The organism is Streptomyces gobiensis (genome assembly GCF_021216675.1).
Taxonomy (GTDB): Bacteria; Actinomycetota; Actinomycetes; order Streptomycetales; family Streptomycetaceae; genus Streptomyces; species Streptomyces gobiensis.
Genome location: NZ_CP086120.1, coordinates 5,221,489 through 5,275,919 on the forward strand (window position 1 = coordinate 5,221,489; position 54,431 = coordinate 5,275,919).

61 protein-coding genes and 1 riboswitch (1 of these 62 running past the window's edge) are annotated in these 54,431 nt (G+C 69.3%); of the genes, 34 read left to right on the forward strand and 27 right to left on the reverse strand.

All coding sequences use genetic code 11. The features are described 5' to 3' along the window. The 5 genes from test1122_RS24235 to test1122_RS24255 all read left to right on the forward strand — a co-directional run. Positions 1-1,425, forward strand: partial view of a sensor histidine kinase gene (locus tag test1122_RS24235; protein WP_232271290.1) — the 3' portion only. Its footprint begins 294 nt before the window's first position; 1,425 of the gene's 1,719 nt are visible here — the last part of the coding sequence; the start codon falls outside the window, past its left edge; the stop codon is at positions 1,423-1,425. A gap of 67 nt (positions 1,426-1,492) precedes the next feature. Then, positions 1,493-1,909 carry a roadblock/LC7 domain-containing protein gene (locus tag test1122_RS24240; protein WP_232272058.1) on the forward strand — a complete coding sequence of 139 codons (417 nt, stop codon included), beginning with the start codon at positions 1,493-1,495 and terminating at the stop codon, positions 1,907-1,909. A 4-nt stretch (positions 1,910-1,913) separates the two neighbouring features. Next, on the forward strand, positions 1,914-2,288 hold the full coding sequence (locus test1122_RS24245; RefSeq protein WP_232271291.1) for a DUF742 domain-containing protein: 375 nt from the start codon (positions 1,914-1,916) through the stop codon (positions 2,286-2,288). Continuing rightward, the gene (locus test1122_RS24250) at positions 2,266-2,856 is read left to right on the forward strand and encodes a GTP-binding protein (RefSeq protein ID WP_232271292.1); all 591 of its coding nucleotides are present in this window, start codon (positions 2,266-2,268) and stop codon (positions 2,854-2,856) included. The genes test1122_RS24245 and test1122_RS24250 overlap by 23 nt, the downstream gene beginning before the upstream one ends. Further along, positions 2,846-3,409 (forward strand): GAF domain-containing protein, encoded by a 564-nt coding sequence (locus tag test1122_RS24255; protein WP_232272059.1) that lies wholly within the window; start codon positions 2,846-2,848, stop codon positions 3,407-3,409. Before test1122_RS24250 ends, test1122_RS24255 begins: the two co-directional genes overlap by 11 nt. A 20-nt stretch (positions 3,410-3,429) precedes the next feature. Here test1122_RS24255 and test1122_RS24260 read toward each other — a convergent pair whose 3' ends face one another. Further along, complete coding sequence (locus tag test1122_RS24260) at positions 3,430-4,632, reverse strand: acyl-CoA dehydrogenase family protein (protein ID WP_232271293.1); 1,203 nt, start codon at positions 4,630-4,632, stop codon at positions 3,430-3,432. 247 nt (positions 4,633-4,879) lie between these two features. Between test1122_RS24260 and test1122_RS24265 the strand changes: the two genes are divergently transcribed. After that, entirely contained in the window at positions 4,880-5,803 is a 924-nt protein-coding gene (locus tag test1122_RS24265) for an alpha/beta fold hydrolase (protein WP_232271294.1), read from the forward strand. 95 nt (positions 5,804-5,898) lie between these two features. Further along, positions 5,899-6,261: a DUF3140 domain-containing protein gene (locus test1122_RS24270; RefSeq protein WP_277879884.1), complete on the forward strand. Its 363-nt coding sequence runs from the start codon at positions 5,899-5,901 to the stop codon at positions 6,259-6,261. 43 nt (positions 6,262-6,304) lie between these two features. Here the strand turns inward: test1122_RS24270 and test1122_RS24275 are convergent, their stop codons facing one another. Both test1122_RS24275 and test1122_RS24280 read right to left on the reverse strand, forming a co-directional pair. Further along, complete coding sequence (locus test1122_RS24275) at positions 6,305-8,494, reverse strand: putative bifunctional diguanylate cyclase/phosphodiesterase (protein WP_232271295.1); 2,190 nt, start codon at positions 8,492-8,494, stop codon at positions 6,305-6,307. Further along, a complete protein-coding gene (locus test1122_RS24280; protein WP_232271296.1) occupies positions 8,491-9,303 on the reverse strand; it encodes an SAM-dependent methyltransferase in 813 nt (270 codons plus the stop codon). The genes test1122_RS24275 and test1122_RS24280 overlap by 4 nt, the downstream gene beginning before the upstream one ends. Positions 9,304-9,502: 199 nt before the next feature. Here test1122_RS24280 and test1122_RS24285 point away from each other — a divergent pair, with 199 nt between their 5' ends. Then, a complete protein-coding gene (locus tag test1122_RS24285) occupies positions 9,503-9,853 on the forward strand; it encodes a DUF8129 domain-containing protein (RefSeq protein ID WP_232271297.1) in 351 nt (116 codons plus the stop codon). A gap of 60 nt (positions 9,854-9,913) precedes the next feature. On the opposite strand, the gene test1122_RS24290 is transcribed toward test1122_RS24285, so the two are convergent. After that, entirely contained in the window at positions 9,914-10,429 is a 516-nt protein-coding gene (locus tag test1122_RS24290; RefSeq protein WP_338423570.1) for a DUF2267 domain-containing protein, read from the reverse strand. A 46-nt stretch (positions 10,430-10,475) separates the two neighbouring features. On the opposite strand from test1122_RS24290, the gene test1122_RS24295 reads away from it, so the two are divergent. Further along, positions 10,476-10,877 carry a ChaB family protein gene (locus test1122_RS24295; protein ID WP_232271298.1) on the forward strand — a complete coding sequence of 134 codons (402 nt, stop codon included), beginning with the start codon at positions 10,476-10,478 and terminating at the stop codon, positions 10,875-10,877. A 28-nt stretch (positions 10,878-10,905) separates the two neighbouring features. Continuing rightward, complete coding sequence (locus test1122_RS24300) at positions 10,906-11,181, forward strand: DUF6480 family protein (RefSeq protein ID WP_232271299.1); 276 nt, start codon at positions 10,906-10,908, stop codon at positions 11,179-11,181. Between the two features lie 26 nt (positions 11,182-11,207). On the opposite strand, the gene test1122_RS24305 is transcribed toward test1122_RS24300, so the two are convergent. Beyond that, positions 11,208-12,296, reverse strand: a complete 1,089-nt coding sequence (locus test1122_RS24305) for an NAD-dependent epimerase/dehydratase family protein (protein WP_232271300.1) — start codon at positions 12,294-12,296, stop codon at positions 11,208-11,210. A 183-nt stretch (positions 12,297-12,479) separates the two neighbouring features. On the opposite strand from test1122_RS24305, the gene test1122_RS24310 reads away from it, so the two are divergent. The 10 genes from test1122_RS24310 (at position 12,480) to test1122_RS24355 (ending at position 20,511) form a co-directional block, all read left to right on the forward strand. Then, entirely contained in the window at positions 12,480-12,833 is a 354-nt protein-coding gene (locus test1122_RS24310; protein WP_232271301.1) for a hypothetical protein, read from the forward strand. Between the two features lie 215 nt (positions 12,834-13,048). Further along, positions 13,049-13,303, forward strand: coding sequence for a hypothetical protein (locus tag test1122_RS24315; RefSeq protein WP_232271302.1), 255 nt, complete (start codon positions 13,049-13,051; stop codon positions 13,301-13,303). A gap of 12 nt (positions 13,304-13,315) precedes the next feature. Next, positions 13,316-16,084: a hydrogen gas-evolving membrane-bound hydrogenase subunit E gene (gene mbhE / locus test1122_RS24320; protein WP_232271303.1), complete on the forward strand. Its 2,769-nt coding sequence runs from the start codon at positions 13,316-13,318 to the stop codon at positions 16,082-16,084. Further along, positions 16,081-16,452, forward strand: coding sequence for a sodium:proton antiporter (locus test1122_RS24325; protein ID WP_232271304.1), 372 nt, complete (start codon positions 16,081-16,083; stop codon positions 16,450-16,452). Before mbhE ends, test1122_RS24325 begins: the two co-directional genes overlap by 4 nt. Next, positions 16,449-17,936, forward strand: coding sequence for a monovalent cation/H+ antiporter subunit D family protein (locus test1122_RS24330; RefSeq protein ID WP_232271305.1), 1,488 nt, complete (start codon positions 16,449-16,451; stop codon positions 17,934-17,936). The genes test1122_RS24325 and test1122_RS24330 overlap by 4 nt, the downstream gene beginning before the upstream one ends. Then, on the forward strand, positions 17,933-18,313 hold the full coding sequence (locus test1122_RS24335; RefSeq protein WP_232271306.1) for a Na+/H+ antiporter subunit E: 381 nt from the start codon (positions 17,933-17,935) through the stop codon (positions 18,311-18,313). Before test1122_RS24330 ends, test1122_RS24335 begins: the two co-directional genes overlap by 4 nt. After that, complete coding sequence (locus test1122_RS24340) at positions 18,313-18,573, forward strand: MrpF/PhaF family protein (RefSeq protein ID WP_232271307.1); 261 nt, start codon at positions 18,313-18,315, stop codon at positions 18,571-18,573. Before test1122_RS24335 ends, test1122_RS24340 begins: the two co-directional genes overlap by 1 nt. Beyond that, positions 18,570-18,944, forward strand: coding sequence for a cation:proton antiporter (locus tag test1122_RS24345; RefSeq protein WP_232271308.1), 375 nt, complete (start codon positions 18,570-18,572; stop codon positions 18,942-18,944). Before test1122_RS24340 ends, test1122_RS24345 begins: the two co-directional genes overlap by 4 nt. A gap of 18 nt (positions 18,945-18,962) precedes the next feature. After that, complete coding sequence (locus test1122_RS24350) at positions 18,963-19,289, forward strand: DUF6343 family protein (RefSeq protein WP_232271309.1); 327 nt, start codon at positions 18,963-18,965, stop codon at positions 19,287-19,289. A gap of 31 nt (positions 19,290-19,320) precedes the next feature. Beyond that, complete coding sequence (locus test1122_RS24355; protein WP_232271310.1) at positions 19,321-20,511, forward strand: anhydro-N-acetylmuramic acid kinase; 1,191 nt, start codon at positions 19,321-19,323, stop codon at positions 20,509-20,511. Positions 20,512-20,533: 22 nt separating this feature from the next. On the opposite strand, the gene test1122_RS24360 is transcribed toward test1122_RS24355, so the two are convergent. Further along, complete coding sequence (locus test1122_RS24360; RefSeq protein ID WP_232271311.1) at positions 20,534-21,718, reverse strand: zinc-dependent alcohol dehydrogenase; 1,185 nt, start codon at positions 21,716-21,718, stop codon at positions 20,534-20,536. Between the two features lie 168 nt (positions 21,719-21,886). Between test1122_RS24360 and test1122_RS24365 the strand changes: the two genes are divergently transcribed. Both test1122_RS24365 and test1122_RS24370 read left to right on the forward strand, forming a co-directional pair. Further along, positions 21,887-22,042, forward strand: a complete 156-nt coding sequence (locus test1122_RS24365) for a hypothetical protein (protein WP_232271312.1) — start codon at positions 21,887-21,889, stop codon at positions 22,040-22,042. Positions 22,043-22,053: 11 nt separating this feature from the next. Next, positions 22,054-22,578 (forward strand): hypothetical protein, encoded by a 525-nt coding sequence (locus tag test1122_RS24370; RefSeq protein ID WP_232271313.1) that lies wholly within the window; start codon positions 22,054-22,056, stop codon positions 22,576-22,578. A 22-nt stretch (positions 22,579-22,600) separates the two neighbouring features. On the opposite strand, the gene test1122_RS24375 is transcribed toward test1122_RS24370, so the two are convergent. From test1122_RS24375 to test1122_RS24385, 3 genes are all read right to left on the reverse strand, one after another. Further along, complete coding sequence (locus test1122_RS24375) at positions 22,601-23,734, reverse strand: transglycosylase family protein (protein ID WP_232271314.1); 1,134 nt, start codon at positions 23,732-23,734, stop codon at positions 22,601-22,603. A gap of 121 nt (positions 23,735-23,855) precedes the next feature. Then, complete coding sequence (locus test1122_RS24380) at positions 23,856-24,656, reverse strand: DUF6227 family protein (protein WP_232271315.1); 801 nt, start codon at positions 24,654-24,656, stop codon at positions 23,856-23,858. Positions 24,657-24,809: 153 nt separating this feature from the next. Next, complete coding sequence (locus test1122_RS24385) at positions 24,810-25,076, reverse strand: DUF2277 domain-containing protein (RefSeq protein ID WP_232271316.1); 267 nt, start codon at positions 25,074-25,076, stop codon at positions 24,810-24,812. A 57-nt stretch (positions 25,077-25,133) separates the two neighbouring features. Between test1122_RS24385 and test1122_RS24390 the strand changes: the two genes are divergently transcribed. Beyond that, positions 25,134-26,045, forward strand: coding sequence for a pseudouridine-5'-phosphate glycosidase (locus test1122_RS24390; RefSeq protein ID WP_232271317.1), 912 nt, complete (start codon positions 25,134-25,136; stop codon positions 26,043-26,045). 24 nt (positions 26,046-26,069) lie between these two features. Here the strand turns inward: test1122_RS24390 and test1122_RS24395 are convergent, their stop codons facing one another. The 5 genes from test1122_RS24395 to test1122_RS24415 form a co-directional block, all read right to left on the reverse strand. Beyond that, positions 26,070-26,792, reverse strand: a complete 723-nt coding sequence (locus tag test1122_RS24395) for a (2Fe-2S)-binding protein (RefSeq protein ID WP_232271318.1) — start codon at positions 26,790-26,792, stop codon at positions 26,070-26,072. A 105-nt stretch (positions 26,793-26,897) separates the two neighbouring features. Beyond that, positions 26,898-27,167, reverse strand: a complete 270-nt coding sequence (locus test1122_RS24400) for a DUF1876 domain-containing protein (protein ID WP_232271319.1) — start codon at positions 27,165-27,167, stop codon at positions 26,898-26,900. An 81-nt stretch (positions 27,168-27,248) separates the two neighbouring features. Further along, positions 27,249-28,709: a glycine hydroxymethyltransferase gene (locus tag test1122_RS24405; RefSeq protein ID WP_232271320.1), complete on the reverse strand. Its 1,461-nt coding sequence runs from the start codon at positions 28,707-28,709 to the stop codon at positions 27,249-27,251. A gap of 20 nt (positions 28,710-28,729) precedes the next feature. Further along, positions 28,730-28,824: riboswitch (ZMP/ZTP riboswitch) on the reverse strand. 35 nt (positions 28,825-28,859) lie between these two features. Then, positions 28,860-29,093, reverse strand: coding sequence for a hypothetical protein (locus tag test1122_RS24410; protein WP_232271321.1), 234 nt, complete (start codon positions 29,091-29,093; stop codon positions 28,860-28,862). A 173-nt stretch (positions 29,094-29,266) separates the two neighbouring features. Beyond that, positions 29,267-29,503, reverse strand: coding sequence for a hypothetical protein (locus test1122_RS24415; protein ID WP_232271322.1), 237 nt, complete (start codon positions 29,501-29,503; stop codon positions 29,267-29,269). Between the two features lie 82 nt (positions 29,504-29,585). Here test1122_RS24415 and test1122_RS24420 point away from each other — a divergent pair, with 82 nt between their 5' ends. Then, the gene (locus test1122_RS24420) at positions 29,586-30,008 is read left to right on the forward strand and encodes an HIT family protein (RefSeq protein ID WP_232272062.1); all 423 of its coding nucleotides are present in this window, start codon (positions 29,586-29,588) and stop codon (positions 30,006-30,008) included. Here test1122_RS24420 and test1122_RS24425 read toward each other — a convergent pair. Next, positions 29,998-31,554, reverse strand: coding sequence for an ATP-dependent DNA ligase (locus tag test1122_RS24425; protein ID WP_232271323.1), 1,557 nt, complete (start codon positions 31,552-31,554; stop codon positions 29,998-30,000). The genes test1122_RS24420 and test1122_RS24425 overlap by 11 nt on opposite strands. A gap of 79 nt (positions 31,555-31,633) precedes the next feature. On the opposite strand from test1122_RS24425, the gene test1122_RS24430 reads away from it, so the two are divergent. Next, positions 31,634-32,110 (forward strand): DUF309 domain-containing protein, encoded by a 477-nt coding sequence (locus test1122_RS24430; protein WP_232271324.1) that lies wholly within the window; start codon positions 31,634-31,636, stop codon positions 32,108-32,110. A gap of 16 nt (positions 32,111-32,126) precedes the next feature. On the opposite strand, the gene melC2 is transcribed toward test1122_RS24430, so the two are convergent. Together melC2 and melC1 are read right to left on the reverse strand one after the other, a co-directional pair. Next, positions 32,127-32,951, reverse strand: coding sequence for a tyrosinase MelC2 (melC2, locus tag test1122_RS24435; protein WP_232271325.1), 825 nt, complete (start codon positions 32,949-32,951; stop codon positions 32,127-32,129). Positions 32,952-33,021: 70 nt separating this feature from the next. After that, entirely contained in the window at positions 33,022-33,378 is a 357-nt protein-coding gene (gene melC1, locus test1122_RS24440; RefSeq protein WP_232271326.1) for an apotyrosinase chaperone MelC1, read from the reverse strand. Positions 33,379-34,029: 651 nt separating this feature from the next. Here melC1 and test1122_RS24445 point away from each other — a divergent pair. From test1122_RS24445 to test1122_RS24460, 4 genes are read left to right on the forward strand one after another with little or no spacing between them, the layout of a single operon-like run. Further along, positions 34,030-34,527 carry a hypothetical protein gene (locus tag test1122_RS24445; RefSeq protein WP_232271327.1) on the forward strand — a complete coding sequence of 166 codons (498 nt, stop codon included), beginning with the start codon at positions 34,030-34,032 and terminating at the stop codon, positions 34,525-34,527. A gap of 19 nt (positions 34,528-34,546) precedes the next feature. Beyond that, complete coding sequence (locus test1122_RS24450) at positions 34,547-35,896, forward strand: hydantoinase/oxoprolinase family protein (RefSeq protein WP_232271328.1); 1,350 nt, start codon at positions 34,547-34,549, stop codon at positions 35,894-35,896. After that, the gene (locus test1122_RS24455) at positions 35,893-37,020 is read left to right on the forward strand and encodes a DUF917 domain-containing protein (protein ID WP_232271329.1); all 1,128 of its coding nucleotides are present in this window, start codon (positions 35,893-35,895) and stop codon (positions 37,018-37,020) included. The genes test1122_RS24450 and test1122_RS24455 overlap by 4 nt, the downstream gene beginning before the upstream one ends. Beyond that, positions 37,017-38,561, forward strand: a complete 1,545-nt coding sequence (locus test1122_RS24460) for a PucR family transcriptional regulator (RefSeq protein WP_232271330.1) — start codon at positions 37,017-37,019, stop codon at positions 38,559-38,561. Before test1122_RS24455 ends, test1122_RS24460 begins: the two co-directional genes overlap by 4 nt. 21 nt (positions 38,562-38,582) lie before the next feature. On the opposite strand, the gene test1122_RS24465 is transcribed toward test1122_RS24460, so the two are convergent. The 4 genes from test1122_RS24465 to test1122_RS24480 form a co-directional block, all read right to left on the reverse strand. Beyond that, positions 38,583-40,271, reverse strand: coding sequence for a hydantoinase B/oxoprolinase family protein (locus tag test1122_RS24465; protein WP_232271331.1), 1,689 nt, complete (start codon positions 40,269-40,271; stop codon positions 38,583-38,585). After that, positions 40,268-42,310 carry a hydantoinase/oxoprolinase family protein gene (locus tag test1122_RS24470; protein ID WP_232271332.1) on the reverse strand — a complete coding sequence of 681 codons (2,043 nt, stop codon included), beginning with the start codon at positions 42,308-42,310 and terminating at the stop codon, positions 40,268-40,270. Before test1122_RS24470 ends, test1122_RS24465 begins: the two co-directional genes overlap by 4 nt. Positions 42,311-42,451: 141 nt before the next feature. Further along, the gene (locus test1122_RS24475) at positions 42,452-43,195 is read right to left on the reverse strand and encodes a Mut7-C ubiquitin/RNAse domain-containing protein (protein WP_232271333.1); all 744 of its coding nucleotides are present in this window, start codon (positions 43,193-43,195) and stop codon (positions 42,452-42,454) included. Further along, entirely contained in the window at positions 43,188-43,472 is a 285-nt protein-coding gene (locus test1122_RS24480; RefSeq protein ID WP_232271334.1) for an acylphosphatase, read from the reverse strand. The genes test1122_RS24475 and test1122_RS24480 overlap by 8 nt, the downstream gene beginning before the upstream one ends. Before the next feature lie 383 nt (positions 43,473-43,855). On the opposite strand from test1122_RS24480, the gene test1122_RS24485 reads away from it, so the two are divergent. Genes test1122_RS24485 through test1122_RS24505 form a run of 5 tightly spaced genes read left to right on the forward strand, consistent with a single transcriptional unit; the run spans position 43,856 to position 47,376 of the window. Continuing rightward, positions 43,856-44,584 (forward strand): type 2 periplasmic-binding domain-containing protein, encoded by a 729-nt coding sequence (locus test1122_RS24485; RefSeq protein WP_232271335.1) that lies wholly within the window; start codon positions 43,856-43,858, stop codon positions 44,582-44,584. Further along, a complete protein-coding gene (locus tag test1122_RS24490; RefSeq protein ID WP_232271336.1) occupies positions 44,581-45,840 on the forward strand; it encodes a DUF6421 family protein in 1,260 nt (419 codons plus the stop codon). The genes test1122_RS24485 and test1122_RS24490 overlap by 4 nt, the downstream gene beginning before the upstream one ends. Before the next feature lie 45 nt (positions 45,841-45,885). Then, positions 45,886-46,311, forward strand: coding sequence for a nuclear transport factor 2 family protein (locus test1122_RS24495; protein ID WP_232271337.1), 426 nt, complete (start codon positions 45,886-45,888; stop codon positions 46,309-46,311). Positions 46,312-46,354: 43 nt separating this feature from the next. Continuing rightward, positions 46,355-47,062: an AzlC family ABC transporter permease gene (locus tag test1122_RS24500; RefSeq protein ID WP_232271338.1), complete on the forward strand. Its 708-nt coding sequence runs from the start codon at positions 46,355-46,357 to the stop codon at positions 47,060-47,062. Beyond that, positions 47,059-47,376 carry an AzlD domain-containing protein gene (locus test1122_RS24505; protein ID WP_232271339.1) on the forward strand — a complete coding sequence of 106 codons (318 nt, stop codon included), beginning with the start codon at positions 47,059-47,061 and terminating at the stop codon, positions 47,374-47,376. Before test1122_RS24500 ends, test1122_RS24505 begins: the two co-directional genes overlap by 4 nt. On the opposite strand, the gene test1122_RS24510 is transcribed toward test1122_RS24505, so the two are convergent. The 6 genes from test1122_RS24510 to gad all read right to left on the reverse strand — a co-directional run bounded on the left by test1122_RS24510 (position 47,373) and on the right by gad (position 54,402). After that, positions 47,373-50,660 carry an AfsR/SARP family transcriptional regulator gene (locus test1122_RS24510; protein ID WP_232271340.1) on the reverse strand — a complete coding sequence of 1,096 codons (3,288 nt, stop codon included), beginning with the start codon at positions 50,658-50,660 and terminating at the stop codon, positions 47,373-47,375. The two genes, test1122_RS24505 and test1122_RS24510, sit on opposite strands and share 4 nt — an antisense overlap. Positions 50,661-50,865: 205 nt before the next feature. After that, on the reverse strand, positions 50,866-51,186 hold the full coding sequence (locus test1122_RS24515; protein ID WP_232271341.1) for a nuclear transport factor 2 family protein: 321 nt from the start codon (positions 51,184-51,186) through the stop codon (positions 50,866-50,868). A gap of 2 nt (positions 51,187-51,188) precedes the next feature. After that, complete coding sequence (locus test1122_RS24520; RefSeq protein WP_232271342.1) at positions 51,189-51,611, reverse strand: nuclear transport factor 2 family protein; 423 nt, start codon at positions 51,609-51,611, stop codon at positions 51,189-51,191. A gap of 16 nt (positions 51,612-51,627) precedes the next feature. Continuing rightward, the gene (locus test1122_RS24525; protein ID WP_232271343.1) at positions 51,628-52,122 is read right to left on the reverse strand and encodes a hypothetical protein; all 495 of its coding nucleotides are present in this window, start codon (positions 52,120-52,122) and stop codon (positions 51,628-51,630) included. A 49-nt stretch (positions 52,123-52,171) separates the two neighbouring features. Next, entirely contained in the window at positions 52,172-53,068 is an 897-nt protein-coding gene (locus test1122_RS24530; RefSeq protein WP_232271344.1) for a ribokinase, read from the reverse strand. Between the two features lie 14 nt (positions 53,069-53,082). Further along, on the reverse strand, positions 53,083-54,402 hold the full coding sequence (gene gad, locus test1122_RS24535) for a glutamate decarboxylase (RefSeq protein ID WP_232272063.1): 1,320 nt from the start codon (positions 54,400-54,402) through the stop codon (positions 53,083-53,085). Between the last annotated feature and the right edge of the window lie 29 nt (positions 54,403-54,431).

The following is a 54,431-nucleotide window of genomic DNA, read 5'->3' on the forward strand; positions in this document are numbered from 1 at the left end:
GTACTGCGCGCCCAGGGCGGGATCGACCCCGTCGGCACCGGTACCGACAGTGCCACCGTATGGGGAGTACTCGGCGGTGCGCTCCTGCTGAGCTGCGCCATTGTGGTCGGGGCCGCGCTCTTCGCCTCCGCCGAGGCCCGCACCACCGTCGAGCGCTATGCCGCGCTGCGTCGTAACGCCCTCCGTAACCAGGGCGAACTCCGCTCCCTGCTCCGCCGTCTGGAGCAGGGTGAACGGCCCCGTAAGCCCGCACACGGACCCATGCCCGAGCCGGAGGGCGACGCCCTTGGTCTGCTCGCCCACGACATCACCGTCGCCCAGCGCACCGCCGAGGCCGCTGTCGTCGAGGCAGCCGCGCTGGTGCGCAGCAGCACCAGCGGCAGCGAGGAGAAAGTCGAGGTCTTCGTCAGCCTCGCCCGCAGGCTGCAGTCCCTGGTGCACCGCGAGATCCAGCTGCTCGATGAGCTGGAGAACGAGGTCGAGGACCCCGATCTGCTGAAGGGCCTCTTCCATGTCGATCACCTCGCCACCCGTATCCGGCGGCACGCGGAGAACCTGGCCGTACTCGGCGGAGCCGTCTCCCGCCGACAGTGGACCCGTCCGGTCACCATGATGGAGGTACTGCGCTCCTCGATCGCCGAGGTCGAGCAGTATCCCCGGGTCAAGCTGGTGCCCCCCATCGAGGGCAAGCTACGGGGGCATGCGGTGGCCGACGTCATCCACCTGCTGTCCGAACTGGTGGAGAACGCCACGGCCTACTCGGACCCGCAGACTCAAGTGCTGCTGCGCGCCCAGCATGTGACGGCCGGGCTCGCGGTCGAGGTCGAAGACCGTGGTCTGGGTATGACGGCCGCCGAGCAGAACCGGATGAACGCCCTGCTCTCCGACCCCGAGCGGATCGATGTGGGCGAGCTGCTGCAGGACGGCCGGATCGGACTCTTCGTGGTCTCCGCGCTGGCCCGGCGGCATGGCGTCGTCGTACAGCTGCAGAGCAATATCTACGGTGGCGTCCAGGCCGTGCTCGTCCTGCCGCGCAGCCTGCTCGGGGACGAGCCGGGCGGTGGCCAGCAGGGCACGGCGGCGGTGGCCAAGGCCCCTGGCCGGGCGGCCATACGGTCCGTACCGGAGCCGCCCGCACAGCCCGCCCCACTGCCCATCCCGGCGCAGCAGCGGGCCTCCGAGCCCGCACCGGCGGCCCCGCCCGCACCGGCCAACGGCCCCGGGGACGAACCAGCCGGGGAGCGTCCGCGGCTGCCACGCCGCCGTCGGCAGGAACATCTGGTACCCGAGTTGCGCGATCCACCACAGGCCGGGACGCCGGAGGAGGCGGAACCCGAGCACGACCCCGGACTGATGGCCGCCTTCCGCCGGGGCACCAGTCTCGCGGACGACGATCCCGATGACGTCACCCGCAGCACACGTTGACAACCGCTGGCCGTCGGCAGGGGCAGCCCGCGCCCCCGGCCCTCACCCCAAGGAGAAGAACGCGATCATGGTGAGCGAAGCGCCCATCGGTCACAACACAGACCTTTCCTGGCTGTTGACCGGTCTTGTCCAGCGCGTCCCGCATTCCCGCAGCGCCCTTCTGCTCTCCTCCGACGGCCTGGTGAAGGCCGCGCACGGTCTCGACACCGATACCGCCGATCATCTGGCCGCACTCTCCTCCGGGCTGTACTCGCTGGCCCGCAGCGCTGGAGTCCGATTTGCCGACGGCGGTGAAGTCCGGCAGGTGGTGGTGGAGCTCGATACCAGGCTGCTGTTCGTCTCCACGGCGGGACAGGGCGCCTGTCTCGCCGTGCTCGCCGACCCGGCGGCCGACGCGGCCGTCCTCGGCTACGAGATGGCGATGCTGGTGAAGAGCGTCCGGCCGTACCTGGCTACCCCGGCACGGCAGCCGGCGGGGCAGTGAGCACATGCCCGATGCCCAGGAGGGGCCATGGCTCGACGATGCGGCCGGACGGCTTATCCGGCCGTACACCGTCAGCAATGGGCGCACCCGCCCGACGGCCCAATTCGACCTGATGACCTTGGTGATGGCTACCGGAGAGCGGCCACGGAGCGGTCTGGAGCCCGATCACGTCCATGTGCTGGACCTGTGTGTGGGGCCCACCTCGGTCGCCGAGATCGCCGCGCATATCCGAATGCCTGCGGTGGTCACCAAGGTGCTTCTGTCCGACTTGGTGGACTGGGGCGCGGTGACCGCCCGGGCCCCCGCCGTGCTGGGGCCCGACCCGACCGACCGAGAGCTGCTGGAGGCGGTGCTGCATGGACTCCGTAAACGACTCTGATCCGTTTCCGACCGCGCTGAAGATTCTCATCGCGGGCGGCTTTGGAGTCGGCAAGACCACCTTCGTCGGGGCGGTCAGCGAGATTGAGCCGCTGAGTACGGAGGAGCTGCTCACTCAGGTCAGCGCCGCCACGGACAGCCTGGAGGGGGTGGAGGACAAGACCACCACCACGGTGGCGATGGACTTCGGCCGCATCACCCTCAGCGCTGAGCACGTCCTCTACCTCTTCGGCACCCCGGGGCAGGAGCGCTTCTGGTTTATGTGGAATGAGCTCTGTGCCGGTGCGCTGGGTGCTGTCGTGCTCGCCGACACCCGGCGTCTTGAGCACTGCTTCTCGGCGGTGGACTTCTTCGAACGGCGCGGCATGGGCTTTATCGTCGCCGTCAATGAGTTCGATGGCGCGTACCGGTACACCACCGATGAGGTGCGCTCCGCCCTTGACCTCAAACCCGATGTGCCGGTGGTGATGTGTGACGCCCGGCACGCCAGCTCCACGACCCAGGTCCTTGTGGCCCTTGTCAAGCATCTCATCGAATCAAGGAGCAAGTATGCCCCCGATGTCGTATGACCCCACGCGCCATCTCCTCCTCACTCCCGAGGACGCCGATGCTCCAGCGCGCGTGGTGCGGTTGCGGGAGCTGGGTCTGGGAGATGTGCCGGTCCCGGAGTTCGATGACTTCGCCCGTGAACTGGCCCGTATCACCGGTGCCCCGTATGCGATGGTCAACTTTATTGATGAGCACCGGCAGTATTTCGCGGGACTCTACACCCCGGCGGCCGACCAGGCCGTTCAGCTGGGCCCGTCCCCGGCGGCCGCGCAGCCCGGGCGGGAGATGGCGCGGGACCATGGCTACTGCCCGCATGTCGTCGTGCGGCGCAAGGCCCTGGTGCTGGAGGACGTCTGTGACTATCCGCGGTTCGCGGGAAATCCGGTGGTCGATGAGATCGGCATCCGCTCTTATATGGGGGCGCCGCTGATTGACCACACAGGGATGGCGTTGGGGACCGTGTGCGTCGTGGACCAGGAACCGCGCCCATGGGGCCGCCAGGGCCTGGAGACCATCAAGTCGATGGCCGCCAAGCTGGTGGAGCAGATCCACCGGCGGGAGCACGGCTCCTGAAGCGTCATGGGGCCGCAGGGTCAGCAGGCGGGTTCCGGCTCCCTCCGGACCAGCTCCGACAGCCGCTGTGACCACTCGCCCTTCGCGGTGCCGAGGGCGAACTCGCCCAGCCGCAGCCGCTGTATGTCGGAGGTGCCGGCAGGAGCGAAGATGTGGTGTGCGTCGCGCAGATAGCGTTCGATGGGACGGTCGGTGAACAGGCCGGCGGCAGCGTGGATCTCCATGGCGTCGCGCGCCGATTCCAGTGCGTACTCCACATTGACCAGCTTGGCGTTCATCAGTTCCGCGTCACACGGCAGGCCGCCGTCCAGGAGGTGCACAGCGTGGTAGGCGGCCAGCCGTGCGGTCATCAGCCGGGACTGGATCTGTCCCAGCTTCAGCTTGATGGGGCTGAGTTGGGCCAGTGGCGCGCCATAACGGTGGCGGTCGGCGCAGAACCGTGTGGTCTCCTCCAGGATCGCCTGATGGATGCCGAGCGATACGGCGGTGAGATTCGCGCGCCCGTACAGCACGCTGGAGGAGTAGGCGACGGCGAGGCCATCGCCCTCCCGGCCGAGCAGATTCGCGGCCGGCACCCGGCAGTTGTCGAAGTAGAGCTCACCGAAGCTGAAGCCGTGCAGTCCCATCGCGGGCTGCTGGGCGCCCAGCGAGCAGCCGGGTCGGCCGGACTCGACCAGGAAGGCCGAGAGCCCCTTGGAGCCGGGCCCGGTACGGACGACGACTCCGTGGAGATCGCCGACATGACTGTTGCCTACGAAGACCTTGTGCCCGTTGAGGATGTAGTCATCGCCATCGCGCACCGCGCTGCTGGCCATCCCGAGCACATGCCCGCCCGACTCGGGCTCGGTCACCGCGATGGTCGGCAGGCACTCTCCGGCGGCGACCGCGGGCAGCCAGGTCTTCTTCTGCTCCTCGTTGCCGAAGTGAATTATCTTGGCGACACCGAGCTGGGAGGCCTGGACCATCGCGCCCATGGCGCCGCTCACCCGGGACAGCTCCTCGATAATCACGGTTTTGGCGAGATGACCGTCGCCCATGCCGCCGTAGGCCCGGGGCACGGTGACACCTATCCACCCCTGGCGGGCGATCAGCCGCGAGATCTCATGGCAGACGGAGCGGGCCTCCTCCATGGCGGGAACCGAGGGCCGGACCTCCTGCTCTGCGAACTCTCTTACACGATGGCGCAGTTCCTCGTGCCGCTGGTCCGTGAAGTAACGATCCATGACGAACTCTCTTCCGCGGTACGCTGCCCCGCTTGCCTGCTGACGGGGCCGGTGTATCGGCAGTGTTGTCCATGGCGCCGAACGGAGTGGCGCATTCCCGCAGCATTACCCAATGGCATGGCCCGGACACCACGGAGTATCCGCTCACATCGGCAGCGGTGGCGCAAGAGGGGCGTGTGGGAAGGCGTGGGCGCTGCTGTGGCTTTGGCGGGATCTCATCATCCGAACGAAGGAGGAGACAGTGGCCATGACGGCGGAATCCATCCGGGCCGCGGACGGCATACCGATCGCGACCTGCGTCTGGTGGCCCGAAGGCGTGCCCAGGGCACTGGTACAGATCGCGCACGGCGCGGCCGAACACGCCCGGCGTTACGACCGGTTCGCGCGCTGTCTCACCGCCCACGGCTATGCGGTGGCCGCCTCTGACCATCGCGGCCATGGCGGCACGGCTGAGCACACCGGTGGCCTCGGGGTGGTGGGGCCCAGTGGCTGGCGGGCGGTGGTCGACGACCTCAAGGCCGTCGGCGACCAGGTGCGTGCGACGGCCCCCGGGGGGCCCGGGCTGCCACTGGTGCTCCTCGGGCACAGCATGGGCTCGCAGCTCGCCCGTGACTACGCTCAGGAGTACGGCGCCGGGCTCGCCGGGCTCATTCTGTCCGCGACCTTCCGGTCACTGCCGGGCTGCGAGAGCGAGACAGCGGTACGGCTGCTGACCACGGAGATCGACAAGGGCGGCCGGGAAGCCCGGTCGGACTTTGTGCCCAGGCTCTTCGGCTCCTTCAACGACCCCTGGGAGCACCGCACGGGCTTCGAATGGCTCTCCCGGGACCCGGCCGAGGTCGACCGCTATGTCTCGGACCAGCAGTGCGGCTTCCCGTTCAGCGCCGGGCTCGCGCTGGACTGGGTGCTGGGCGTCCGCAAGATCAACGATCCGGCCCAGCTTGATCGCGTACCGCGGGATATGCCGGTGCATATCGCGGTGGGCGATCAGGATCCCTGCCATCAGGGGATGACGCTGGTCTACGAACTTCTGGAGGACTTCCGCTATCTGGGCATGCGGGAGGTGAGCTGGCGGGCGTATGAGGGAGCCCGCCACGAGATCCTCAACGAGACCAACCGGGACGAGGTCCAGGCCGACCTCCTGGCCTGGCTGAACCACCATGTCCCCTGAGCCCCTGCTGGTCGCCTTCGTCCGCGCCGCCCTGGGCGTTTCCCGGGGCGGCGGCCTGGGAACTCGCGGGCCACGAGCAACCCTGGAGGCAGACCGTGGCTGATGTATCCGGAATCTCCGGTGCCGCCGGAGTGGAGCTGGAGGCTCTCTGGGATGAGTTCCACCAGGTGGTGAACATGACCTCGCAGGAGCTGGGTGCCTGGCTCAGGACGGAGAGCGCGGGAGAGGAGACCGAGGAGCTGCCGGAGGAGTCCGGCACGGAGCAGGGGCGTCATGTGCTCAAGATCCTGCAGAAGCGCCGCACGGATCTGACCGATGCGGACATCCGGCTGATGGCCCAGGTTGTGGATACGGTGCAGACGCAGCATGAACACGCTCCCGCGCCGGACGCGGCGGAGCACGCCGCCTGGCGGCACCGGCTGATGACCTTGGGTCACGACCCGCTGCGGGCAGGCTAGCGGCGAACGCCCGCCGCAGCGGCGGCCCCCGTGCCGCCGGACATCACTGTCCGGCGGCCAGGGGGAGGAGTCCGCCCGAAAGCTGCTCAGGCGGGCCAGGACGGGCGTAGAACCAGCCCTGTGCCGAGTCGCAGCCCAGGGCACGCAGATGCTCGGCCTGGGGTGCGGTCTCCACGCCCTCAACCGTCACCGACAGGTCCAGGACATGGGCGAGCGAGACGATGCCCTCCACCACCTTGAGGTCAACCGGATCGGCCGGGTGCCGTTGCAGCCCCTGGGTGAAGGACCGGTCCAGCTTGAGAGTGCTCGCGGGCAGCCGGCGCAGGCTGGCCAGGTTGGAGTAGCCCGTGCCGAAGTCGTCCAGGGCGATGCCCACGCCCAGTTCGGCCAGCTGGCGCAGCGGCTTGAGCTCATCGTCATCGGCCTTGATCAGGGCGCTCTCGGTGACCTCCAGACACAGCGACTCGGCGGGCAGCCCGGCGTTCTTCAGAACGGCAACGGTGTCCGGTACCAGCTCGGAGTGCTGCAGCTGCCGTGGGGACAGATTGACGTTCACCCGCAGCGGCCGGGCACCCCCGATGCCCCGCACCTGCCACTCGCACGCCTGCCGTACGGCCTCCTCCAGCACCCAGCGGCCGAGCGGGACGATCAGCCCGGTGTGCTCGGCGAGCGGGATGAAGCGGTCCGGGCCCAGTACTCCGTGCCGTGGGTGGTTCCACCGGACCAGGGCCTCCGCGCCCTCCACGCTGCTGTCGTCCATCCGGACGAGCGGCTGGTACTCGATGAAGAACTCGCAGCCGTCCAGCGCGGCGGGCAGCCGGTTGGTCAGACTGTGCCGGCTGATGGCACGGGCGTCCGAATCCGGGTCGGCCAGCTCATAGCGATTGCCGCCCCGTGCCTTGGCGCGGTACATGGTGATATCGGCGCTGCGCAGCACCTCAGCGGGGGTCAGCTCCCGGGCGAGCCCTTCGACGATGCCGATGCTGGCGCGTACCGAGAGCTCCCGGCCGGCCACTAAGACCGGCGTGGAGAACGCTTCCAGCGCCCGGTTCGCCAGATCGGTCACCTCGCTGCGGGACGCCGGATCACTGACCAGTGCCACAAACTCATCGCCGCCGATCCGGGCCACCACCTGGCCCGGAGCGGTCACACAGCTCTGCAGCCGTTCGGCGACGGCCACCAGCAGCTGATCGCCCACGGCATGGCCGAGGCTGTCATTGACGGTCTTGAAGCCGTCGAGGTCCAGATAGCACAGCCCGATACGTGCCTGGTCATCGTCGCGGGACAGCGTCTGCTCCAGGCGTTCGAAGAACAGGGTGCGATTGGGCAGATCGGTGAGCGCGTCATGGGTGGCCTCGTACCGCAGCCGCAGATGGAGCAGCCGACGTTCGGTGATGTCCTCCATCAGGGCGAGCATGTACCGGGGCGTACTGTCCGGGTCGCGCAGCAGGGAGACCGTCAGATTGGTCCACAGGACGGTGCCGTCGGGGCGCTGGTAGGCCTTCTCGGTCTGGAAGTGCTCCCGGTGGCCGCGCACCAGCTCGTCGTACATCCGCCATACCCCGGGGGCGTCATCGGGGTGTACCCACGAGGTGACCTTCCGGCTGCGCAGCAGCTCCTCACAGCCGCCGAACATACGGGCGAGCGACGCGTTGACGTCGAGCACGGTGCCGTCCATCGAGGCGATCCCGATGCCCATCGTGGCCCCCTCGAAGACGGCACGGAAGCGGGTCTCGCTGTCGTGCAGCGCCTTTTCGATCTCGGCCTGGGCGGCGAGGGCGGCGCGGGAGAGTGCCTCCTGCTCGGTGCGTGTGCGCTCCTGCAGGGCGCGGGCGAACCCCGCCGAGATGGCGTGCTGGAGCCGGGCGCACCGGGCGCGGCCCTCTTCCGGATGCAGCGCCGCGCGGTCCGAGCAGTAGAGCAGCAGATAGGCGTCGACGACGCCGAGTACCTGCGTGAGCGCGTCGGGCGAGGTGCAGTGCGCGCTGACCAGCGCGGCGCCCACCCCGCGGGCGGTGGTGGGATCGAAGGGACGGCTGTGCAGCGCCGCGCGGAGCTGTTCCGCCAGCGGCACCAGGTGTTCTTCAAACTCGGCACGCGTCATCGAGGTGGCGGTGGTGGGATAGACCGCGCGGCTCCAGATCGTCGCGAACCGCCGCAGACCGTCGCTGTGGCCGGGCTCGGCCGGACCGGTGCTGTCCGGTCCGGGTGAGACCTCTGAGAGTGCGTTCACGCCTTACGTCCCACTCCCGCGAAGCCGCTGAAGACCACCGGGTCCTCCTGGTCGACCGGCCCTTCCGGGCGCCAGTTCGGCATCGACACCAGACCGGGGTCGATGAGTTCGAAGCCCTCGAAGAAGCGAGCGACCTCCGCGTGCGACCGCATCATCAGCCGTGAGCCGACATTGCTGTAGATCTTCGAAATCTCATCGCCCTGGTCAGAGGTGCGGGGGCCGCCCTCGGTCGAGGCGTGGGTGAGGATCAGCAGGCTGCCGGGGGCGAAGGCCTCCCGCACCTGGGAGATCGCCTTCCATGGGTCTTCCTCGTCCTTGATGAAGTGCAGAACCGCTACGAGCAGCAGGGCGACCGGGCGCTCCAGATCCAGCAGACGGCTGACCTCGGGGCTGCCGAGGATGTCCTGCGGCGAGCGTAGGTCAGCCGCGAGGACCTCTGTCGTGTCATCGCCCTCCAGCACCGCACGGCTGTGGGCGACGGCGACCGCGTCGTTGTCGACGTAGACCACCCGGGCCTGCGGACTCGCGGCCTGAGCGACCTCATGGACATTGCCGAACGTGGGTATGCCGGATCCGATGTCGAGGAACTGGGTGATGCCCTGGTCCACGGCGTAGCGCACGGCCCGCCGCATAAAGGCACGATTCGCCTGCATGATCTTCGGCAGCCCCGGGAAAGCCTCGATGGCCTGTCGCGCCGCCTCCCGGTCGACCTCGAAGTTGTGGGAACCGCCCAGGTAGTAGTCGTAGATCCGGGACACACTCGGCTTGGACAGATCGATGCCCTGCGGGGCCCAGGCGGGACGTTCCATCAAATTCTCCTCATCGCGATCGTCGGCGCATTGACGTTCGAGGGATGAGGCTACTGACCTGAGGTGGGTGGGAGTAAGGAAACGGAGACTCAACCTCCCGATACTGTCCTGGTGTTGAGGTATATGCCCGGTTCGCCGGGGCGGAATCCCTGCTCCGGAAGCCGGGTTTTCTGCGCCTGCCGCCGGTTACCCGGTCTTTATGAACACTTCTGACCGCGGTGAACTGCCACTGCCCGACTACGACGAGCTGGCCCTCGGCGAGCTGGAGCACCGGATCCGTCCGCTGTCCTCCGACGACGTTGAGCTGCTGCTTCGTTACGAGCGTGAGCACGCCGACCGCACCCACGTCATCGAGCTCCTCACCGCTCGGCTCACTCAGCTGGCGGAGGGGGCCACCCCCTCACCCGGCGGCGCCCCGCGCCCTGGGCAGGCCGACGCGACCCGGGGCGCCTCCCCGGTCTCACCGGCGACCTCCCCGGAGCCCACCCATCCGCCGCCGCACGGCACGCCGTACCAGAGGGGCAAGCCGAAGGCCGACCGGCAGCCCTGAGCCGCCGCGTCCCGGGGCGGTTCGGGTGTTTCGGGCCGCCCGCCCTGGTGCGCTAGTGCGCTAGTCACCGCCGCGGGCGGAGGGCAGCAGCGCCCTGATGTCCTGTGGCAGCACATTGCTGAGTTTGTTCATCAGCTCCGGGGCAACGGCCGCGTCCAGCACCTCCAGCACGGCCGTCGCCTGCTGTATGGCCTCCTCCTCCGAGGCCTCGGCGCGCCAGGCCACCCGGCCGGTGAACGCGATCAGATCGAATCGCTCGCCCCGCTCCCGTGACTCCTCCCGGTGGAGCGGCGACGCCTCATGGACGGCCACCACCCGGCGCAGCGACTCCGCCGCCTCATGGGGCAGCTGTGCCGCCAGATGGTCCGCCACTCCGTCCGGTATCCGCTCGGCCAGCGTCTCCAGAGTGGCCCGCAGGGCCCGCTCCGCGGACTGCGAATCGGGGAGGCCCGCACGCGCCTGGATCTGGCCGGTCAGCTCTTCGTAGCGCATCGCGCGCACCACCTTTCCGGTGCTCTGCCATACCACCAAGCGGGTGACCGAGCGGCCCCGGTTGACACATCCCGTTTCCGCCACGGCGCCGGGGTTACCCGAACAGCAACGGAAACTGGAGGTGAGCCCGATGCCAGGACGGCAGGAACTCCCGTCGACGCTGGAGCGCTCCTCCGAGGGAGCGCAGCGCACCTGGATCAAAGCGCATGACTCCGCCGTCGAGCAGTACGGCGAGGGCGAGCGCGCTCATCGGGTGGCTTTCTCGGCGCTCAAGCACAGCTACGAGAAGGTGGGCGACCGCTGGCAACGCAAGGAGCGGGGCCGCAAGGGGCCTTCCGATCCGAAGGCGGGGCGGCCCAGGCAGCGGGGCGGACGCAGCGGGGAGGGCGTGGACGAGAAGGCCACGAAGAAACACCTCTACGAGGTCGCGCAGGAGCTGGATATCTCCGGCCGGTCCCAGATGGACAAGAGCGAGCTGCTGAAGGCGATCCGTAAGGCGAACCGCTCGCAGACCCGCGAGGCACGTTCCTAGCGGGGACCCGGAAGGTGCCCGGAAGCTGATGAACGAGAACGAGAACGAGAACGAGAACGAGAAGAACGAGCGGGATGCCGAGACCCCTGACCCCGAGCCGAAGCGCACTCCGGGGCTGGAGCCCGGCGGCTCGGTGCCGCCGGGCGAGACCCCGCCCGCGGAGGGCAGTATGTCCGAGGCGGGGCCGCAGGAGACGCATAACCCGACGCGGGGCTGGGCCACCGGGCCCATGATCGTCCTGGCGATCGTCGTGGCGGTGTTCGTGATCTACTACCTGGCCCGTGTAGTGCTGAGGATTGTGTAACGCTCAGCCCATGGACGGGGGTGGGATCAGGGCCGGCTGCCGATGCCGGTGGCGATTTCCCGGATCCGCCCGCCCGGCACCCTCGACGCCAGGGGCGGGGTGTCCATGCCCGCGCCCTGCCGCAGACCGCTCAGAAACTCCGCCACCGCCTGCGGTCCCGACCAGCGCGGAGTCCACTCCAGCTGCTGACGGGCCCGGTGGGTGTCCAGCAACGGCAGCCGGAGCAGGGCGTCGAACAGGTTGGGCGAGGCGGGCACCAGATGCAGCCGCCAGGCCGCCGCCAGCGTGGCACGCAGCGCCGCGGGAGGTACCGGCACCACCCGGGACTTGAGCAGGTCGGCCAGCACATGAACGTCGATGGGCGGGTCGGCGGCCAGATTGAACGCGCCCTCCACGGGGCGTACGACCGCCTGCCGGTAGGCGTCCGCCGCGTCATCGGTGTGCAGAGCCTGGAAGCGCAGCCCCGGGATGTCCGGTACCGCGGGCAGCAGTCCGGGCCGTACCAGGCGGTGCGGCACCAGCGGACCGGCGAACAACCGGCGCTGTTCCATGGCGGACTGCCGTTTGAAGATAAACCCGGGCCGCATCCGCACCACCCGGATCCCGGGGTGGTCGCGCTCGAATCCGTCCAGGAGGCGCTCCACGTAGGCCTTTTCCCGGGAGTACGCGGCGGTCGGCCAGCCATGCGTCGGCCAGGACTCATCCACGGCACGCTCCCCGGGGCCACGCGGTCCCGGCGAGTAGGCCGCTACCGATGAGGCGTACACCAGCGCGGGCACCCCTGCGGTCGCCATCGCCCGCAGCACCCGGTCCGTACCCAGGGTGTTGGTCCGCCACATGGTCAGCGGGGCATGTGTGGGCTGCAACAGCCAGGCAAGGTGGACGACGGCATCGGCGCCCTGGAAGAGAGCGGTGAGGTCGGCATCCCGGGCCCCGCCCGCGCCAAGGTCCGCGCTTGCCCACTCCGTCTTCGCCGGGGTCCACTCCGGTACCCGCCGGGCGATGCCCAGAATGGAACCGATCCGCGGGTCCTCGCCCAGGGCCCGCAGCAGACTGGTGCCGACGTTCCCGGTGGCGCCGGTGACCACGACCCGCAGGCCGCTCTGCTCGGCCATGTCGTACCCCTCTCGTGCCGTTCCAGCCCCGGTACGGGCCGGACAGCCGCGGGGTACCCCCCCGCCAGGCCCGGGAAACGCGGCACTACAGGGGCGGCGGCCGGGGTACCCGGGCCGGGCACCGGAAACGGTGCTTCGCGGCAGGAGAGCCGTAGAGAGTCGTAGGAACGGGAGAGCTGACGGATGCTCGTCTACTTCCTGGCCGGCGTGCTGGGGTATCTGGTGATCGCCCTGCTGACCGCCCGTGTGGGTTACGGCATTGAGCGCAGCAGGATCATCGCCGAGGAGGGGTACTGGCACACGGACGAAGACCCACTGGAACACTTCTCCGCGCATGGCCGGAGCGTCACCGCTGTACAGGCGTTCGTCTACGGACTGGCCTGGCCGGTCGTCGTACCGGTCTACTGCCTCTACCGCTGCGCGGCCCTGATCATCATGGCCAGGCCGCCCCGCACCCGGTATGAACAGGCCCGCCGCGCCGAAGCGTTGGACGCCCGGATCCGGGAACTGGAGGAGTCCCTCGAACGCTACGAGTGACCCAGGGGCCTTCAGCGCGGGCCCGGCGGACCCGGTACTGCGCCGAACGGCCCATCCGGAGTGAGAAAGACCGCCCTCACCGTGAAGCTATGAGGTGTTTCCCGCCGCCGCCCATGGGGACCCAGTGCAGTCCGAGCCGCGGTCCTGGCCGCGGTCCTGGCCCGTCGCATGTCCGCCCCCACCCTGGCACCCGCCAGGGCCCGCAAGGAGTCCGAATGCCGACAGCGCTGCTGGTAGCACTGATTGCCGTGTTGTGGGTCGCCATCGGTATCGCCGCCATGGTGTTCTTCCTCGGCCGGAGGGGCTACCGCGACTGGCGCTGGTATCTCATCGGCGGCATCCTCGGGGTGCTCTTCGTGCCGATCGGCAAGAGCTCCCCCCAGCGGATGCTGGGCAGCGTGGCCGATGAGGTGATCAAGCGCTGCCCCGGCCCGGTGCTGCTGGCCTCGATCACCACCATGCGGCGCTGACGAGGGCCGCCGATGCTGCTGATCGTCGCCCTGGCCGCGATGATCCTGCTGGCCACCACGGTTCCCGTGGTGGCCGCTCGGCTGGGGCGGAACACCGGTTATCCGCTGGCTGGTGGGTTTCTTCTGGTGGGGTTGCTGCTGGCCGTCGCGGTGCTGAAAACGCCCGGCGACACGGTCACCACCAGCTGGCACTGGCTGCCCTCGCTGGACGTGTCGGTGGCGCTGCGGCTGGACGGTCTGGCCGGGACGTTCTGCATGCTGATCCTCGGAGTGGGCGCCCTGATCATGGCGTACTCCCCGCGCTACCTGGACACGGGGCGCGCACACACGCCCTTCTACAGCCTGCTGACCCTGTTCGCGCTGTCCATGATGGGTCTGGTCCTCGCAGCCGATGTGGTGCTGCTGGTGGTGTTCTGGGAACTGACCACGATCTGCTCGTTCCTCCTGATCGCCATCGCCGGGCCGCAGGCGACCCAGCCGGCGGTGAAGGCGTTCCTGGTCACCGCCATGGGCGGGCTGGCCTTGCTGGTCGCGGTGGTGCTGCTCGCGATCACCGCCGGGACCACCAGCCTCACCGCCATCCTGGCCAACCGGCAGCAGATCATCGACTCGCCGATGGCCTGGCCGATCGGTGTGCTGATCGTCATCGCCGCGTTCACCAAGTCGGCCCAGCTGCCGTTCCACTCCTGGCTGCCCGGCGCCATGGCCGCCATCACCCCGGTCAGCGCGTATCTGCACGCGGCCGCCATGGTCAAGGCCGGGATCTACCTGATGATGCGGTTTTCGCCGCTGTACGCGGGCCAGGCCGCCTGGTCCGCCACCCTGGTCACGGTCGGCCTGGTCACGGCGGTATACGGGGCGATGTGGGCACTGCGGCAGCACGACCTCAAGGCCCTGCTCGCCTATTCCACGATCAGTCAGCTCGGGCTGCTGACCGCGGTCATCGGTGTGGGCACCGCGACCGCGATGGCCGCGGCGATGCTGCACACCATCGCGCACGCCCTGTTCAAGGCGACCCTGTTCATGCTTGTGGGGATCATCGACAAGGAGGCCGGCAGCCGGGACATCCGCGAACTGTCCGGGCTGCGACGGGTCATGCCCACCACGGCCCTGATGACCGGCCTGGCCGGGCTGTCGCTCGCCGGTGTGCCGCCGTTGATCGGGTTTGTCAGCAAGGAGTTCCTCTTCAAGGGCTTCCTGGAAGCGGACTTCGCGCCCTGGGCGGGACCGGTGGCCACCGCCGTCGCGGTCGCCGCCTCGGCGCTCACCTTCGCCTATGGACTGCGGATCTTCTACGGTGCGTTCGGCGGCCCCACCGTGCAGAGCGGGCTGTACGAACCCGCCTGGGCGTTCCTGACGCCCGCCGCGGTGCCAGCGGCCTTCGGACTGCTGCTCGGCCCCGCGGTGCCGGTGCTCGACCAGGTGGTCGGCTGGGCGCTGAGCGGGATCGATCCGGACCTGCCGCCGCCCGGCTTTGAGCTGTGGCCGGGCTTCACCGCCGAGGTGGCGATGACAACGACGGCCATCGTGGTGGGCATGGCCCTGTTCCTGGCCGGGCGGCCCGTGGAACGTACGCTGCTGAGCATTCCGACGCCGCGCGCACCCTTCAACCGCGGCTACCACGCCCTGCTGCGGTTCGGCGCCCTGGTCGGCCGCCCCACACGCGCCGACGCCCTCGCTCCGCATCTCATCCGGCCGCTGCTCGGCCTGGTACTGCTCGCGGTGGTGGGAGGCGTCGTGCTGAGCGATCCGGCGGTCTCCGGCCCGGGGACCGCCAGCGCCCTCGACTGGCCGCTGCTGGCGGCCCTCGCGCTGGTGGTGGCCGGCAGTGTGCTGACGGCCTCAGCACTTGCTGCCCTGATCCTGCTGGGGCTGGCGGGCTTGCTCGTGGCCAGCTGGTTTCTGCTCGCCGGGGCCCCGGATGTGGCGCTGACGATGCTGCTGGTGGAGTTCCTTACGGCGGTTGTCGCCGTGCTGGTCGTCAGCCATCTGCCGGCCCGCTTCACGCGGCGGCGGCCCCGGCCCGCGGCGGCGGCCGGAGCGCTGGCCGCCGCGACCGGCGCCGCAGCGACCGCGGCGACCCTGGTTTTCACCGGACACCGGGCGCTGTCCCCGGTCGGTGACTACTTCCTGCGGGAAGCCAAGGAGCAGACCGGCGGCCGCAATGTGGTGAACACGGTCCTGGTGGACTTCCGGGCCCTGGACACCCTCGGTGAGGCAGCGGTGCTGGGAGTCGTCGCACTGGGTCTGCTGCTGCTGCTCGGCTCGCGGGACGCACCTGGCGCCGGGCGGCCGGTGCCGGCCATCGACGGGCTGGTGCTGCAGGCGGCGAGCCGTGTGCTGGGTCCGGTGATGCTGGTGCTGTCCGCCTATCTGTTCCTGCGCGGGCACTACCAGCCCGGCGGCGGGTTTATCGCCGCGCTGGTCGCGGGGGCCGCGGTCGCGCTGAGCTACCTGGCGCACGGCCGGGTGCCCGGCAGCCGTACCCGCTTGCTGCGGCCCGGCACGCTGGTCGCGGCGGGCGTGCTGATCAGCGTAGGTGTCGCGTTGGTGGTGATGCTGGGCGGCGAGGCGTTCTTCACCCCGGTGCGGGGGCACCTCAGCCTTCCCCCGCTGGGCTCCCTTTCCCTCACCTCGTCGCTCATGTTCGATTTCGGGGTCTACCTGTTTGTGCTTGGGCTCGTCTTCGCGGCCGTCGACCGGCTGGCCAACGGTCTGCCCGCGGACCCGGACGCGGCGGCCGGCACCACACGGGAGCGTACGAGGGGAGGCACGGCATGACCGCTGCGATCCTGGTCGGCATCCTCGTCGCGGGAGGCGTCTATCTGGTGCTCCAGCGGGAGCTGCTGCGGGTGACGTTCGGCTTCGTACTGCTCGGCCACGCCGTGAACGTGCTGTTCGTAGCGGCCGGGGGGATGGCCCGCCGGGACCCCGCATTCATCGGGCAGACCGATCCGGACTCGGCGGCCGACCCGCTGCCGCAGGCATTCGTGCTGACCGCGATCGTGATCACTTTCGGCATCACGGTGTATCTGCTCGCGCTGCTGCGTGCCGGTGGCCCCGAGCAGGACCCCGAGCAGGACCCCGAGCAGGACCCCGAGCGGGACCGGGACGCGGGGGCCGACGAGGGCACGGAGCAGGGTCCATGAGCGGCGCGGTGCTGCCGCTCGCGGTGGCCGGCCCGCTGTTGGCGGCGGGCACCACGGTGGCCGCCGGCCGCCACCGGGTGCTGTGCCGGGTGGCCGCGCTGAGCATCACGGGGGCGGTGCTGCTGCTGAGCGGCTGGTTGCTCGCACGGACGCTGGACGGATCGGTCCTCACGGCGGATGTCGGTGGCTGGCCACCCGGCGTGGCGATCGTCTTCGCCGCCGATACCTTCAGCGCGCTCATGCTGGGCGTCACCGCGCTCCTGACGCTGGTCTGTCTGGGGTTCGCCATGGCCAGTGGTGAGGACACCCACCCGCTGTACATGCCGCTCGCCCTCGTTCTGTCGGCGGGCGTCTACGGTGCCTTCCTGACCGCTGACCTGTTCAACCTCTTTGTGCTCATCGAGGTGATGCTCGTACCGTCCTACGCCCTGCTCACGCTGACGGGCACCCGGCGGAGGGTGTCCGCGGGCCGGCTGTATCTGGTCTTCAACCTGCTGGCCTCCACGGCCTTCCTGGCCGGGCTCGCACTGCTCTACGGCGTCACCGGGACGGTCAACCTGGGCGAGCTGGCCGGCGCGGCGCGCACCTCACCGCTGGTGGCGCTGGCCGGTGCGGTGCTTGTGCTGCCGATGGCGGCCAAGGCGGCGGTGGTGCCGCTGCACAGCTGGCTGCCCCGCACCTATCCCCACGCGTCCCCGGCGGTCACCGCGCTCTTTTCCGGCCTGCTGACCAAGGTCGGCCTCTACGTGATCATCCGGGTCTATTCGGTGCTCTTCGACGGCGAACGGCACTACCTGTGGATCATCTTGCTGGCAGCCCTGCTGACCATGGTCGTGGGAGCACTCGGAGCGGTCGGTGAGAACACCATGCGGTCCATTCTGGCCTTCTCCATGGTGAGCCAGATCGGCTATGTCCTCCTCGGACTCGCCCTGTTCACCGCGGCGGGGCTGACCGCCGCGGTTTTCTATCTGGTCCAGTACGTCCTGGTGAAGACGGCGCTGTTTCTCTGCGCGGGCGCGGTGGAGGTCACCTATGGCAGCGGCCGGCTGGGTGAGATCAGCGGGCTGGGCGGCCGGGAGCCCGTACTGACCGTCGTCTTCCTGACCGTGGCGCTGTCCCTGGCCGGGCTGCCCCCGCTGTCCGGCTTCGTCGCCAAACTGACCCTCATCCGCGCGGCCGCGGTGGAAACCGAGTATCTGGCGGTTGCCGTGGCGGTGGCCGTCAGCCTGCTGACGCTGCTCTACACGGTCAAGATCTGGAGCGGGGTGTTCGCCGGTCAGCCATCCTTTCCGGCGGGCGACAGCGGCGTCGTCCGGAACTCAGCCCCCCGGGCCCGGCCGACCGTGGTGCTGCCGGCGGCGCTGCTGGCCGCGCTCTCCGTCGGGCTCGGGCTCGGCGCGCAGCCTCTGCTGGTCGCCGCTGGGGCGGCGGCCGACGGTCTGGCCGATCCCTCGTCCTGGGTACGGGAGGTGACGGGCGGATGAGCACATGGATCTGGCGCGCGGCCGCCAGAACGCACCGGTTGGCCGCTTTCCTCGGCTACTTCAGCTACCGGTTCATCGAGGCGAACCTGATCATCGCATGGGAGATCCTGAGCCCCGGCAGGCTGGCCCCCGCCATTGTCGAGCTGCCGCTGCGCTGCCGCACCAGAGGAGAAATCGTGGTGCTCGCCAGTCTCATCAGCCTGACCCCGAGCACTCTCATGATCGAGGTGCGAACGAACCCGCCGATTCTCTATGTCTACGGCACGCACGCCGACGATGTGGACAGTTTCCGTCGGGAGCTGCGGAAGCTGGAGACCAGCATGCTGGCCGCGATGCGGCCGACCGATGACGTCCCTGGAGTGCGGAGGAGAGACTGATGCTGCTGACCGACGCGGTGCTCCTGGCGCTGGTGCTGTCTTTGCTGGTGGCGATCGCACGGGTGGTGTACGGACCCACGGACGCGGAACGGCTGGTGGCGGCCGACTTCGGCTTCGTCGTTTTCGTGGCCGGTGTCGCGATGCTGGCGGTGCGGCTGGACAGGCCGGTCCTGTTCAGCCTGGTGCTGGTGGCGGCACTGATCGGCTTCCTGGCCACGGTGGCGCTCGCGCGCCTGCTGGAGCGAAGGCGCATCCGATGACCGTGCAGACCATGGCCTCGGGCGCGCTGATGGTGGCCGGTGCCGCCCTGATCATCGTGGCCGCGCTGGGGCTGCTGCGGCTTCCCGATGCCCTCAGCCAGGCCAACGCGGTCACCAAGGCAGCGGCCCTGGGCCTGATGTGTCTGCTCCTCGGCGCGCTGATCCGGCTGCCGGGCCTGATCACCTTCCTCACCCTGGCCGTGGCGATCCTGGTGCAACTGCTCACCGTCGCCATCGCCGGTTACGCGGTCGGCCGTGCCTGCTACCGGTCCGGGGCCCGGCTGGCGGAGCAGACCCACCACGATGAGCTCGCCCAGCGCCGGTATGGGCACGACAGCACCGGGTACCCGCAGTCACCTGATGGCAGGTAGCCAGCGGGAGGCAACCGTATGCGGGACCGTGTACCCGACCCCGATCGCGAGGGCATCCTCGGCCGCATCCTGCCGCGCACCGGCACCGAACCCATTACGGCCCGCAGCCATTTGCGGGTGCGGCTGGTGCTGGCGCTGCTGTTCACCCCGCTCTTCATCGTCGGCGCCGTACTCTTCTGGTCCTGGTCGGTGGCGGCGGGGCCCCAGGACATCCCCAGCGATGACTCGCTGCGTACGCTCGCCTGGATCAGTACCGGTCTCGCGGTCTTCGCGGTGGTGGATCTGCTCATCGTGCTCCGCCGCATCGCGCGGGCCCGGCGCGCGGCCCGTGGCGGTGCGGGCTGAACCGGCCCGCCAGCCGGCGCACAATGCCGTCATGAGGGTGATCGGCATGCTCAGCGGGACATCCCACGACGCGGTGGACGCGGCCCTGGCGGAACTGCGCTGCCAGGACGGCGAGATCGTACTCCGCCCGGGCGGGCTGCTCAGCGTGCCCTTCCCGGAACGGCTGCGTACGGAGCTGGCCGACTCGCTGCCCCCGGCCGCTACGACCCTGAAGCGGATCTGCCGGCTGGACACCCGGCTCGGCCAGTTCTTCGGCGAGGTGGCGGGCCGGGCCCATGCCGAACTGGCCCGGGGACAAGCCGAGCTGGTGGTCTCGCACGGGCAGACCTGTTACCACTGGGTAGAGGGGGCACGGGCGTACGGCACACTGCAACTCGGCGGCGCCGCCTGGATCGCCGAGGCCACCGGGCTGCCCGTCGTCTCGGACCTGCGTACCCGCGATATCACCCGTGGCGGTCAGGGAGCACCGCTCGCCGCCACCCTGGACGCCCTGCTACTGCCCCGGCACGGCCGACATGGCGCACTCAACCTCGGCGGCATCGCCAACATCACGGCCCGCGACCGGCAGGGCGGGATCACCGCCTATGACCTCGGCCCCGCAGGTGCCCTCATCGACGTGGCGGCCAACTGGGCGACCGGGGGAGCGCAGCGGATGGACACCGACGGGCTAAGGGCCGCACGGGGCACCGTCGACCGTGCCCTGCTGCTGCGGCTGCTGGACGAGCCGTACTACCGGCTGCCGCCGCCCAAGTCGACGGGCAAGGAGCTCTTCCACGCCGGATATCTGCGTGAGCGCCTGCGGGGGAGCGGCCCGGACCCCGACGACCTGGTCGCCACGGTCACCGAGCTGACCGCCTGCCTGGTGGCCGCCGCCTGCCGTGAGCACGCCCTGGCCGATGTCACGGTATCCGGCGGCGGGGTGCGTAACCCGGTGCTGATGGAGCGTATCCGCGCGCTGTCCGCGCCCACCCGGATCAGCGACAGCACCGGCAGCACGGTGTGCGGCCTGCCCGCCCAGGCCAAGGAGGCGTATCTCTTCGCACTGCTGGGCTTTCTGACGGTGCACGGCATCCCGGGCAGCGTCCCCTCGGCCACGGGGGCACACGCCCCCGCGCTGCTGGGCTCCATCACGCCCGGGGCCGGGCCGCTGCGGCTGCCGCCCCCGGTGACCGAGCCGCCCCTGCGACTGCGGATCGAACCCGTGGATCGAACAGGGGGCTGATCCCGTTATGGCCGCAGGACGATTATGGCTGCAGGACGATCTTGACCGCACCGTCGGTTTTCTTCTGGAACATCTCATACGCCTGTGGGGCCTGGTCCAGCGGCAGATGGTGGGTGGCGAACTCATCCACGCCCAGGGTGTCCTCCGCCAGCAGCAGCGGCAGGATGTCGGGCACCCACCGGCGGACATTGGCCTGACCCATCCGCAGCTGGACCTGCTTGTCGAAGAGGCTCAGCATGGGCAGCGGATCCGTCATTCCGCCATAGACCCCGCTCAGCGATACCGTGCCGCCACGGCGCACGATGTCGAAGGCCAGATGCAGCGCGGACAGCCGGTCCACACCCGCCTTGGACATCACCTTCCCGGCGATCCTGCGCGGCAGCAGCGAGCCCATGTGCTGCAGCAGCTGTCCCGCGACACTGCCGTGGGCTTCCATGCCCACGGCGTCGATGACGGCATCGGGGCCACGGCCGCCGGTCTTGCCGCGGATCACCTCGGCGATGTCCTCGTGCTCGGTGAGATCGAGCACCTCCGCGCCTTCCCGGGCCTGGGTGCGCTGCAGCCGCTCGGGCACCAGATCGACGCCGATGACCTGCTCGACGCCGTGCTGGAGCGCGATACGGCAGGCCATCTCACCAATCGGGCCGAGTCCGAGGACCACCAGGCTGCCGCCTTTGGGGACCGCGGCGTACTCCACCGCCTGCCAGGCGGTGGGCAGGACATCCGAGAGGAACAGGAAGCGGTCGTCCGGTGGGCCCTCGGGCACCTTGATCGGCCCGTACTGTGCCTGTGGCACCCGCAGGTACTCCGCCTGGGCCCCGGGCACCGAGCCGTACAGCTTGGTGTAACCGAACAGCGCGGCGCCCGTGCCATGCTGCTTCACCTGCGTGGTCTCGCACTGGGTCTGCAAGCCGTGCTCACACATGAAGCAGGTGCCGCAAGCGATCTGGAACGGCACCACGACCCGGTCGCCCGGGGCGATCTCTGTCACGCCGTTGCCGACCTCCTGGACGATCCCCATCGGCTCATGGCCGAGGATGTCCCCCGGCGTCATCAAGGGGGCCAGCACCTCGTACAGATGCAGATCCGAACCGCACAGCCCGCTTGATGTGATCCGCACGATCGCATCGGTTGGCTTGATCAGTTCCGGATCGGGTACGTCCTCCACTCGCACATCACGCTTGCCATGCCAGACGACCGCCTTCATCCGAGACCACCTCCGCTCACCCGCTCACCGAGAACCGGCGGGTACCCCCGCGCCGCCCGCGTAGTCGTCCCTCACGGGCGGGCTCGGCGGGTGTTTCCGGTGCGGCACCACGGGTACCGCGAAGGCCACCCGGAAGGAGAACGGTATGCAAGCCAAGCCGAGGAACCGGTGGAGACGGTCCTCGACCTCACCGGCGGCATCGGCGTGGACCGGGTGAACGAAGCGGTCGGTGCGGACGCCGAGCGGCCAGGGCGAGGGGCGTGGCCGCTGGAACCGGCGCCGGAACCACGGGCGGCAGCGGACCACACGGCTGAATGTCCGTAGGGAGGCCAGTCATGACTGATGAACACGACCCCGGAGCGCGCCCGGAGGAAGAGGGAATCCCGGATCTGCAGAATGGCTCACCCGAGGCAGAACGGGCCTCCGACCCGCAGCGGATGCCGGTGCCTGGCGATGAGCCGGTGGCCGCGGACAAGTTCGGCACCACCTTCAGCGAGCAGGTCGAGGGCGCGCCGCTGGATGAGCGGTTGGCCGAGGAGGAACCCGAGGGGGAAGAGGAGGAGGAACCCGCCGGGAGGAGCGCGGCGGAGAGCGAAGAGCGCGAGGTGAGCGAGCCGGTCCCGGAGGAGCCGCCCACGGAGGAAGCCGAGGGGCCGCTCACCGAGGAAGCGGGTCAGCTCAGCGATGAGCCGCTGCCGGAGCGTCCCGCCAACCAGGACATCTTCTCGCAGGAGAGCCCCGCTCAGGGCCTTCCGGCCGAAGAGACGGCTGTCCATATCGCGGACGATGAGTTTCCAGAACTCGACCTGACGGGGGTGGAGGAAGAGGACGAGGAGGCAGAGATGGAGGAACCGCCGTAGCGGTACTGCCCATACCGTGCGCTCAGATGGTGACCCCGTTCTGCCGCAGATACGCGAGCGGGTTGATGTCCGAGCCGTAGCCAGGCCCGGTACGGACCTCAAGGTGCAGGTGCGGCCCGGTGGTGTTGCCTGTGCTGCCCGAACGGCCGATGGCCTGGCCCGCGTTCACCCGCTGGCCGGAACGTACCGAAATCGCGGACAGATGGGCGTACTGGCTGTACTTGCCGTCGTTGTGCCGGACAACCACCTGGTAGCCATACGATTCCGCCCAGCCGGCCGAGACGACCTCGCCGCCCGTGATGGCTCTGACCGAGGTCCCGGTCGGCACGGGGAAGTCGACACCGGTGTGGTAACCGGCGGCCCAGCCGCTGCCGGTGGCCCGGTAGGCGGTGCCGGGCGAGCCGCCGACCGGTGCCGTGAAGCCGGCCGTGGCGGCCTGCTGGGGCTGTGCGCGCTCCGGCTCCGGCTGCTGGGACCTGTGCTGCTGGGACTTGGGCTGCTTGGGCGGCTTGGGCTTGTCGGTACCGGCCCGTGGGCCGCTCAGCAGCAGCCGCTGGCCGGGGTGGATCAGGTCCGGATCGCCGCCGATGGTCCTGCGGTTGCGCTCATAGAGCGCCTGCCAGCCACCGCTGACGCCATGCGCCCGGGCGATGGAGAACAGGCTGTCTCCGCGGACGACCTCATACGGGCCACTGCTCCGCTTGTGCTCCTGCGCGGGTTGTTTCCGCTGCGGTGCGGGCTGCTTCGGCTTGGACCGGTCCGTGCGCGGCGGCGCCACGTTCCGGCTGAGCCCGGCTCTGACCGAGCAGACGGGCCAGGCACCGGGGCCCTGCCCCTTGAGGACCTTCTCGGCGATGGTGATCTGCTGGTCCCTGGTGGCCAGATCGGCACGGGGGGCGTAGGCGCTGCCACCGAAGGCCTGCCAGGTGGACTGCTTGAACTGCAGTCCGCCGTAGAAGCCATTGCCGGTATTGATGTGCCACTTGTTGTTGCTCTCGCAGCTGGCGACCTTGTCCCAGGTGTCCACGGGAGCGGCCTGCGCGTGACTCACACCGACGAACGGCAGGGCCAGGCCGGCCCCGCTCGCGGTAACGGTGAGTGAGGCGCGGGAAACAGCGCTGGGCTTATGGCGGCGGTGGCGTCCACGCGTGGCCATCGGCGTTCCTCCCCCATACCTTCGCGGCGTCGGTGCTCCGGCAACCGGGCTCCCGGACGCGGGAGTTGGCAAGCGGACCAAACGTAGAGGCGGGAAACCCGCTCCGGCAACCGATTCGGGCTTATTGGCTGCGGTGTCTGCCCGGGCCATGGGCGAGGGCGTGCCGTTCAGCGGCTCTGTCGGCAGCCGCCTCATAGGGATAGACCTCGCAGACGAGCTGCCCGTCCGGCGTGAAGTCGTGCTCCAGCTCGAAGAGGCTGACTTCGCGACCGTCATCGAGCAGGAAGGCATGCTCATACACCGAGCAGAACGACCGGTGCTCAGAGTTGCTGAGCGGCCGGGCCACCCGGGTGATGTGGTGCCGGCGGGCAGTGGACAGCAGTCGCAGCATCTCATCACCCGGCCGGTCGGGGTTGCGCGCGCGACGCAGCAGCCGACGGGCGTGGTCGGGGGAGTCCTGCTCGCTGAAGGACCGCTGACCAGGAATCTCCACCTCCATCTCGGTGAGGAGGTCGGCGGAGAGCTTGACCACGTTGGAGGCGATCACGCTGCCGAAGGGGTCATCCGGCGCGTCGCCCATGCGTGTGTGCACATGGCGCTCCGCTGCCCGTAGCGTCGCGACGTCCGCGTAGATCTCATGGACGAGCTGTCCATCGGCCTCGGTGTCGTGCTGCAGCTCCCACAGGACCAGGCCGGTGCTGTCACTCAGCATGAAGGTGTGCCGGTATGTGCGGCAACGCGTGGGAGGCGGCGGGGTGTTGTGCTGCCTCCAGGAGCGCAACTGCACGTCGCAACTGACGGCCGTGGCGAGCCGTGTCGCCAGTGTGTCGCTGATCTCAAAGGGGTTGCGCGCACAGGCGAGCAGTTGCTCAAGGTGTTCACCTGGCGCTGTGTTGCCCGCGTGGCGCGGCCAGCTACTCATACGGCGCCTCCCAGTGTGTGTTTTCCGCCCCACTATGTGGATACCCAGAGTAGCGGTTTAACTCCACCTCGCGGGAAGATTGGCTGACTTATTCCGTTCATTTAGCCGCTTTGAGCAGGCAAGACAGCGCAAATGCCGGTCTACCAGGAGTGGTTACTCTGGGTGAGTTTCTTCATGGGGTGGGCGAGTGGCCTGCGATCGCACCTGGTGGCGCGTCCCCCGCACGGTGAGCGAGCGCAACAGCTCCTCGGTAGTGGCGGTGATCTGCTCGACCGCCCGGTCAAAGGCGGCGGCGTTGGCCGGTGCGGGCTGGCGGAAACCGGACACCTTTCTGACGTACTGCAGCGCCGCCGCGCGTATGTCCTCCTCGGTCACCGAGTCGGCATACGGCGGACGGAGCGTCTTGATGCTTCGGCACATACTGAAGACGGTACGCCTGAGGTGGGCAGAACCGTTCGTACGCAAGGGAGGCCGGGCATGGCAGTGGTGCTGGCAGGCGAGGTGCGGGCGGCTGTGGCCCAGCGGCGCCCAGTGGTGGCGCTGGAATCGACGATCATCGCCCATGGCCTGCCCAGGCCACGGAACCTGGATGTGGCGCGGGAGCTGGAGGAGATCGTACGTGCCGAGGGCGCCGTCCCGGCGACCGTCGCGGTACTGGACGGGTGGGCCCATATCGGCCTGGACCAGAGGCAGCTGGAGCGGGTAGCGGGCGAGGAGGGGATCCGCAAACTGGGGCACCGTGATCTGGCCCCGGCACTGGCGCTGGGCGCGAGCGGGGCCACCACCGTCTCCGCGACGGCCATGCTGGCGGCGAGAGCCGGAATCCGGACCTTCGCCACGGGCGGTCTCGGTGGGGTGCACCGGGGGTGGGCCGAGGTGCAGGACGAGTCAGCGGATCTGCGGCTGCTGGGCCGCACCAGGATCACCGTGGTGTGTGCCGGGGTGAAGTCCGTACTCGACGTACCCGCGACACTGCAGCGGCTGGAGACGCTGGGGGTCGGGGTGCTCGGTTTCCGCACCGACTCCTTCCCCGGCTTCTATCTGCGCTCCTCGGGCGAGCCGGTGGACTGGACGGTGCGGGAACCCCGCGAGGTGGCCGCCGCGATGCGGGCCCAGGACACCCTCGGCGGGCCGGACTCCGCACTGATCGTGGCCAACCCGGTGGCGGCGGCGGAGGAGCTGGACCCCCGGCTGCACGACCGGGTGCTGACCGAAGCACTCGCCGCCTGCGCCCGGGAGCGGATCACCGGACAGGCCGTGACCCCGTTTCTGCTGGAGTATCTGGCCAGCCATACCGATGGGGCCTCGCTGGCGGCCAACCTCGCTGCGGTGCGGGGCAATGTGCGGCTCGCCGCACAGATCGCGGCGGCCTGGTCGGCGGTCGCGTGAGCCACTTCGCGCTGCTGGTCCCGGTTACGACGATGGGGGCCCGGGGGTGCGACGGCGCGGTGCCCGGGTGAAGACGCAGTCACCGCACAGGCCGCCGCCGGGGACCCGGTAGTACAGGCAGCAGGTGTGCCGCCGGAAGCGGGTCCCGGTGAGGGTGCCGGTGGTGCGCAGATCGGGGTGGGCCAGCAGTGCGCTGGTGATCCGCTGTGCCTGCCCGGCGGCGGACCGCTGACCGTGCTGATGGCACCAGCGGTACAGCTGGCCCAGCGCACCGCCGAGCGCGGAGGCGGCGTTGCCCCACAGCAACCGTTCGGAGACCGGGGCCACCTGCCGGGTGGCCGCGATCAGCGGAACGAGATGCCGGCCGTGCACCACATCCCGTATCCGCTCCGCCGGTTCGGCGGCGACGGGCAACGGCCGTGGCTCGGGAAGCCACAGATCATCGGGGGCGGTACGGGCCGGATCCCAGTGGAGACGTTCGGGGGAGAGATCGGGCGTCCAGCCGCGCAGCACCGTCGGGGCGAGGGCGATCGACCACAGCCGGGAGGCCAGCCCCAGAAAGGCGATCGAGGCAGCGACCCGGGTCTCCACGCTGTTCAGCCGGGCGGCCACCTCCTCGATACGGGCCCACAGCGGCCCGGTGTCCCCCGCGTAGACCCGCGCGAGTGGTACCGCCCCAGTGGTGACGGGCGCCTGAGTGCGCAGGGTGAAGAACCCCCCGGGGGAGGCCGTCTCGCTCACGTCCATGCCGACACTCTAGGAGGGGCATGATTCCCGGGCGTGATTCCCGGGCGTGATTCTGCGGGCCCGGGGCGATGGTGCGTCGCCCCGGGCCCGGACCGGGCTTCCCGGTTACCGGACAAGGTGTGCGGGCTGGTGCGTCACCTCTTCGATCTCATGACCCGCCTTGGCGAGCAACTGGTGGGAGAGATCGTTGAGCGCCCTGGCCGCCGCGATCTCCTCACCGACCCGCTGCTGAGCTGGGTCTTCCGGGTATCGGTCGGCGCGCCCATGGGCCCTCAGCTCGGTACCGTCCTGCAGGCGGAGCAGGCAAGCCGCCCGGGTCTTGTCGCCGTCCTCGAGGAACTCCATCTCGATGTGCCACCCAACGACTGTTTCCATGGCACTCACCTCCCAGGTGCTTCTTCCAGGGTGCATCCGGTGGGGCCCCAGAGTCGATATGAAGCGGGTGATACGGGGCGTTCAGCTCAGATCGATGCCCGGGTAGAGCGGGTGCTTCGCCAGCAGCTCGGCGGCGCGTTCGGAGACCTGTGCCGCGACGCCGCCGGCCAGCGTGTGCTGGGCCTTGGACGGCTTACCGCTGGCGGTGGTGCCCGGGGTGGTACGGGCCAGGACCGTATCGATCAGATCAGCGACCTCGTCCATCTCGGCGGTGCCAAGGCCGCGTGTGGTCAGGGCCGGGGTGCCGATGCGGATGCCGGAGGTGTACCAGGCACCGTTGGGGTCCTGGGGGATGGCGTTGCGGTTGGTGACAATGCCGGAGTCGAGCAGGGCGGACTCGGCCTGGCGGCCGGTGAGGCCGTAGCCCGAGACGTCGATGAGCACCAGATGGTTGTCGGTGCCATCGGTGACCAGCGTGGCGCCACGCCGCTTCAGGCCCTCGGCGAGTGCCTGGGCGTTGTCCACGATGCGCTGGGCGTAGTCCTGGAACTGCGGCTGCCGGGCTTCCGCGAACGCCACCGCCTTCGCCGCCATCACATGGGGCAGTGGCCCGCCAAGGACCATCGGGCACCCCTTGTCCACGTACTCGGCCAGCGAACTGTCGCACAGCACCATGCCGCCGCGCGGACCGCGCAGCGACTTATGGGTGGTGGTCGTGGTGATCTGGGCGTGGGGAACGGGATCGAAGTCACCGGTGAAGACCTTGCCCGCGACGAGCCCGGCGAAGTGCGCCATATCAACCATCAGCGTCGCACCCACCTCATCGGCGATCTCCCGCATGATCCGGAAGTTCACCAGCCGGGGGTAGGCGGAGTATCCGGCGATGAGGATGAGCGGCCGGAACTCATGGGCGGCGGCGCGTACGGCGTCATAGTCGAGCAGACCGGTCGCCGGGTGCGTACCGTAGCTGCGCTGCTCGAACATCTTGCCGGAGATATTGGGGCGGAAGCCATGGGTGAGATGGCCGCCCGCGTCCAGGGACATCCCCAGCATGCGCTGGTCGCCCAGGGCGCGACGGAGCTGGGCCCAGTCCTCCTCGCTGAGATCGTTGATGTGCCTGGCCTGGGCGCGCTCCAGCGCCGGGCTCTCCACACGCTGGGCGAGCACGGCCCAGAAGGCGACGAGGTTGGCGTCGATGCCGGAGTGCGGCTGTACATACGCGTGCGGGGCGCCGAAGAGCTCCCGGGCGTGCTCGGCGGCCAGCGCCTCGACGGTGTCGACATTGCGGCAACCAGCGTAGAAGCGGCGGCCGACGGTGCCCTCGGCGTACTTGTCGCTGAACCAGTTGCCCATGGCCAGCAGTACGGCCGGGGAGGCGTAGTTCTCACTGGCGATCAGCTTGAGCGAGGCACGCTGGTCCTCGATCTCGGCGCCGATCGCGTCGGCGACCCGGGGCTCGACGCCCCGGATCACCTCCAGCGCACTGCGGAAGGCGGTCGACTCGGGTGTATACGGCTGAGACGGCTCAGAACCAGCGGCCACGGAAACCTCCAGGGTTGACGTCCGGTGGCCCAGGCGCGCGGCAGTACATCACAGGCGATGGAGCCGCTCCCCAATGGTCAATCCCATTTCCCTCGCGCCAGTCACGGCTCCCGGTGAGCGTATCAAGCCCGCCGTGTGGCCGTCCGCCGGTCAGGCGTGGTCGACCAGCTGGGGGTGCCCCTGTACCCGCGCGCAGTGGGCACAGCAGTAAAACTGCCCATCCGACTGCACGCCATGGCCCAGGATGCGGCACTCACAGTTCTCGCAGATAGGCGCGATCCTCTGGGCAGCGCACTCAAGACTGTCGAAGACGTGGACGGCGCCTGCGGCGTGCACTTCGAAGGCCATCTCGTAGTCGTTGCTGCACACCTCGCATACGGCCATGAACGATCACTCCTCATTGTGTAGGTGAGTCGATGGCAAGGATGAGGGGAAGGGGTGGCGCCGGCACCCGCGACGCGAGGGCTCGGCCTCGACCGGCCGACCGCGATCACTCCCCCAGCCCAGGGGATACGGCCAGGTGAGCATCGCAGCGACGCCGTTGAGGCGACGAGCTCTTACGGGACCTCGCGGAGGTACAGCGCACCGCAGGTGTGGCAGAAGGGCTCCGTGGTGGCTCCCCAGGCCTCCGCCGACTGGGTGGCGGCCTGTGCGCTCAGGTCCCGGCCGCACAGCGCGGCGGTCTCACCTTCGCGGACCATGTGCCAGACCTTCACCGGGCCGAGGGCGGCCGGTTCCGGGCTCTCCTCGGACCGCCCGGCCGGCCCGTACTCGGCGCGCATCTCGTACCTCATCTCGGGCACCTCCGGCCAACATCATGCGTCCGCCCGTACGCACCCGCCACCGCACGCCCCCACCGTGCTCTTGACTGGAGCCATGGAGTGCAACTTCTGCGCGATTGCCGCCGGTGAGTGTGCGAGCCACCGGGTCTTCGAGGACGACACGGCCGTGGCGTTCCTGGATGCCCGGCCGCTGTTCCCCGGCCATCTGCTGGTCGTGCCACGGCGGCACATCGAGACGCTGACCGATCTCCCGGCATCCGATGTGGGGCCGTTCTTCTCCCGGGTACAGCGGATCACGGCCGCCGTGGAGCGCGGCATGGCGGCCGCCGGTTCGTTCGTCGCCACGAACAACCGGGTCAGCCAGTCCGTACCGCACTTTCATGTCCATGTGGTGCCGCGCAATCGCAAGGACGGGCTGCGCGGCTTCTTCTGGCCACGTACCCGCTACGCCGATGACGCCCACGCGGCGGAGGTCGCAGCCCGGCTGCGGGCCGCCCTGGAGGAACTCAGCCGCTGAGGGGTGTCCGCTGGCCGCGCAGTGCTACCACGGTCTCGACCGTGTCCGCCTGGTCCGCCGTCTTGTCCTGGCGGTAACGCACCACACGGGCGAAGCGCAGCGTCACACCCGCCGGATAGCGGGAGGACTGCTGCACCCCGTCGAAGGCCACCTCCACCACCAGCTCCGGCCGCACCGTCACCCCCCAGGCCGCGCTGCTGACCGCGATGTTCCGCAACCGCTCGGTCTGCCACGTCAGCAGGGCGTCCGTGAGGCCCTTGAAGGTCTTGCCGAGCATGGCGAAGGAACCGTCCGGGCGCCGCGCCCCCAGATGCAGATTCGACAGCTTCCCGGTGCGCCGCCCATGTCCCCACTCGGCGGCCAGCACCACCAGATCGAGGGTGTGTACGGGCTTCACCTTCAGCCAGGACGCCCCGCGTCGCCCCGCGCTGTAGCGGGAGTCCAGCGCCTTGCACACCACGCCCTCATGCCCACGCGCCAGCACCTGACCGGTGAACTCCCGTGCCGCGTCCCGGCACTTCCCGTCCCCTGGATCAGTGACCACCAGTCGCCGTACCCGCTGGGGCGCGGGGACCACGCGGGCGAGCTCCTCGTGGCGTTGCCCCACGGGCAGATCGAGGAGGTCGCGCCCGTCCACCGCCAACAGATCAAAGAAGACCGGGGAGAGCGGCAGGGACTCCCGCGCCCCCAGCACATCCAGCCGTGATCCGACCCGCCCCGAGACCTCCTGGAAGGGCCGTGGCCGCTCGTCCTGGTCGAGTGCGATCACCTCCCCGTCCAGAACGGCCTGCCGGGCGGCCAGCCCATGGGCCGCGGCCACGACTTCGGGAAGCCGGTCGGTGATCTCATCGAGGGTGCGGGTATAGACCCGTACGCTCTCGCCGTCCCGGTGCACCTGCACCCGGATGCCGTCCAACTTCTCCTCGACCGCGCACGGGCCGAGCCTGTCCAGCGCCTCGTCCACGTCCTTCGCGGTCTGCGCGAGCATCGGCAGCACGGGGCGGCCCACCGTGAGCCGGAAGTCGGCGAGCGCGGCTGGGCCGCGGGCGAGCAGCGCCTGTGCCACCGTGCCCAGCGAGCCGCCCAGCATGACCGCCCGGCGGACGTCCACGGGATCCGCGCCGACCGCCGCTGACAGTCCCTCGACGGCGAGAGCGTCGAGCGCGCCCTGCCGCAGCTCACCGCCGATCAGCCGGATGAGGAAGAGCTGTTCCTCCTCCGTAGCGGCGGACATCAGCGTATGCAGCAGCCGCTTGCGTTCCGTCTGCGAGCCCTTGCCGGATACGGCCGCGATCCGCCCCAGCGCGGCGTCCACGTCTGCGACGGTGAGCCGGGGCGCGGCCGCTGGCGGCGGGTGCTCCATGAGGGTCCGCCAGCCGACGCCGGTCCGCCGCTGCGGCAGCCGGCCCGCCAGATAGGTGACGGCCACCGGGGCCTCGGCGGGCTCCGCCGTACGGAACAGCTGGGCGAGCAGGGTGACCTTCGCAGAGCGTGCGGAGGTCGCCGCGATCTCCCGTGAGGTCCGGGCGAGGTCAGCCAGCAGCATGGCCTCATCCTCCCCCAGCACACGGCAGCCCGCAGGGCGGCCACGGCGAGGGGAGAACCTTCCGTGGGACACTCGGGATGTGAGTGACCGGGACCGTGATGAGGAGGGCCGCGCCCGCAGCGCCCGCCCGCGAGATGGCCTGGGCAGGCCGCTGCCCTATGACGCGGTGGGCGCCCCGCGCCAGCCCGAGGGGGTGCGGCGTTCCCCCGAGGAGACACTGACCGAAGCCCAGCGGCTGCTCGACGCCGGTATGCCCTTCCACGCGCACGAGGTGCTGGAGGACGCGTGGAAGTCCGGCCCCGAGCACGAGCGCGAGCTGTGGCGGGGCCTGGCCCAGCTCGCCGTGGGGGTCACCCACGCCGCCCGCGCCAACACCACGGGCGCCGCGGCACTCCTGCGCCGCGGCGCGGACACCATTGGGCCTTACGCCGGCAACCCGCCCCACGGCATCGATATCACCGGCCTGCGAACCTGGGCCCAAACCCTGGCCGGTAGCCTCCACACCGGCCACGAACCCCCTCCGGCCGCCTCCATCGCCCCACGCCTGCGCGGCTGAGCGGGCGGCCCAGGGGCTAGGCGGTGTCGTAGGTGTAGTGCGGGGTGTGGTCGAGCATGTCGGCGGGCGTGGTGTCGTTCCAGGGCCGCATGGGGTCATGGAGGCCGACGACGTTGGCGGTTCCTGTGGCGGGAAGGTAACCGGAGTCCGGGTGTGCGCGCTGCCATTCGTCCCACAGCTTGTCGATGAAGCAGTGGTGCAGCCAGAAGACGGGGTCGTTGGGGGAGGCGCCGGTGGCCATATGGCCACCGACCCAGACATGGACCCGGTTGTGCAGGTCCACTCCTCGCCACCCTTCCAGGTGGTTACGGAATCCATCGGAGCCGCTGTTCCAGGGCGGCATATCGTAGGTCGCCATCGCGAGCACGGAGTTCACCTCGGCCCGGGTGGGCAGCTGCACCCCTCGGGAGCCGAGTGAGCGGCGGAGGTAGGGGCGGCGGTCCATGCCGATGCTGATGGGCCAGTTTCCGGTTTGGTAGGCGAAGGGGCCGGTCATGACCTGGCCATCGGTGCTGCGCCCGGTGGGGCCGAGGAAATCGTCGGCCCACAGGGAAGAGTCGGGACTGCGGTCAGCGGTCCAGTCCCAGTAGGGGATGGTGACTGAGGAGTTGACCCGCTGGAGTTCTCTCTCAAACTCAAGGAGGAACTTGCGGTGCCAGGGGAGGAATGACGGTGACCGATGAGCGACGCGGTCGCCGTGGTCGGTATCGTTCATGATGAAACCGTTGTGTGTGCTGACGAATGCGTCATAGCGGCCACTGCGCTTGAGCTCCAGTAGCGCGTTGACGAACTCCCGCTTCTCGTTCGCCGTGAGATGCGCTTGGTTCTTGCGGACGGACACGTGTAATTGTTTCCTTTCCTTGTCCATGAAGCCGGGGTGAAGCCGGAGCGAAGCCGGGGTGACGTGGGGGCTACGGGAGCGGGGAGAGTTCGGCACCTTGCAGATCGTTCACCGCGGCTCGGGCCAGGGCGCGGGGTGAGCTGTGGAGTTCGTAGTGATTGATGACGCTGACCCAGCTGCCGTCGGCGTTCTGCATGATGTGTAGTTCTTTACCATCGATGAAGACCGTGTAGTCCGGCCCACCGTGGTGATGGTGGTTGGCGCCAGGTGTGGACCGGCCCTGTATCTGACGGCCGTTGTAGACCTCACTGAAGGGCGTGGGCCCGGAACGCGTGCTCGCCGCGCCGGCCGCGGGGGCGGTGAGCGCGGCACCGATAAGCGCCGCGGTGCCGCCGTATAACGCCTGGCGACGGGTGATACCTGACATGTTGAACCTCCTCAGGGCATGAATGGCTGACGGGCTCGCCGGAGGACCGGCGAGCCCGTGCGAGGTACATGTCTACTGGGCGGTTCGGGGGCGCCGGAAGGGCCGACTGGCGGGTTGGCCGCGAATCGGACATTGACCGTAAAGAAGTGCAAACTTAAACGGACGTGATCTTGCTTCCCAGTGCCATCGCACCCGGTGGCTACGGGAGATTTTTCAACTGCCAACCATCATGACCGCAGATCTTATGGTTGGCCCTGGATGGGTGGTGTCCCTCGGGGTGAAAAAGCTGACGTGAAAACGCACTTGTCCGAGTTGGTGGTCACGGAAGGTTGAGGTGTCTTCTCTTTCCGTACGGCCCGTGCCGGATCCCGCACGTCCTGCGGCGATGGCATGAGCGCCAAAGCGGCGGGAGTGCCAAGTGTGCCTTCGGCACAGCCGTAGCGGCGCGGCTTGTGCGTGAGGCCCATGGCGGGAGACGGGTGTCCAACTAGCGTCCACCCGGACCTGACCATGTGTATCCACAACTCGGGGGCTGACTGGCCGCGTTGAGTCAGCTCGCTGTGTATTCCGCTGGAGGGGGGAAGCCATGCGGAACATTGTTGAGCGGTCAACATACACCCGTGCGAGGTGACTTGGAAGGGGGAGTTACCTATGATCTATGCGGCTGAACTGCCCTGGCTCGTCCACTACACCGATGAACCCCCTTCGGATCTCGGCCGGTACACAGGGAGCGTGGTGCAGGCACCCCGCCTCAGCGGTATGGACTCCCTGCGGTACATGCGCCATAACGGTCAGCAGGTCGGCGGGGTCCTGGTCTGTCTCATCCACGAGTTGGTACAGATCCCGATCGCGCCCGGTGTGGGCCCCTGGCGGTGGCCGCCGACGGCGACCCTCTGCCGACCGCGCACCATGCGGTGCAGCGCCGCGGACGGCAGCAACCTCGCCTACCGGCCATGCCCCGGACGGTTCTGGCTTCTCCCGCACGACACCCGGGAGATGCTGACCGACGGCGCCGGCCTGTACGACGTACTGTGCACTGTCCGCTCGTTGCGACGGCAGGGACGTTCCAGGGAGTTGGGCGGCTTGAACCCCCTGCCGTCCGGTCCGCGGGAATCACCGGATGACCTGTGCCGTCGCTGGACATCGTGAACCAACACAAGGAGGCCGCATGCGTATCGGGGTCCGACTGGGCTCCTCCGGGGCATACGGCGCGCTGGTCGACAACGATTCTGCCCGCACCGCGGCTTCGGTGCCGCTCACCGCTGACTGGACCGAGCCACTGACGACCCTGCTCCGCGATCTGGCCGCCACCGCGCCATCCCCGGTCACCTCGGTGACATGGGATATCTCCGCGATGCTGGAGGAGACACTCGCCCCGGCGGCGGGGGCGGCGCTGCGCGCACAACCGGTGGCCGCGATACGGGTGGTGCCCAGGGCGCCGAGCGCCCCGGACGGCGGCGGCCATCCCTCGGCGCTGGTCCGGTCGCTGATCGGCTGGCGCGGCACGGTCCCGGGAGGGCATGACCTGTTCGGCACCGAGTTATGCGAGCTCGACCTCGACGCCGCCAGACGGTGCGCCGAGGCCGCCGAGGCCGCCGGGCTGACCACCCTGGCCATCACCGCCACCGGCGCCGCGGCCTGCCCGGATCACGAGGTAGCCGTCGCCGCCGAACTGCTGGAGCGTTTCCCCCACGTACGGCTGTGCTTGTCCCATGAGACCGGTGGGCTCGGACTGCTGGAGCGGGAGGCGACAACAGCCGTCAACGCGGCACTGCTCGATGTGGCCGAAGGCATCATCGCCGGATGCGAGCATGCCACCGGGACGCTCGCCGGCAAGCCGTCCTGCTGGTTCGCCACCGGCGACGGCGGCCGGGTATCGGGTAAGCGGCTGTGCTGGCTGCCCATCGTCGGTCTGTCCGCCACCCCGGCGGCCGCCCTGATCGGAGCGGCCAGGCTCTCCGAGACCACCGATGCGCTCGTCGTGCTGACCAGCGCCTCAACGATCACGATGGGGCAGGTGCGAGACGGTCTGCCCCATGTGGAGGCCGATCTGTCCGGGAACAGCGGGGTACGGATGGCACCGCCGCAGCCCGTGCTCACCGTTTCTCCCACACCGGCCGTATCCGCTGCCCCACTGCTCGCCGCACACAGCCGCCATACGGCCGATGTGGTCGCCGTACTGGATGAGGACGGGTCCGAAACGGCCGACCAGTTCCGCCACGCCACCGACTCCGACCCGCTGCTGGTACGGCCGAACGCCGACATCGCCGCGGTCGGCGCCGCCTGCACCGAGCCCAGCGCCTGGCTGGATCTGCTGGTCCCCCTCGACACCCAGGGGAGCCTGGAACGGATACAGACGGAGGCCGAACAGCGGGCACTCGCCCTCGTCGCGGCCCATGGCGCCGGTCCCGGCAGTGAGTACATCGTCAGATCAGCCGCGACCGCCGTGGGATATCTGCGGATCTACCGGCTGCAGGTCCGAGCGGGCAGCCGCACCGAGCCGGGACCCGCACGGTGACCGGCGAAGCCTCCCGCCCAGCCGTCAAGCCGACGCACCTCATCTCGGCCAGTGACCTGCCCGCGATCGTGGCGGGCAATCAGCTGCTGTGCTCGGGGCGCGGCGCGGCCGGCGGACTGGACGGGGTCACGGTATGCGTCGCCGACTTGCTGGAACGGTGCGGGCCCGTGCCTCTGGTGCACCTGGACGACCTGCCCGCTGACGCCATGTGCGCCGCGGTGGGGGGAGTCGGCGGGTATGCGTCGGTCCTCGAACTGCCCCCGGGTGGCGATGAGTTCGCGTTGGCCGTACGGGCCCTGGAGGACCGGACCGGCAACCGTCTGGATGCCGTGGTAGCGCTGAACTCAGCGGGGCCGAACGCGCTGCTCCCCATCGCCGCGGCGGCCGCGCTCGGGCTGCCCCTCGTCGACTGCGACGGCATGGGCCGCATCTTCCCGCTGATCCATCAGACCACGTACGCGCTGGCCGGCCTGTCCACCACACCACTGGCCGGGGTCAGCCAGACCGGTGACACGGTCGTCCTGGAAACCCGCTCGGCGCGTGCCGATCTGCTGCTGCGCGGCATTGTGGACGCGTCCGGCGGCTTTATGACCTGCGCGATGTACCCGGCGACCGCCGGTCAGCTGAGCGAAGCAGCCATCAAAGGATCCACCAGCCGCATCATGCGGGTGGGTGAGCTGCTGACCACGGAGACCCGGCACGCCGCGCTGCTCGCCGGGCTGTCCCGCACCGTGGGGGCGCGGGTGCTGGCCAGCGGCCAGGTGATCGCCCTTGACCTGCCCAGCCCTTCGGTCGGTGCGCGTCAGTATCCTTCCGTCCCGACCAGCATTGTGGTGGCCGAGCCCGCCGGGGGCGGCCCTGTCGTCCGGCTGGAGGCACAGAACGAGATCCTGCTGGCATTGATCGACGGCGCTGTCGCCGCCGCCGTGCCGGACGTTCTCTGCCTGCTCGACCGGCAGAAGCTGCACCCGGTCGGCCTGGAGGGGATAGCGGTCGGCGACCATGTCGATGTCCTTGTGGTCCCGGCAGCGCCGATGTGGCACAGCGCCGCCGGGCTCGAACTGGCCGGTCCACGGGCGTTCGGCTTCCCCGTGCGCCACCCGAACGAGGAAGGCAACAGATGAACCGTGCCCACCAGTCAGGGCCGTTGACCGTGGCCGAGCTGGTGCGTTTCGGTCCGCTGAGCGGAGCGCGATCCTATGCCGCCAGCCACCTCGGCCGGCAGGTGACCGGGGTGAGCCTGGTCTCCGATCTGGACCAGGCACGGCAGTGCAAACCCGAGACCGTCCTGGTAGTGCATCCGGCCGCGGCGCACGGGGTGTGGGCGTTGGAGGCGGCGCTGCGATTCGCCTGGGAACGTAACGCCTCCTGTGTGGTGGCGCCGGCCGGGACGGCGGTCACCGGCTCCACCACACAACTCGCCGAGCGGCTGCGGATGCCGCTGCTGGTCGTGGCGGACCCCGCCCAGCAGGCACTGGAGCTGGCGGTGGCGATCGCCGATACGGAGGCTGCCCGCTCCAGGCTGATCGCCCGCTGCGCCATTCTCTTCGGCGAGCGATTCAGCCTCCGGGACATCGTCGGCGTGATCAACAACGAGGTACCGGGAGTCCTGGCCGCCTTGATGACGAAGGACGGGTACGTTCTCGCCGGGCGGTCGGCGGTCGGCCGCGCTGATGCGGACGCACACCGGCTCCAGGTTTCCGTGCCCGGGCCCGATGGCCGCCCCTGGGCCACCCTGGTGGCTCAGCTCACCGCTCCCTCGCCCTCCTGGGCGGAAACGGTGCAGACCATCCTGCGGCTGGCGCGGGCCCCACTGGCCGCGTCCAGCGCGGGGCTGCGGCTGTCCCTCTCGCACCAGGCGAGCAGGGACCGGCTGCTGCTGGAGACGCTGCTGTGGGGCAAGCGGTCCGAGCGTACGGAGAACAACGCCGGACCGCATCCGCCGGTGAGCGCGGCTCCCGGGCCCGAGCAGATCGCACGTGAGGCGGGCTGGCCCATCGACGGATGCCATGTCGCGGTGTGTCTGCGCCCTGCGGAGCAGGAGACCTGCGACCTCGAAGCGGCCGGCCCCGGCGTGATCGCCGGTTGGCGCGAGAGCCTTTCCGCCGCGCCGCTCGTCCCCGTGAAGCACGGCTGGGTGACCTGGTTCACCGCTGCCCCGGCGGACCCCGCGGAGGTCGCCCACCAGGTCCGCCGGCGGCTGACGTCCACCCGGATCCCCATCCCGCTGACCGCGGGTATTGGCCAGCCGGGGGAGGGCATGGCGGGACTTCGGCAGTCAGTGACCGAGGCGGAGCTGGCCGCGGCGGTGGCCAGCCGGCAGGGTGGCGGGGCGATCGAGCGGTACGCCGAGCTGGGACCGCGGGCGGTCCTCGCCTCGCTGCCGGTCGCCGAGATCGCGGAGGCGTCACGCGTCCTGCTCGCCGGTCTTCTCGCGGATCCCAAGGCCGACGTTCTCCTCACCACGCTGACCGCCCTGCTGGACTGCGCCGGTTCCACCGGTCAGGCCGCTGCCCGGCTCGGTGTCCACCGCAACACCATGCTCGGCAGGATCGAACGCATCCGGGCCTGCGGTGTCGACCTGAACGCGCCCGAGCAGCGGCTCGCCCTCCATGTGGCCTGCCATGCCCTGCTCAGCACCCGGCGGCGTCAACAGCAGGGCTGAGCAGCCGAACCGACAGCCGGATCAGGAGAGGGGGGTCACCTCGATACCGTGCACGGTCTCCGCCCGTCGGGCGGAGATATGGCCATCGTGCACATCGGTCCGTACGGACGCGGGGTCGCGCCGTTCTGGTTCGCCGTATCCGCCGCCTCCGCCGGACATACAGCGCACCACATCGCCGGCCCGCAGCGGCAGACCGTTGCACTTGAGCATGCGCCGTTCGTCGGGGCGGCCCGGATTGATCACCACCTCGGGAGGTGTCGCGTCATGGCCGCCGGACAGACCCCACGCCGGGGTCACCGAGCGCTCAAACCAGAGCGAGACCGTGCAGTCGTGCAGGGCCTCATACTCACGGATGACACCATTGCCGCCGCGCCACTGCCCCGCACCGCCCGAGTCCGGGCGGATTCCGTAGTGGGTGACACGGAACGGGAAACGGGCCTCGACCACCTCGATCGGGATGTCCTTCAGCGAGCCGTTCACATTGTTGATCAGCGCGTCCTGGCCGTCCGATCCCCGCCAGGCACCCCAGCCGCCCAGGGTGGCCTCCAGGCTGACGTACTCACGGCCCGTGCGTGGATCGGTCCCGGCGAACATCACCACCATGGAATCGCCATGACTCGCCGCCGCCACCTTGTCCGGCAGGGCCGGAGCCAGCGCCTTGGCCACCAAGTCGATCAGCAGCCCCAGATGGGAGAAGTACCACTGACAGGCCGCCGGTGGCTGCGCCCCGAACACCGAGCCCTCACGCACCCGGACCGTCAACGGCCGGAAGGAGCCGCCATTGCCGGGGATGTCCGGGCTCACCAGCAGCTTGTAGCCGACCCGGCAGGCGGAGATCGCCTGTGCGACACCGCAGTTGACCGGCCCGGCCGTCTGGTCGGCTGACTCGGTGATGTCGAACTCGATGTCATCACCGGATACCGTGATCCGCAGCCTGACCGGGATGGGCGTGCCCAGATCGATGCCATCGTTGTCCAGAAAGCCTTCCGCGCTGTACACCCCGTCCGGTATGGCCCCGATGACCTCCCGTTCCAGCCGCTCCGTCTGCCGGAAGATCTCATCACGAGCCGCACGTACGGTGTCCAGACCGAACCGGCGGACGATCTCCTCCAGCCTGACCTGCCCCATCTTGATCGTGGCGATCATGGCATTCATATCGCCGGTGGTGGGGTAGGGGAAGCGGACGTTGGTGGCGATCGTGTCTATCACGCCAGCGACATCCTGGCCCCCCTCGACGAGCTTCTGCGGGCCCATGCGCAGGCCCTCCTGGAAGATGTTCACGGAGTCCATCGACCCGCCGGGGTCCTTGGAGCCGACATCGATCCAATGCGCCCGGGTGGCGGTGAAGCCCGCCAGCTCACCGTCGGCGAAGACCGGACCGAAGATCGTCACATCGTTGAGGTGGGTGCCGCCCAGATAGCTGTCGTTGAGAATCCACACATCGCCCGGCTGCCAGATCTCGCGCCCATAGCGTTCCTCGGTGGCCTTGGTGCAGCTCTCCAGATTGCCCAGAAAGATCGGCAACCCCGCGGACTGGCCCAGGACTTGGTGCTCGTCATCGAGCAGGGCCACCACACAGTCACCGCACTCATAGATGATGGGCGTATACGCCGACCGCATCAGCGTGGCGTTCATATCGTCGGCCGCCGAGGCGACCGCGTTCCGGATGATTTCCACGGTGACGGGGTCAACCGTCTGCGGGATCGTCACTGCCCCTCCTCGCGCACGACAAGAGAACCGAAGGAATCCATGGAGACGCCGTAGCCCGGCGGCACCACGGTGGTGGCCGTGGGCTCAAGGACAACCGTGGGACCGGCGAATTCATGGCCCTGGCAGAGATCGTCCCGGGACACGAAGCGGGTGTCGTGCCGCTCGCCGCCAAAGACCACGGGCCGCAGCTGGTACGGGAACACCGAATCCGGCGCGGCCGGTACCGTCTCCGCCGGGGCGCGGCCGAGATCACCGAACGCGGTGGTGCGCAGCGTGACGAACTCAATGGGAGCGCCGAGATTGGCGTGCCCGTAGCGGCTTTCGTGCAGCTGGGCGAAGCGCTTGGCGATGATCTCCACAAAGTCCGGCGACCGTGGCTCCGCCGCGTCGGTTACCGGGACGGTCAGGGTGTACTCCTGGGCCGCGTACCGGATATCGGCGTAGGCCTCGGTACGGCGGCTGGCCGGTGGCACACCCTCGCTGTCCAGTGAGCGCAGCCCCTGCTCGGCTGAGGCCCTGAGCCGCCGGGCCATGTCCTCGCCATCGAGATCGGCGTCCAGCCGGAAGTAAGGCTCGGCGAAATCCTTGCGGATTTCGGTCTCCAGCATGCCCCACGCGGAGAACGCCCCGGGAAAGCGCGGCACGACGACCTCGGAGATGCCCAGCTCACGGGCGAGGAAAACGCTGTGCATCGGACCCGCGCCGCCGAAGGCCACCAGCGTGAACTCCCGTGGCTCAATGCCCCGGGAGACCGTGATGGTGCGGATGGCCTGCGCCATCTTGGCGTTGGCGACATCGCAGATGCCCTCGGCCATGGCCAGGGTGTCCAGACCCAGCTCACGCCCGATTCCGGCGATGGCGTGCTCTGCCTGGCCGGTGTGCAGGGCCAGCTGGCCGCTGGCGAAGCCCTTGTGGTCAATCCGTCCGAGGACCAGATTGGCGTCGGTCACGGTGGGGCGGCTGCCGCCCCGGCCGTAGCAGGCAGGACCGGGGCTGGCGCCGGCCGACTGTGGCCCCACCCGGAGGCCGCCGGCCTCCGCCCAGGCGATGGAGCCGCCGCCGGCACCGATGGTATGGATGTTGACCACGCTCATCAGCAGAGGCAGGCCCTCCAGCCGTGCCTCCGAGGAGACATCGGGCTGACCGTCCACGACCAGTGAGACATCGAAGGAAGTGCCGCCCATGTCCATACAGATGAGGTTGGGCCGGTTGAGCAGCTCGGCGAGCGCGACGCCCCCCATGGTGCCGCCGACCGGGCCCGACAGCAGTGTCTGTAACGGGCGGCGGCGTGCTGACTCCGCGGTGATGATCCCGCCGGAGGACTGCATGACATGCAGCGGGACAGCGACGTCCCGGGCGGCGAGGGTGCCGGTGAGCCCGGAGAGATAGCGGCGGATCACCGGTCCGATATACGCCTCGACCACGGCGGAGGAGGTACGTTCGTACTCTCGCCACTCATTGGCCGCCTCATGCGAGAGCGAGATCGTGACCTCGGGTCCGAGCTCTTCCAGCAGGATTTCCCGCGTCCGTACCTCATGCGCCGGATTCGCGTGGCTGAAGAGATAGGCGACGGCGATCGCGGCGAAGTCCTCCTCCTGGAACCGGCGCGCCGCCGCACGGACCGCCGCTTCATCCAGCGGCTCCGTCTCCACACCCGCGGAGTCGAGCCGGCCGCGCACCCGGACGATATCGCGCAGCGGCAGCAGGGGCTCGGGCTTGCGGTAGTGCAGATCATAAAGGCGGGTACGTGGACCGCGGGCGATGTGATACGTATCGGCGGCCCCGTCGGTGGCCAGCAACAGCACCCGGACACCGCGCCGTTGCAGAAACGCGTTCAGCCCCTGAGTGGTGCCGTGCACCAGGAATCCGATGTCACGAGGTGAGTCGACCACCGCCCCAAGCGCCGAGATCACCCCTTCGGTGAGATCATCAGGCGTGGTCGACGCCTTGTCCGCGCTATAGCGACCGGTCTGCTCGTCGTAGGCCACGACATCGGTGAAGGTGCCCCCGATGTCCATGGAAACGCGCAACCGACTCATCAACGCCCCCCTGCTGTGCGGTAGATGACGGCGTACTGGAATCAGGGCTCAGGCTAAGCGAGACCACGAACACATGTGCTGTGCACGGTGCACATGCTTGCCCTGTGCTGGAAGGCGAAACGCCCAGGCGTGCTCGTGCCCTCACCGCCGAGCGGAGGTGGCCTGTGCTACGGCATGCGTGGCCCCGGCCACCAGTGCCTCCAGCCGACCGCCGTGTGCGCCACGCCAGTAGACGCGGCCACAGGCCGGACAACGGGTGAAGGCGTTGTAGGTGCGACGGGTGCCCGCCTCGAGCAGATGCTCGACCTCGGCCTTGTCGGCGGGGGAGAGCACCCCGTTGCACGCCATACATCGGGTCCATGGCGTCAGCGTTGGCGCGAAGCGGTCAAGAACGTCGGTGAGCTGGTCGTCCGGACGCGCGCCGCGGACATACGCGCCGAACCACAGCAGCCTGCGCATCAGCAGGCTGCGGTCCTGGGTCAGCAGCACTCGCCGTTCGGTGTTCGCCCACTCGATCAGGCCGTCATCGTCCAGGTCATTGCGGTAGCCGGTGTCCAGACCGACCAGCCGCAGCCGCCGGGCCAGCGCACCGAGGTGGACATCGAGGACAAAGCGCGGAGGCTGGTACGGCAGCTCCTGCGGTCGCCGCACCTCATCGACCTGTACCACCTCGCCTCCGTGCGGCCGGTATGACGCGGTCACCGGTCGGCCGTCGGCGAGGAGACGCCCTACCTCCGGCAGCGGTACCCCGAAGGACTCGACCATATGGCCCAGCGAGGAGGTCCCGTCGTGGGTCACCCGGAGTTCACCGGCCGTGCGATGACGAGCGGCCAGAAAGAGCCGTAGCCCGGCGGCGAAGCGCAGGCTCAGCTCCGGACTAGTCACTCCAGGGAGTGGGGCGGATCTCAAAGCCGGCCAGCCCTTCGGGCTCCTCCGAGTACACCTCCACCTTGTCGACCATGGCCGTCGGCGGGCCGCCATGCGCCCAGGCGACCAGTTCCTCGACTCGTTCCGCGGTGCCCTCGAAGACGGCCTCAACCGAACCGTCCGGAAGATTGCGCACCCAGCCGGTGACCCGGCGCTCGGTGGCAATACGTCGGCAGGTGTCCCGGAAGAACACACCCTGCACATCTCCGGAAACGACGACGCGTCTGCGCGTCATTCCTCCCTCACCTCCGGTCCGGCTCACCGTTCGCCCGCTGGCGGCGGACTCCATCGAAGCACGCACACCAGAGTGAACGAATCAGCCGAGCGGGTGTGTTTCGGACTAACTGGTCCGCTGGCCGCAACCAGAGGTCGCCGTGGCGCCAGTCGCGCCCGTATGGCCCAAGCACCTCGCCATTCTCGTCGGCTTACCGCGCGGGTACGGGCACTCCCCCGGAAGAGCCCGTACCCGGCACGGTGACCACCCCCTGGGGAGCCCCCTGCGGATCAGACTCACAGAGTTGAGTAAAAGATGCGTTGAACCCGCGTTGACCAGGCAGCCGCCGTGGTGATCGACTTCCACCGGCAAGAGTTGGCATCCGGGATGCGGACGGTTGTCCGGTGAACCTCGACAGCCGGCACACCACGACGGTAATGTGTGCCGTGACCATCTTTGCGGAAATTCCTGCTGAAAAAACACTCAACTCGTCATTGACGCTCGCCATTGACCCAGGCGAGACGCGGCCGCCAGGGGGAGATATGTCAGTCGATGTAGTGCCCGAAGAGTGCTCCGAATACCCCTTAGTCGGCGGAATACGCTACCTGCACACCCTTGGGCCTCCCGGTACTAACCTGGAGGCCGCATCCCATTTATGGCTGCGCCGTCGCGGACTGGCGGATGAGGGAGCGGATGAGGAAAGGGTGTTTCTGCACCCGTCGCTGGAGTCCGCGATGGAGACCGTGCCGCGGACCGGCGAGCACGCCCTGGTCGCCTGTGCTGTCTACCCCCGCCTGCATACACTGGTATTCAGTAATCTGCGGACCTGCCGGATGGTCGACAGCTTTGTGGCCCCCACACACGCCATGGTGCTGGCGGCAACACCCGCCGCCCCCAGCGCACTTCGCACGGTGGCCTCGCATCCAGCCCCCGTTGGCCTGGTACCACCGGAATCCGAACCGCGTATGGCCCTCAGTAACTCACAGGCGGCCATCGACTGCGCCAGCGGGAAGGCCGACGGCTGTATTACCACGGTCGTGGCGGCCCAAGCTCATGGCCTGCGCGTCATGGAGAACTTCGGTCCCATACCGATGGTTTACACCGTCCATCATCTGCTGGCGGCCACTCGATGAGCGATCGGCGTGGCACCAGGGACGCTGTGCTGGCGGAGGCGGCAGACCTCACCCGCACTCTGCTTCCGCAGATCAATGACTTCCGGCTGCGCCAGCGCGACGACGGCACCGTTGCCGACCCCAGCGGCCAGGATGTCCAGTCGCTTCGCACCCTCAGCCGGGAGGCCGCACGCTGGTACCACCGCCATGGGCGGACCGGCCAGGCCGACGCGCTCGTGGCGGACGCGGAGGACTGGCTGAGCGCGGGACTCGACACCCCACCGCACTTCGCCCGCTCCAGGGACGCCCTGACCGCACCGGCCGACGGCGACTGGGCGGCCCTGCTGGCCCCCATCCTGACCACCAACAGCGCACCACCGGTCGGCAAGCGGCTGGAGTTCTTCCTGGCGCGGCGCCAGGAACCCGACGCACTCGGCCGGTTGGCCACACGATTCCCGCATCCCAAGAACAACTGCCAGGCGACCGTCCTGCTGGCCGGGAGTGAAGGATTCACCCGGGGCAACTGCATCGTCTTCTTTCCGGAAAATGTAGCGGCTCATGACAGGGTGCGCTCGCAGGCGTACGCAATCTTCTTCTTCAGCAAGTTCCGCAAGATCCATGAGACATTCGCGGTGCCAGCCGCGGAGTCCGTACTCACGGCCGACTCGATGCCGCGTTCCTCCAGCGGAATGGCACCCGGCACCTGCTATCAGGCCCGCTCGATATGGGGCTATCTGCACGACTACTTTCACCATCAGGGGCGGTGGCCCCTGGACCGGCACCTCAAGCTGAAGACCAACTGGTTCGTCGGTCTGCTGGAAGAGACCAAAGTGGACGCTCAAACGGTGCTCGCCTGCCGGGAGAACGGTATCCCATACGCCCAGGAGCAGATAGATATGATCCTTCTGGAGCGTATCTTCCGGTATCCGCTCGCTGATGACGCCGTGCGCAACTTCGACTCCGGTACGGGTGTCTTTCTGTTCTCCTGGCTGCGTGCACATGGCGTACTCACCGACCAGAGCGGCAGCTTGCGGCTGCGCCGGGACCGCGTCTTCCACGGGCTGCGCGAACTGGTCGCCGCCATCGAGGACATGGAAGCGGGCGTGACGACTCCCGGGGAGTACCGGGCCGCCGCCAGAGCCTTCGTGCGACGCTTTCTGCCGGAAGGGAAGCCAGGGGACCGGTACGGCTTCACGGATGACCAGCTCATTCTGCTCCGGGCACGCGGAGATCTGGCCTCCCTCCCCACACTCGGCTTTGGACTGGCAGAGCTGTAAGAACGGTTGAAAGGGCGATATGGAAGGGCGATATGAGAGGGCGAGATGAACAGAGCTGACATGGAAGCAGCCGTACGTCTGTACTTCCAGGCGTGCAACAAGGTGGACCGCGATATGTTCGCCCAGTGCCTCTCCGAAGAGGTCGTGCACTATCTGGCGACCGGTATGCACGGACCGATCCATGGCATCGACCCGGTGGTGGAGCGCTGGGGAGCGGACGTACAGGCCAACTCCTCCTACTGGACCGTTGACGCCGTATACGCGGACGAGCAGACGCGGACGGCGATGTGCGAGTGGACCGGCGTCAAGCCCGGACTCGGCAAGGTGCTGCGGGGGGCGGAGGTGTACCGCTTCGACGACTCGGGACTGATCGACGAGGTCCGTATCTACTACGCCTCGCGCCGGGACGAGACCATCGCGGCCAATGAGCTGGAGGGATTTCCCTACGCCGAGCGAGGGTTCACCGCGTGACCGGACAGCTGGCGGTGACCGCGGCCACCCGGAGCAAGGCCCTGTGAACGCCGCCGGACCCGCTGGCGGGCCGCCGAACCATAACCGGGCGGCCCGCCGTGCCGCCTACACCACAGGAGCGAGGGCGGCACTGCCGTTCACCGTAGCGATCTTCGCCTTCGGTATCTCCTTTGGAGTCCTGGCCAAAGGAGCGGGTTTCTCCGCGCTCGCCGCCGGCACGATGTCCGGCCTTGTCTTCGTGGGCTCCTCCCAGTTCGCCGCGGTCTCGGTCATCATCAACGGCGGCGGCTGGGCGGCGGCCGCCGTCGCCGGGACCCTGCTCAACCTGCGGTATCTGGTGATGGGCTTCGCGATCCTGCCCGCCCTGCGCGGCGGACGGGCCCGGCGCGCGGTCGAGTCCCAGCTGGTGATCGAGGAGTCCTGGGCCATCGCCAGCGAAGCCGATGGACGCTTCGACCGCGTACGCCTGCTGTCCTCTGGCGCGGTGCTCTGGCTCGGCTGGGTCGCGGGCACCGCGCTGGGGGCTGCTGGCCCGTTCAGCGCGGTGGACATTCACCGCTACGGCCTGGACGCGGTCTCCCCGGTGCTCTTCTTTCTCCTTCTCGCCCCGCACCTGGACACCCGCCGCCGGCAGACGGCTGCCGGGGCCGCGGTCGTGTGCGCCCTGGCGCTCACCGGTCTTGGCGCGCCCGACAGCGCCATCGCGCTGGCCTGCCTGATCGCCCTCGTCTGGACCTGGAGAGCACGATGAACAACGAGCCCTGGCTCATCGTCGGAGCCCTCGTGGCGACCACGTTTCTGCTCAAGGGGGCCGGCGCGCTGCTCATGGGTGACCGGGAACTGCCCGGCTGGTTTCCGCGCTTTGTGGAGTATCTGACCCCGGCTCTCCTCGCCGTCCTGGTCATCACCCAACTGGTCGGTTCCCCGGACTCCGCGGGCATGACCTTCGACGCCCGCCTTGCCGGCTTCGCCGCCGCGGTGGCCGCGTGGCGGCTCAAGGCCCCGGTCCCCGTCGTCGTCCTGATAGCGGCAGCGGCCACAGCGACCGCCCGCGCCCTCGCTTAGCCAGCCTGTGCGTACAGCGCGGGGACGCCCATGCTCTTGTAGAGGCCGGCGGCTTCGCGCCGGTAACGCTGCGCCGTCCGGGTGTCGTTTCTGGCCTTGAGTACTTCACCGGCGGTCTCCAGGGCACGGGCCAGGCCGAGTCGGTAGCCGGTGGTCCGGTGAAGGGCCAGGGCTGGTTCGACGGCTTCCATCGCCTTGTTGTGGTGGCCGAGCGCGAGTTGCACACCGGCGAGTCCGGTCAGCGCCTCGCCCTCGGCGACGGGCAGACCCGTCTGCCGGGCGATGGCCAGGGAGGTGCGGGTGTGGTGCAGCGCGTGGCGGTGCTGCCCCTGGTGTCTGTGTACGGCGGCCAGTCCGCCGTGCGCGGCCGCTTCGGCTCTGCGGCAGTTGGCCTTGGTGGCCAGGTCCAGCGCGCGGCGATGGTGGCTCAGCGCACCGGGTAGGTCGTCGAGGCGCAGCAGGACGGTCCCGAGCGTGTTGAGGGCATCGACTTCGATGAGCCGGCGGTGTGTCCGGTGGGTGGTGTTCAGGGCGTCTGTCGCGTGTTTGAGCGCCAGCCGGGGGTCGCCGGTGTCCCGGCAGACCATGGCCAGGCAGCACAGGGCGCCCTCCCCGGCGTAGGTGCCCAGCAGCTGGTTGTCCACCGTGAGTGCCTGGGTGAGATGCTCGGTGGCGTCCTCGAACCGGCCCAGCCCATGCTGGGCGGCACCGAGTCCGTACAGCGGGAGGATCGCCGCGTGCGGATCGTCGGACCGCTGCCCGGCATCCCGGGCCAGGGTGAAGTGCTCACGCGCCTCGCCGAACCGGCCTTGGTCAAGGCAGACAAAGCCCAGCAGGGCGAGGGCCCAGGCCGTACCGGCGGGGTCATCCGTACGCCGGTAGACGTCCCGGGCCTGAAGGGCGTACGCCCGGGCGAGCTCCAGGCTTCCCTTCTCCCGGTTCGCCGCGGTGAGACCGAGGAGCGCGCCACCCCTTTCCGGGGAGAGCCCGGCCTCGCCGTACAGCGACTCGGCCCGTGCGCTGTGCCATACGGCCTCGTCGTGCTGGGCCAGTTCCCAGTGGACGTATCCCAGGCTCCAGTGCATGGCCGCCCGCCCGTAGAGGTCCTGGCCGGCGTCGGCCGCCCGAAGCCCGGCCCGTGCCGCGCCCAGCCAGTCGGCACGCTGCCCGTGCGCCATCAAGTGGCCATGCAGCGCGAGCGCCAGCTGCCAGGCGAACCGGTACGGGCCATGCTCGGCGGCGTGCTCAATACACACGAGCAGATTGCCCCGCTCGGTGTTCAGCCAGGCCGCGGCGTCGGAGCGCTCGGCGAAGGCCAGCGGGGCCGCCACGGAACCCGCCGAGTCCTGCTCGGGCACGGCATACCACGAGTAGAACGCCCCGTAGAGACGGTGTGCTGCGCGGTCGGCGGTGGACAGATACCAGGCGAACAGCCGCCGAACGGCGTCCTCGCGTTCCTCGCGGCTGTCCTCCTGCCCGGCTCGTTCCCTGGCGTACAGCCGCAGCAGGTCATGGCAGTGGAACCGGTCCGGCTGGTGGTTGTCCAGCAGGCTCCTGGACACCAGGTGATCCAGCGTCCGGGCGGTTTCGGCTTCCGGGCGCCCAGCGAGCGCCGCGATGGCGCGCAGGGACAGATCGTGGGCGGGCGCCAGGCCCAGCAGCCGGAAGAGCCCCCGCTGCACCGCTGGCAGGGCACGGTAGGACAGATCCAACGCGGCCCGGACGGCCGTCTCCTGGTCACCCTCCACCGTGAGCTTGGCGAGCCGGTTCCCCTCGCGCAGATCGCGGACCATATCGGCGATACGCCGGAAGCGGCCGCCGATGAGGTTCGCGGCGGTGACCCGTACCGCGAGGGCGAGATGGCCGCACAGCCGCACCAGCTCCGCGGCGGCTTCCGGCTCGTCCCGCACCCGGTCCGCGCCGACGATCCGGGCGAGCAGGGCGAGGGCCTCCTCCGGGCTGAACACATCCAGACCGATACGGTGGGCGTCGTGAAACGCGGTCAGACCACGTAGGTCATTACGGCTGGTCACGATGGTGAAGCAGGTCGGCGAGCCGGGCAGCAGGGGCCGGACCTGCCCGAGCCCGGCTGCGTTGTCCAGCAGGATCAGCATGTGCTTGTCCGCCAGCATCGACCGGTACAGCGCGGCCTTCTCGTCCGGGCCCTCCGGAAGGTGTGCCGGGGCCACGCCGAGAGCGCGCAGCAACTGGCCCAAAGCCTCATCAACGGTCATCGGCGAGCCGGTGGCGTAACCACGCAGATCGACAAACAGCTGGCCATCGGGGAACCGGTCCGCCACTTGGTGCATCCAGTGCACCGCCAGGGTTGTCTTGCCCACCCCGGCCGTGCCGGAGACGGACGAGATCACCAGCGTCTGTCCGGCTCCCGGAGCCCGCGCGGGCAGCAGTGCGTCCAGCTCCTGCAGATACTCCCGGCGCCCGGTGAAGCTGGCGACGTCGGGCGGAAGCTGACGCGGAACCGCGGGCGGCTCATGGTGCTGGCCGGGCCCCTGCTGGGGCTGGGGCTGGGGCTTGGGCTCAAGCGCCGGGTCGGCGTTGAGGACCTGCTGGTGCAGCCGACGCAGCGGGCGCCCCGGCGCTACGCCCAGCTCCTCGTCGAGAAGCTGGTAGATCTCCCGGTACGCGGCCAGTGCGTCCGCCTGCCGCTCCGATCTGTACAGGGCGAGGATGAGCTGCGACCGCAGCCGCTCGCGCAAGGGGTGCTCACGGACGAGCGTGGCGAGCTCGCCATGGACCTCCTCATGCCGGCCCAGTTCCAGCAGGGCGTCGATACGGTCCTCCTGGGCCACCAGCCGCAGCTCCTCCAGCCGGTTCGCCTCGGCGACAGCGAAGCTCCGGTCGCTCACCCCTTCCAGAGCCGGGCCGTACCAGAGCCCCAGCGCCTGGTCCAGCCGCTCGAGAGCGCCCTGTGGATCTCCGCTGCTGGACGCGCGCCGCGCCTCCTGGGTGAGCCGGACGAACCGCAGCGCGTCGACTTGGGTCTCCTCCAGCCGCAGCGCGTAGCTCGCGTCCTTCCGGCCGCCGACACTGACCAGCACCTCATAGCCGAGCTGCGCCCGCCGTTGCGGTTCCAGCACCCTGCGCAGGTGCAGGATATGGGTACGCAGTGTCGCGGCGGCCCCCTCGGGCGTGGCGCCCTCCCAGATCAGGTCGATCAGCCGGGATCTGCTGATTGCCCGGCCCCGGGCGAGGGCCAGCGCCGCCAGCAGCGCACGCTGCTGCGGCCCGAGACCGATCTGCCGGCCTGCCATCTCGACGGTCACCGGGCCCAGAATGCGTATCTGTACCGTGGCGCAGCTTCCTTCTGCCGAGTCCGCTGCTAACCCAGGAGGGCCGTTCACCCTGCTCCTCTCGTCACCGGCCCCGTGCCCCCAGGCCGAGTCATTGTGGTCTCACCTGACTTCAGCATAAGAACACCCGGCAGAACACCCGGCGCGTTCGGCGGTGCTGGTGCAGGAGATCGGTTGATCAGGCCGGGCCTGTCTCGAAGCGGCTGATCCTCCCGTCGACGACCGTGAACGTCCATGCGGTGTCGATCTCGCCCCATATGTCATTGCGATAGCGGGCGACCAGCGACAGACCGCCGTCGGTCTCCGAGGTGACCTCCATCTGGGCGCGGGAGGTGAAGATTTCCCTCTCTGCCCACTCGGTGAGGTCGTGCTCGACACCGACGTCCGACATGGTCGCGCCATCAGTGAGCACGGCCTTGAACGCCGCCCTGTCCCGGGCGTTGACGGCGTCGACAAAGGCGCGTACCGCATCGTGGGAGAGCTCGTGGGCAGGACGCATGGTTACACCTTCCCTGGTGTGCTGTCGGGTGCCACGGCCTGTGCCAGCGCATAGCTGTCCTCGAAGAGGTGGTAACGCGTAAAGGACCCGTCGGTCACCGTGACATGAGCGGCGAAGGGCGTCGTCAGGGTCCCGCCCGTAGCCTTGACCGTGTCCCGGAGGTGGCCGATTATCACCGCGTCAGCGCCGTCGACCACGATATGCGTCACGGTGAACTCCTCAGGCACCAGGTGCTCGTGGAGCAGCGTGAAGAACTCCATCACCTGGGCACGGGTCGACCGGCGGCCCGTCCACGGCACCGTTGCCGCGCCCGGGGCGTACCAGTCGAGCGTTTCGGCGAAGAGCCCAACGGCGCCTTCCAGGTCTCGCTCACGGAGTCTGCGCAGGTACTCATCAACGGTTGCGCGGGTGGTCTCTTCGGGCATCTCGCTGCTCGCCTTCCTACGTCGGGTACCGGCTGCCACACCTTCTGGCGGGACACCATCTAACGTTGTCCGGCCGTGTTGGCGAAGGCACTTTCACGTCGTGCCGGACCGGGCCGCACGCCTCACTGGGGTGAGGGATGACGACGATCTGGTACTCGTCCTCGTAGACGATCTTTCCTGGATCAGCGGACCGCAGCCGTTCGCATTCCACTCCGTGCGCGGCGAGTATCTCCAGGTAGCCGTCGACGCGATCGAGCAGTGCGCGGGCTGATGACTTGAACCAGGCAGCCGCACCCGGATTCACCGTGTGGTCGTACACCGTGGGATCGACGTGGGCGGGGTTCGGGTAACTGGCGTCGTACCAGTCGTTGTTGGCTCGCCTGAACCGCTCCTGCCCGTCGGTCAGCTTGCCGTCGCGTGCCAGGCCGTTGACCAATACGAAGACCCCGGGAAAGTCACCTCGCTGGTTCCGTCTCGTTCCCTGAAACCTCACGTACAGCGCGTCGCCCATGAGAACTCCTCCGCTGAAGAAGACGAGTTGAGCAGTATCGCAGCCGAGGTCAGCCGTGCCGCGACAGGAAGCGCTCCACCTCGGCGCGGCGGGCCAGCGAGGGCTGGGCACCGGCCCGTGTGGTGCTGATCGCCGCGGCGGCGCAGGCCCAGCGGGCGGCGTGTTCGAGCGTGCGGCCCTCAGCGAGCGCGACGGCGAGCGCGCCGCAGAAGGCATCACCGGCGGCGGTGGTGTCCAGGGGCTGGACCGGGCAGGCGGGGATGTGCAGACGCGCGCTGCCCTCAAGGAGCAGGACCCCGTCACCGCCGAGGGTGACGACCGTCGCACCCGCACCCGTCAATGTACGGGCGGCGGTCACGACTTCGTCGATCGTCCCGGGTACCTCCGTACGGGCGAGGACCGCCAGCTCGGTGCGGTTGGGGACAAGCAGGTCAACGTGGGGCGGCGGAACCGCTCCGGCGACTGCCGGGGCCGGGTTGTAGAGCACGGTGCCCTGGGCGAGCCGTGCGGCCGCGTGGTTGGCGTCGTCCGGGACCTCTTGCTGCAGGACGGTGACCTTGGCCTGCCGTAGCGGATCGGCGACAGCGTCGCAGTCGGCGGCGGCCAGCCGGGCATTGGCCCCTGGGCTGACCACGATGCAGTTCTCACCCGCCGGGTCGACAGTGATCAGCGCGCGGCCGGTCGCAGCCCCCGGTGTGCGCACGATGCGCGTGATGACGCCCTCGCGCCGGACCGCGTCGAGCATGACATCGGCCGCGTCGTCCTCGCCGACCCGGCCCACCAGAGTGACCTCGCCACCGAGCCGGGCGGCGGCGACCGCCTGGTTGGCGCCCTTCCCACCGAAGTGCTGGGTGATGTCGCCGCCGAGTACGGTCTCGCCGGGCACGGGATGGCGTGGCACGGGGACGACGAGATCCAGGTTCAGGCTGCCGACGACTGCGATCACTGGTGTTCCCGTCGTCAGTGGTGGAAGCCGGGCTGTTCGTCCGTGCCCGCGGTGCCGTGGGACAGACGGGTGACGGCGGTGCGGATGTCGTCGGCCAGCAGCATGATCTTGTCGTATCCGATGCCGTGCCGGATGAGGACACGTTGGACGACCGTCTTGTGCCGTTCCGGGGGCAGGGGGTAAGCGGGCACCTGCCAGCCGCGCCGACGCAGCTGGTCGGTGAGGTCGTAGAGGGTGAAGCCGGGGGAGGGACCGGTGAGGGTCCAGGAGACCGCGGGCAGCCCGCCGTGCCCGTCGTACAGCAGAGTGAACGGGCCCGCGGCGGCGATCTCGGCGGCCAGTGCCCGGGCGGTCTTCGTACAGGCCGTATACACCTTGCGGTAGCCCTCGTGACCGAGGCGCAGCAGAGTGAAGTACTGAGCGATGACCTCGCCGCCGGGGCGGGAGAAGTTGAGGGCGAAGGTCGGCATATCGCCGCCCAGATAGTCGACCTTGAAGATCAGCTCCTCGGGCAGCAGTTCCGCTGAGCGCCAGACGACCCAGCCCACACCCAGCGGCGCCATGCCGTACTTGTGGCCTGAGGCGTTGATCGAGGCGACCCGCTCGATACGGAAGTCCCAGCGCAGCCCCGGCTGGAGGAAGGGGGCGATGAAGCCGCCGCTGGCCGCGTCGACGTGGAGGGGGACGCTCACCCCCGTCTCGGCTTCGATGGCGTCCAGCTCAGCGGCGAAGCCGGCCACCGGCTCATAGTCGCAGGTGTAGGTCACGCCGAGGATGGCCACCACACCGATGGTGTTCTCGTCCACATATCCGCGCAGCTGGTGGGGGCGCATTCCGGTGGCGTCCGGCTCCAGGGGCACCTGGCGCAGCTCGACGTCGAAGTAGCGGGCGAACTTCTCCCAGCACACCTGGACCGGGCCGCACACCAGGTTGGGGCGGTCGGCCGGTTGCCCCGCCGCTCGGCGGCGCTGCCGCCAGCGCCACTTCAGCGCCAGTCCAGCGAGCATGCAGGCCTCGCTGGAGCCGGTGGTCGAGCAGCCGGTGGCGGTCTGGCGGGCGGGGGAGTGCCACAGGTCGGCCAGGATGTGGACACAGCGGGACTCGATGGCCGCGGTCTGCGGATACTCATCCTTGTCGATCATGTTCTTGTCGAGGCACTCGTCCATCAGGGTCCGCACCTCGGGCTCGGCCCAGGTGGTGCAGAACGTGGCCAGGTTCTGTGCGGAGTTCCCGTCCAGGGCGAGCTCGTCGTGGATGAGGGCGTAGACCGCACGCGGGTCGGAGGATGACTGGGGCATGCGGTACTTCGGCAGTGACCGCTCGCTGACCGGCATGCTGTAGACATCGTCAAACGGTGTGCCCG

Excerpts from the sequence above, each read along its gene's own strand:
- test1122_RS24385 (WP_232271316.1), bottom strand. The coding sequence starts at position 25,076 with ATGTGCCGAAGCATCAAGACGCTCCGTCCGCCGTATGCCGACTCGGTG.
- test1122_RS24410 (WP_232271321.1), bottom strand. The coding sequence starts at position 29,093 with ATGGCCGTATGCGAGGTGTGCAGCAACGACTACGAGATGGCCTTCGAA.
- test1122_RS24325 (WP_232271304.1), top strand. The coding sequence starts at position 16,081 with ATGACCGCTGCGATCCTGGTCGGCATCCTCGTCGCGGGAGGCGTCTAT.
- test1122_RS24350 (WP_232271309.1), top strand. The coding sequence starts at position 18,963 with ATGCGGGACCGTGTACCCGACCCCGATCGCGAGGGCATCCTCGGCCGC.
- test1122_RS24305 (WP_232271300.1), bottom strand. The coding sequence starts at position 12,296 with ATGGCCGAGCAGAGCGGCCTGCGGGTCGTGGTCACCGGCGCCACCGGG.
- test1122_RS24335 (WP_232271306.1), top strand. The coding sequence starts at position 17,933 with ATGAGCACATGGATCTGGCGCGCGGCCGCCAGAACGCACCGGTTGGCC.
- test1122_RS24490 (WP_232271336.1), top strand. The coding sequence starts at position 44,581 with ATGAGCGATCGGCGTGGCACCAGGGACGCTGTGCTGGCGGAGGCGGCA.
- test1122_RS24360 (WP_232271311.1), bottom strand. The coding sequence starts at position 21,718 with ATGAAGGCGGTCGTCTGGCATGGCAAGCGTGATGTGCGAGTGGAGGAC.
- test1122_RS24495 (WP_232271337.1), top strand. The coding sequence starts at position 45,886 with ATGAACAGAGCTGACATGGAAGCAGCCGTACGTCTGTACTTCCAGGCG.
- test1122_RS24355 (WP_232271310.1), top strand. The coding sequence starts at position 19,321 with ATGAGGGTGATCGGCATGCTCAGCGGGACATCCCACGACGCGGTGGAC.
- test1122_RS24420 (WP_232272062.1), top strand. The coding sequence starts at position 29,586 with ATGGAGTGCAACTTCTGCGCGATTGCCGCCGGTGAGTGTGCGAGCCAC.
- test1122_RS24280 (WP_232271296.1), bottom strand. The coding sequence starts at position 9,303 with ATGGAACGTCCCGCCTGGGCCCCGCAGGGCATCGATCTGTCCAAGCCG.
- test1122_RS24345 (WP_232271308.1), top strand. The coding sequence starts at position 18,570 with ATGACCGTGCAGACCATGGCCTCGGGCGCGCTGATGGTGGCCGGTGCC.
- test1122_RS24480 (WP_232271334.1), bottom strand. The coding sequence starts at position 43,472 with ATGACGCGCAGACGCGTCGTCGTTTCCGGAGATGTGCAGGGTGTGTTC.
- test1122_RS24470 (WP_232271332.1), bottom strand. The coding sequence starts at position 42,310 with ATGAGTCGGTTGCGCGTTTCCATGGACATCGGGGGCACCTTCACCGAT.
- test1122_RS24295 (WP_232271298.1), top strand. The coding sequence starts at position 10,476 with ATGCCAGGACGGCAGGAACTCCCGTCGACGCTGGAGCGCTCCTCCGAG.
- test1122_RS24340 (WP_232271307.1), top strand. The coding sequence starts at position 18,313 with ATGCTGCTGACCGACGCGGTGCTCCTGGCGCTGGTGCTGTCTTTGCTG.
- test1122_RS24400 (WP_232271319.1), bottom strand. The coding sequence starts at position 27,167 with ATGGAAACAGTCGTTGGGTGGCACATCGAGATGGAGTTCCTCGAGGAC.
- test1122_RS24315 (WP_232271302.1), top strand. The coding sequence starts at position 13,049 with ATGCCGACAGCGCTGCTGGTAGCACTGATTGCCGTGTTGTGGGTCGCC.
- mbhE (WP_232271303.1), top strand. The coding sequence starts at position 13,316 with ATGCTGCTGATCGTCGCCCTGGCCGCGATGATCCTGCTGGCCACCACG.
- test1122_RS24380 (WP_232271315.1), bottom strand. The coding sequence starts at position 24,656 with ATGAGTAGCTGGCCGCGCCACGCGGGCAACACAGCGCCAGGTGAACAC.
- test1122_RS24285 (WP_232271297.1), top strand. The coding sequence starts at position 9,503 with ATGAACACTTCTGACCGCGGTGAACTGCCACTGCCCGACTACGACGAG.
- test1122_RS24330 (WP_232271305.1), top strand. The coding sequence starts at position 16,449 with ATGAGCGGCGCGGTGCTGCCGCTCGCGGTGGCCGGCCCGCTGTTGGCG.
- test1122_RS24505 (WP_232271339.1), top strand. The coding sequence starts at position 47,059 with ATGAACAACGAGCCCTGGCTCATCGTCGGAGCCCTCGTGGCGACCACG.
- test1122_RS24370 (WP_232271313.1), top strand. The coding sequence starts at position 22,054 with ATGACTGATGAACACGACCCCGGAGCGCGCCCGGAGGAAGAGGGAATC.
- test1122_RS24250 (WP_232271292.1), top strand. The coding sequence starts at position 2,266 with ATGGACTCCGTAAACGACTCTGATCCGTTTCCGACCGCGCTGAAGATT.
- test1122_RS24525 (WP_232271343.1), bottom strand. The coding sequence starts at position 52,122 with ATGGGCGACGCGCTGTACGTGAGGTTTCAGGGAACGAGACGGAACCAG.
- gad (WP_232272063.1), bottom strand. The coding sequence starts at position 54,402 with ATGCCGGTCAGCGAGCGGTCACTGCCGAAGTACCGCATGCCCCAGTCA.
- test1122_RS24375 (WP_232271314.1), bottom strand. The coding sequence starts at position 23,734 with ATGGCCACGCGTGGACGCCACCGCCGCCATAAGCCCAGCGCTGTTTCC.
- test1122_RS24395 (WP_232271318.1), bottom strand. The coding sequence starts at position 26,792 with ATGGACGTGAGCGAGACGGCCTCCCCCGGGGGGTTCTTCACCCTGCGC.
- test1122_RS24390 (WP_232271317.1), top strand. The coding sequence starts at position 25,134 with ATGGCAGTGGTGCTGGCAGGCGAGGTGCGGGCGGCTGTGGCCCAGCGG.
- test1122_RS24415 (WP_232271322.1), bottom strand. The coding sequence starts at position 29,503 with ATGAGGTACGAGATGCGCGCCGAGTACGGGCCGGCCGGGCGGTCCGAG.
- test1122_RS24265 (WP_232271294.1), top strand. The coding sequence starts at position 4,880 with ATGACGGCGGAATCCATCCGGGCCGCGGACGGCATACCGATCGCGACC.
- test1122_RS24300 (WP_232271299.1), top strand. The coding sequence starts at position 10,906 with ATGAACGAGAACGAGAACGAGAACGAGAACGAGAAGAACGAGCGGGAT.
- test1122_RS24520 (WP_232271342.1), bottom strand. The coding sequence starts at position 51,611 with ATGCCCGAAGAGACCACCCGCGCAACCGTTGATGAGTACCTGCGCAGA.
- test1122_RS24260 (WP_232271293.1), bottom strand. The coding sequence starts at position 4,632 with ATGGATCGTTACTTCACGGACCAGCGGCACGAGGAACTGCGCCATCGT.
- test1122_RS24245 (WP_232271291.1), top strand. The coding sequence starts at position 1,914 with ATGCCCGATGCCCAGGAGGGGCCATGGCTCGACGATGCGGCCGGACGG.
- test1122_RS24310 (WP_232271301.1), top strand. The coding sequence starts at position 12,480 with ATGCTCGTCTACTTCCTGGCCGGCGTGCTGGGGTATCTGGTGATCGCC.
- test1122_RS24425 (WP_232271323.1), bottom strand. The coding sequence starts at position 31,554 with ATGCTGCTGGCTGACCTCGCCCGGACCTCACGGGAGATCGCGGCGACC.
- test1122_RS24445 (WP_232271327.1), top strand. The coding sequence starts at position 34,030 with ATGATCTATGCGGCTGAACTGCCCTGGCTCGTCCACTACACCGATGAA.
- test1122_RS24460 (WP_232271330.1), top strand. The coding sequence starts at position 37,017 with ATGAACCGTGCCCACCAGTCAGGGCCGTTGACCGTGGCCGAGCTGGTG.
- test1122_RS24515 (WP_232271341.1), bottom strand. The coding sequence starts at position 51,186 with ATGCGTCCTGCCCACGAGCTCTCCCACGATGCGGTACGCGCCTTTGTC.
- test1122_RS24255 (WP_232272059.1), top strand. The coding sequence starts at position 2,846 with ATGTCGTATGACCCCACGCGCCATCTCCTCCTCACTCCCGAGGACGCC.
- melC1 (WP_232271326.1), bottom strand. The coding sequence starts at position 33,378 with ATGTCAGGTATCACCCGTCGCCAGGCGTTATACGGCGGCACCGCGGCG.
- test1122_RS24450 (WP_232271328.1), top strand. The coding sequence starts at position 34,547 with ATGCGTATCGGGGTCCGACTGGGCTCCTCCGGGGCATACGGCGCGCTG.
- test1122_RS24240 (WP_232272058.1), top strand. The coding sequence starts at position 1,493 with ATGGTGAGCGAAGCGCCCATCGGTCACAACACAGACCTTTCCTGGCTG.